Origin of the sequence: Ramlibacter montanisoli (genome assembly GCF_013087525.1) — a bacterium.
GTDB classification, from domain to species: Bacteria; Pseudomonadota; Gammaproteobacteria; order Burkholderiales; family Burkholderiaceae_C; genus Ramlibacter; species Ramlibacter montanisoli.
Genome location: NZ_JABFCS010000001.1, coordinates 4,009,221 through 4,065,008 on the forward strand (window position 1 = coordinate 4,009,221; position 55,788 = coordinate 4,065,008).

General features: G+C 70.4%; 48 protein-coding genes and 11 pseudogenes (2 of these 59 running past the window's edge). 35 read left to right on the top strand and 24 right to left on the bottom strand.

Going from position 1 to position 55,788, the window contains the following annotated elements; translation table 11 throughout:
* The 3 genes and pseudogenes from HK415_RS19810 to HK415_RS25570 form a co-directional block, all read left to right on the top strand.
* Positions 1–599, top strand: a pseudogene (locus tag HK415_RS19810) (L-threonylcarbamoyladenylate synthase) (it extends 390 nt beyond the left edge of the window).
* A gap of 69 nt (positions 600–668) precedes the next feature.
* Positions 669–1,295 carry an SGNH/GDSL hydrolase family protein gene (locus tag HK415_RS25565; RefSeq protein ID WP_171562231.1) on the top strand — a complete coding sequence of 209 codons (627 nt, stop codon included), beginning with the start codon at positions 669–671 and terminating at the stop codon, positions 1,293–1,295.
* Complete coding sequence (locus HK415_RS25570) at positions 1,280–1,663, top strand: SGNH/GDSL hydrolase family protein (RefSeq protein ID WP_171562232.1); 384 nt, start codon at positions 1,280–1,282, stop codon at positions 1,661–1,663. The genes HK415_RS25565 and HK415_RS25570 overlap by 16 nt, the downstream gene beginning before the upstream one ends.
* Before the next feature lie 23 nt (positions 1,664–1,686).
* Here HK415_RS25570 and HK415_RS19825 read toward each other — a convergent pair whose 3' ends face one another.
* Both HK415_RS19825 and dacB read right to left on the bottom strand, forming a co-directional pair.
* Entirely contained in the window at positions 1,687–1,977 is a 291-nt protein-coding gene (locus HK415_RS19825) for a SemiSWEET transporter (RefSeq protein ID WP_216369834.1), read from the bottom strand.
* Complete coding sequence (dacB, locus tag HK415_RS19830; RefSeq protein WP_171562236.1) at positions 1,956–3,344, bottom strand: D-alanyl-D-alanine carboxypeptidase/D-alanyl-D-alanine endopeptidase; 1,389 nt, start codon at positions 3,342–3,344, stop codon at positions 1,956–1,958. Before dacB ends, HK415_RS19825 begins: the two co-directional genes overlap by 22 nt.
* A gap of 56 nt (positions 3,345–3,400) precedes the next feature.
* On the opposite strand from dacB, the gene tsaB reads away from it, so the two are divergent.
* The 3 genes and pseudogenes from tsaB (at position 3,401) to HK415_RS19845 (ending at position 5,378) form a co-directional block, all read left to right on the top strand.
* Positions 3,401–4,123, top strand: a complete 723-nt coding sequence (gene tsaB, locus HK415_RS19835) for a tRNA (adenosine(37)-N6)-threonylcarbamoyltransferase complex dimerization subunit type 1 TsaB (protein WP_171562238.1) — start codon at positions 3,401–3,403, stop codon at positions 4,121–4,123.
* Between the two features lie 38 nt (positions 4,124–4,161).
* Positions 4,162–4,512, top strand: a pseudogene (rimI, locus tag HK415_RS19840) (ribosomal protein S18-alanine N-acetyltransferase); the annotation flags it as partial.
* A complete protein-coding gene (locus HK415_RS19845; RefSeq protein ID WP_507236455.1) occupies positions 4,413–5,378 on the top strand; it encodes a uracil-DNA glycosylase in 966 nt (321 codons plus the stop codon). The pseudogene rimI and the gene HK415_RS19845, both read left to right, overlap by 100 nt.
* On the opposite strand, the gene HK415_RS19850 is transcribed toward HK415_RS19845, so the two are convergent.
* Positions 5,278–6,315 (bottom strand): GlcNAc-transferase family protein, encoded by a 1,038-nt coding sequence (locus HK415_RS19850; RefSeq protein ID WP_171562243.1) that lies wholly within the window; start codon positions 6,313–6,315, stop codon positions 5,278–5,280. The genes HK415_RS19845 and HK415_RS19850 overlap by 101 nt on opposite strands.
* A 274-nt stretch (positions 6,316–6,589) precedes the next feature.
* Between HK415_RS19850 and HK415_RS19855 the strand changes: the two genes are divergently transcribed.
* Complete coding sequence (locus tag HK415_RS19855) at positions 6,590–11,098, top strand: two-partner secretion domain-containing protein (RefSeq protein WP_171562245.1); 4,509 nt, start codon at positions 6,590–6,592, stop codon at positions 11,096–11,098.
* On the opposite strand, the pseudogene HK415_RS19860 reads toward HK415_RS19855, so the two are convergent.
* The 3 genes and pseudogenes from HK415_RS19860 to purU all read right to left on the bottom strand — a co-directional run bounded on the left by HK415_RS19860 (position 11,070) and on the right by purU (position 14,373).
* Positions 11,070–12,562, bottom strand: a pseudogene (locus tag HK415_RS19860) (FAD-linked oxidase C-terminal domain-containing protein). The gene HK415_RS19855 and the pseudogene HK415_RS19860 sit on opposite strands and share 29 nt — an antisense overlap.
* 79 nt (positions 12,563–12,641) lie before the next feature.
* On the bottom strand, positions 12,642–13,514 hold the full coding sequence (locus tag HK415_RS19865) for a LysR substrate-binding domain-containing protein (RefSeq protein WP_171562247.1): 873 nt from the start codon (positions 13,512–13,514) through the stop codon (positions 12,642–12,644).
* A gap of 10 nt (positions 13,515–13,524) precedes the next feature.
* Positions 13,525–14,373 (bottom strand): formyltetrahydrofolate deformylase, encoded by an 849-nt coding sequence (gene purU, locus HK415_RS19870; RefSeq protein WP_171562256.1) that lies wholly within the window; start codon positions 14,371–14,373, stop codon positions 13,525–13,527.
* Between the two features lie 91 nt (positions 14,374–14,464).
* Between purU and HK415_RS19875 the strand changes: the two genes are divergently transcribed.
* The 3 genes from HK415_RS19875 (at position 14,465) to HK415_RS19885 (ending at position 17,107) form a co-directional block, all read left to right on the top strand.
* A complete protein-coding gene (locus HK415_RS19875; RefSeq protein WP_171562258.1) occupies positions 14,465–15,238 on the top strand; it encodes a DUF4197 domain-containing protein in 774 nt (257 codons plus the stop codon).
* 70 nt (positions 15,239–15,308) lie between these two features.
* Complete coding sequence (gene aptA / locus HK415_RS19880) at positions 15,309–16,640, top strand: omega-aminotransferase AptA (RefSeq protein WP_171562260.1); 1,332 nt, start codon at positions 15,309–15,311, stop codon at positions 16,638–16,640.
* Between the two features lie 122 nt (positions 16,641–16,762).
* Positions 16,763–17,107: a hypothetical protein gene (locus HK415_RS19885; RefSeq protein ID WP_171562262.1), complete on the top strand. Its 345-nt coding sequence runs from the start codon at positions 16,763–16,765 to the stop codon at positions 17,105–17,107.
* Between the two features lie 25 nt (positions 17,108–17,132).
* On the opposite strand, the gene HK415_RS19890 is transcribed toward HK415_RS19885, so the two are convergent.
* The 3 genes from HK415_RS19890 to HK415_RS19900 form a co-directional block, all read right to left on the bottom strand.
* Positions 17,133–17,408: a DUF2277 domain-containing protein gene (locus HK415_RS19890; protein WP_171563568.1), complete on the bottom strand. Its 276-nt coding sequence runs from the start codon at positions 17,406–17,408 to the stop codon at positions 17,133–17,135.
* Positions 17,409–17,656: 248 nt separating this feature from the next.
* Entirely contained in the window at positions 17,657–19,483 is a 1,827-nt protein-coding gene (locus tag HK415_RS19895; RefSeq protein ID WP_171562265.1) for an ABC transporter ATP-binding protein, read from the bottom strand.
* A 41-nt stretch (positions 19,484–19,524) separates the two neighbouring features.
* The gene (locus HK415_RS19900) at positions 19,525–22,941 is read right to left on the bottom strand and encodes a DUF748 domain-containing protein (RefSeq protein WP_171562267.1); all 3,417 of its coding nucleotides are present in this window, start codon (positions 22,939–22,941) and stop codon (positions 19,525–19,527) included.
* Between the two features lie 191 nt (positions 22,942–23,132).
* Here HK415_RS19900 and HK415_RS24075 point away from each other — a divergent pair, with 191 nt between their 5' ends.
* Both HK415_RS24075 and HK415_RS24080 read left to right on the top strand, forming a co-directional pair.
* Positions 23,133–23,369, top strand: coding sequence for a hypothetical protein (locus HK415_RS24075; protein WP_216369835.1), 237 nt, complete (start codon positions 23,133–23,135; stop codon positions 23,367–23,369).
* On the top strand, positions 23,303–23,725 hold the full coding sequence (locus tag HK415_RS24080; protein ID WP_253262334.1) for a DUF937 domain-containing protein: 423 nt from the start codon (positions 23,303–23,305) through the stop codon (positions 23,723–23,725). Before HK415_RS24075 ends, HK415_RS24080 begins: the two co-directional genes overlap by 67 nt.
* A gap of 34 nt (positions 23,726–23,759) precedes the next feature.
* On the opposite strand, the gene HK415_RS19910 is transcribed toward HK415_RS24080, so the two are convergent.
* Positions 23,760–24,500, bottom strand: a complete 741-nt coding sequence (locus HK415_RS19910) for a ChaN family lipoprotein (protein ID WP_171562269.1) — start codon at positions 24,498–24,500, stop codon at positions 23,760–23,762.
* A 59-nt stretch (positions 24,501–24,559) separates the two neighbouring features.
* Here HK415_RS19910 and HK415_RS19915 point away from each other — a divergent pair, with 59 nt between their 5' ends.
* Entirely contained in the window at positions 24,560–25,633 is a 1,074-nt protein-coding gene (locus tag HK415_RS19915) for an AbrB family transcriptional regulator (protein ID WP_171562271.1), read from the top strand.
* A 7-nt stretch (positions 25,634–25,640) separates the two neighbouring features.
* Here HK415_RS19915 and HK415_RS19920 read toward each other — a convergent pair.
* From HK415_RS19920 to HK415_RS19930, 4 genes and pseudogenes are all read right to left on the bottom strand, one after another.
* A pseudogene (locus HK415_RS19920) lies at positions 25,641–25,912 on the bottom strand (BTH_I0359 family protein).
* A gap of 120 nt (positions 25,913–26,032) precedes the next feature.
* Positions 26,033–26,482: a DUF3108 domain-containing protein gene (locus tag HK415_RS19925; protein WP_253262335.1), complete on the bottom strand. Its 450-nt coding sequence runs from the start codon at positions 26,480–26,482 to the stop codon at positions 26,033–26,035.
* Positions 26,407–27,057, bottom strand: a complete 651-nt coding sequence (locus HK415_RS25575) for a hypothetical protein (RefSeq protein ID WP_253262377.1) — start codon at positions 27,055–27,057, stop codon at positions 26,407–26,409. The genes HK415_RS19925 and HK415_RS25575 overlap by 76 nt, the downstream gene beginning before the upstream one ends.
* Positions 27,054–27,830, bottom strand: a complete 777-nt coding sequence (locus HK415_RS19930; protein ID WP_171562274.1) for an IclR family transcriptional regulator — start codon at positions 27,828–27,830, stop codon at positions 27,054–27,056. The genes HK415_RS25575 and HK415_RS19930 overlap by 4 nt, the downstream gene beginning before the upstream one ends.
* Positions 27,831–27,929: 99 nt before the next feature.
* Between HK415_RS19930 and HK415_RS19935 the strand changes: the two genes are divergently transcribed.
* From HK415_RS19935 to HK415_RS19960, 9 genes and pseudogenes are all read left to right on the top strand, one after another.
* Positions 27,930–28,940 carry a fumarylacetoacetate hydrolase family protein gene (locus HK415_RS19935; RefSeq protein ID WP_171562276.1) on the top strand — a complete coding sequence of 337 codons (1,011 nt, stop codon included), beginning with the start codon at positions 27,930–27,932 and terminating at the stop codon, positions 28,938–28,940.
* A gap of 887 nt (positions 28,941–29,827) precedes the next feature.
* A pseudogene (locus HK415_RS25580) lies at positions 29,828–30,562 on the top strand (sensor histidine kinase); the annotation flags it as partial.
* 25 nt (positions 30,563–30,587) lie between these two features.
* Positions 30,588–30,866 (top strand): annotated as a pseudogene (locus HK415_RS25585) (response regulator); the annotation flags it as partial.
* Between the two features lie 311 nt (positions 30,867–31,177).
* Positions 31,178–31,492 (top strand): annotated as a pseudogene (locus HK415_RS27475) (sigma-54 factor interaction domain-containing protein); the annotation flags it as partial.
* A complete protein-coding gene (locus HK415_RS27480) occupies positions 31,478–31,924 on the top strand; it encodes an AAA-type ATPase lid domain-containing protein (RefSeq protein WP_444965410.1) in 447 nt (148 codons plus the stop codon). The pseudogene HK415_RS27475 and the gene HK415_RS27480, both read left to right, overlap by 15 nt.
* The gene (locus tag HK415_RS24090) at positions 31,921–32,037 is read left to right on the top strand and encodes a hypothetical protein (protein WP_309246768.1); all 117 of its coding nucleotides are present in this window, start codon (positions 31,921–31,923) and stop codon (positions 32,035–32,037) included. Before HK415_RS27480 ends, HK415_RS24090 begins: the two co-directional genes overlap by 4 nt.
* Positions 32,038–32,391: 354 nt before the next feature.
* A complete protein-coding gene (locus tag HK415_RS25595; RefSeq protein WP_253261962.1) occupies positions 32,392–32,817 on the top strand; it encodes a hypothetical protein in 426 nt (141 codons plus the stop codon).
* 19 nt (positions 32,818–32,836) lie between these two features.
* Complete coding sequence (locus HK415_RS19955; RefSeq protein ID WP_256373119.1) at positions 32,837–34,312, top strand: multicopper oxidase domain-containing protein; 1,476 nt, start codon at positions 32,837–32,839, stop codon at positions 34,310–34,312.
* Positions 34,313–34,352: 40 nt separating this feature from the next.
* Positions 34,353–34,799, top strand: a complete 447-nt coding sequence (locus tag HK415_RS19960; protein WP_216370075.1) for an SCO family protein — start codon at positions 34,353–34,355, stop codon at positions 34,797–34,799.
* A gap of 419 nt (positions 34,800–35,218) precedes the next feature.
* Here HK415_RS19960 and HK415_RS19965 read toward each other — a convergent pair whose 3' ends face one another.
* Positions 35,219–35,848, bottom strand: coding sequence for a hypothetical protein (locus HK415_RS19965; protein WP_171562287.1), 630 nt, complete (start codon positions 35,846–35,848; stop codon positions 35,219–35,221).
* A gap of 251 nt (positions 35,849–36,099) precedes the next feature.
* Here HK415_RS19965 and HK415_RS19970 point away from each other — a divergent pair, with 251 nt between their 5' ends.
* Genes HK415_RS19970 through HK415_RS25610 form a run of 4 tightly spaced genes read left to right on the top strand, consistent with a single transcriptional unit; the run spans position 36,100 to position 38,172 of the window.
* Complete coding sequence (locus HK415_RS19970; RefSeq protein ID WP_171562288.1) at positions 36,100–36,405, top strand: hypothetical protein; 306 nt, start codon at positions 36,100–36,102, stop codon at positions 36,403–36,405.
* 38 nt (positions 36,406–36,443) lie between these two features.
* Positions 36,444–36,908, top strand: coding sequence for a hypothetical protein (locus tag HK415_RS25600; RefSeq protein ID WP_253261964.1), 465 nt, complete (start codon positions 36,444–36,446; stop codon positions 36,906–36,908).
* The gene (locus tag HK415_RS25605) at positions 36,803–37,459 is read left to right on the top strand and encodes a hypothetical protein (protein WP_253261965.1); all 657 of its coding nucleotides are present in this window, start codon (positions 36,803–36,805) and stop codon (positions 37,457–37,459) included. Before HK415_RS25600 ends, HK415_RS25605 begins: the two co-directional genes overlap by 106 nt.
* On the top strand, positions 37,375–38,172 hold the full coding sequence (locus HK415_RS25610) for an OPT/YSL family transporter (protein WP_253262338.1): 798 nt from the start codon (positions 37,375–37,377) through the stop codon (positions 38,170–38,172). Before HK415_RS25605 ends, HK415_RS25610 begins: the two co-directional genes overlap by 85 nt.
* Positions 38,173–38,176: 4 nt before the next feature.
* Here the strand turns inward: HK415_RS25610 and HK415_RS19980 are convergent, their stop codons facing one another.
* The 5 genes from HK415_RS19980 to HK415_RS20000 form a co-directional block, all read right to left on the bottom strand.
* Complete coding sequence (locus HK415_RS19980; RefSeq protein WP_373684661.1) at positions 38,177–38,710, bottom strand: fasciclin domain-containing protein; 534 nt, start codon at positions 38,708–38,710, stop codon at positions 38,177–38,179.
* Positions 38,711–38,917: 207 nt separating this feature from the next.
* Complete coding sequence (gene otsA, locus HK415_RS19985) at positions 38,918–40,321, bottom strand: alpha,alpha-trehalose-phosphate synthase (UDP-forming) (protein WP_171562292.1); 1,404 nt, start codon at positions 40,319–40,321, stop codon at positions 38,918–38,920.
* A gap of 10 nt (positions 40,322–40,331) precedes the next feature.
* Complete coding sequence (locus HK415_RS19990; RefSeq protein ID WP_171562294.1) at positions 40,332–42,134, bottom strand: glycoside hydrolase family 15 protein; 1,803 nt, start codon at positions 42,132–42,134, stop codon at positions 40,332–40,334.
* The gene (gene otsB / locus HK415_RS19995; RefSeq protein WP_171562302.1) at positions 42,131–42,871 is read right to left on the bottom strand and encodes a trehalose-phosphatase; all 741 of its coding nucleotides are present in this window, start codon (positions 42,869–42,871) and stop codon (positions 42,131–42,133) included. The genes HK415_RS19990 and otsB overlap by 4 nt, the downstream gene beginning before the upstream one ends.
* 91 nt (positions 42,872–42,962) lie before the next feature.
* Entirely contained in the window at positions 42,963–43,376 is a 414-nt protein-coding gene (locus HK415_RS20000) for a VOC family protein (RefSeq protein WP_171562304.1), read from the bottom strand.
* 37 nt (positions 43,377–43,413) lie between these two features.
* Here HK415_RS20000 and HK415_RS20005 point away from each other — a divergent pair, with 37 nt between their 5' ends.
* From HK415_RS20005 to HK415_RS20025, 5 genes and pseudogenes are all read left to right on the top strand, one after another.
* Positions 43,414–44,382 carry a TraB/GumN family protein gene (locus HK415_RS20005; RefSeq protein ID WP_171562306.1) on the top strand — a complete coding sequence of 323 codons (969 nt, stop codon included), beginning with the start codon at positions 43,414–43,416 and terminating at the stop codon, positions 44,380–44,382.
* Positions 44,379–45,175, top strand: a pseudogene (locus HK415_RS20010) (enoyl-CoA hydratase/isomerase family protein). Before HK415_RS20005 ends, HK415_RS20010 begins: the two are co-directional and overlap by 4 nt.
* A gap of 29 nt (positions 45,176–45,204) precedes the next feature.
* A complete protein-coding gene (locus HK415_RS20015) occupies positions 45,205–45,648 on the top strand; it encodes a copper chaperone PCu(A)C (protein ID WP_171562308.1) in 444 nt (147 codons plus the stop codon).
* A gap of 67 nt (positions 45,649–45,715) precedes the next feature.
* Positions 45,716–46,384 (top strand): PhaM family polyhydroxyalkanoate granule multifunctional regulatory protein, encoded by a 669-nt coding sequence (locus HK415_RS20020; RefSeq protein ID WP_309246769.1) that lies wholly within the window; start codon positions 45,716–45,718, stop codon positions 46,382–46,384.
* 10 nt (positions 46,385–46,394) lie between these two features.
* Entirely contained in the window at positions 46,395–47,645 is a 1,251-nt protein-coding gene (locus HK415_RS20025; RefSeq protein WP_171562310.1) for an FIST signal transduction protein, read from the top strand.
* 51 nt (positions 47,646–47,696) lie between these two features.
* Here the strand turns inward: HK415_RS20025 and tgt are convergent, their stop codons facing one another.
* Positions 47,697–48,857, bottom strand: coding sequence for a tRNA guanosine(34) transglycosylase Tgt (gene tgt / locus HK415_RS20030; protein WP_171562313.1), 1,161 nt, complete (start codon positions 48,855–48,857; stop codon positions 47,697–47,699).
* 2 nt (positions 48,858–48,859) lie between these two features.
* Positions 48,860–49,890: pseudogene (gene queA / locus HK415_RS20035) on the bottom strand (tRNA preQ1(34) S-adenosylmethionine ribosyltransferase-isomerase QueA).
* Between the two features lie 62 nt (positions 49,891–49,952).
* Here queA and recG point away from each other — a divergent pair.
* The 4 genes and pseudogenes from recG to ubiA all read left to right on the top strand — a co-directional run bounded on the left by recG (position 49,953) and on the right by ubiA (position 54,778).
* Positions 49,953–52,016 (top strand): annotated as a pseudogene (recG, locus tag HK415_RS20040) (ATP-dependent DNA helicase RecG).
* A gap of 8 nt (positions 52,017–52,024) precedes the next feature.
* The gene (locus HK415_RS20045) at positions 52,025–52,978 is read left to right on the top strand and encodes a LysR substrate-binding domain-containing protein (protein WP_171562317.1); all 954 of its coding nucleotides are present in this window, start codon (positions 52,025–52,027) and stop codon (positions 52,976–52,978) included.
* 7 nt (positions 52,979–52,985) lie between these two features.
* Positions 52,986–53,918 (top strand): annotated as a pseudogene (locus HK415_RS26630) (Dyp-type peroxidase).
* Complete coding sequence (gene ubiA, locus HK415_RS20055) at positions 53,918–54,778, top strand: 4-hydroxybenzoate octaprenyltransferase (RefSeq protein WP_171562319.1); 861 nt, start codon at positions 53,918–53,920, stop codon at positions 54,776–54,778. The pseudogene HK415_RS26630 and the gene ubiA overlap by 1 nt, the downstream one beginning before the upstream one ends.
* Before the next feature lie 11 nt (positions 54,779–54,789).
* On the opposite strand, the gene HK415_RS20060 is transcribed toward ubiA, so the two are convergent.
* Together HK415_RS20060 and proC are read right to left on the bottom strand one after the other, a co-directional pair.
* Positions 54,790–55,617: an FkbM family methyltransferase gene (locus tag HK415_RS20060; protein ID WP_171562321.1), complete on the bottom strand. Its 828-nt coding sequence runs from the start codon at positions 55,615–55,617 to the stop codon at positions 54,790–54,792.
* A gap of 15 nt (positions 55,618–55,632) precedes the next feature.
* Positions 55,633–55,788, bottom strand: the end of a protein-coding gene (proC, locus tag HK415_RS20065; RefSeq protein WP_171562323.1) for a pyrroline-5-carboxylate reductase. The gene runs 666 nt beyond the window's last position; the window shows 156 of its 822 coding nt (coding positions 667–822); its start codon lies off the right edge, out of view; the stop codon is at positions 55,633–55,635.

The window sequence follows — 55,788 nt, forward strand, 5'->3', positions numbered from 1 at the left end:
GCTCAGGCGCAGCCGCCGGTGCATGGCGTGGCCGGACCGAGCGCCAACCGTTTCGGGCGCGTCAGTCCCACGACCGCGGCGCACGTGGCTTCCGAATTCGATCCGAGCTGCTCGTGCTCGATGGCGGTGCGACGCCGGTCGGCATCGAATCGGCCATCGTCGACTGCACGCGCGGCGTGCCGGTGCTGCTGCGGCCGGGGACGCTCACGCGCGCGCAGATCGAAGCCGCCTGCGGCGAACGCCTGTGGCTGCCGGAAGAACTGCCCGGTGCGGCGCCGCGCGCCTCGGGCACGCTGGAGTCGCACTACGCGCCCGACGCCAAGGTGCGGCTCATGGACGGCCGGAGCCTGCAGACCGCGCTGGACCTGCTGGGGCCCGACGCCGCCGCGATCGCGGTGTACGCGCGCACGCCGGTGCGCACGCGCAGCCCGCATTACCGCCGCATGCCGGACGACGCGGTGGAAACGGCGCGCCAGCTGTTCGCCGTGCTGCGCGATTTTGATGCCGCCCGAGTCAAGCTCATCTGGGTCGAGTCGCCTCCCGACACGCCGGAGTGGGAGGGCGTGCGCGACCGCCTGCGCCGCGCCGCCGCCGGTTGATCCCGGCCCTGCGTTACCTGCGGTTAACCCACGCTCGTTAAACTCGCGCGTTTCATCCGGAGAGAATTCATGGCAACTCAGTGGTTGCGCCGCGCGTGGCTGGTGGCCGCGTTCGCGTCGGCCGCGCTGCTGGCGGCATGCGGTGGTGGCGACAGCATCGAATCGAAGTTCGTCCCCGAGCGCGTCGTTGCCTTCGGCGATGCCGAGGGCGACGTCGGCCAGACCGGCGGGCGGTACACGGTGAACGACAACACGGTGAACATCTGGACGCAGCTCGTGGCCGCGGCCTACGGCAAGACGCTCACCGCGCAGTCCGCCGGCGGGCTGGGCTTCGCCACCGGCAATGCCCGCATCGTGCTCGAGCCCGATGCCGGCGGTTCGACCGCGACGATGACGGTGCGGGAACAGGTCGACACCTTCCTCGCCGCCAACACCTTCGGCGCCAACGACCTCGTGCTGGTGAGCGCCGGCACGTCCGACATCATCGTGCAGGCGAAGGCCGCGCTGGACGGCGCCATCACCGTCGACCAGGCGGAAGTCAACGTGGACCAGGCCGCGCGCGACCTGGCCCTGCAGGTGCGCCGGATCGTGGACGCGGGCGCGCGCCACGTGGTGATCGCGGGCGTGCGCAACCTGGCCATCACGCCCTGGGCACTCGGCGGGGGCCGACCGCCGCCGACTTGCTGCAGCGACTGAGCAGCGTTTCCGCGCGCACCGACCAGAACCAGCCGCGTGCCTTCAACGACCGGCTCAAGATCGAGCTGGCGGACCTGGGCAGCTCGGTGCTCTATGTCGAAACGGCGTCCTACTTCATGCAGATCGTCGCCAATCCGGGCGGCAACGCCCTCGACAACGTGACCGGCGTGGCCTGCACCTCGGTCGACGCGGGCGCCGGGATCGGCACCGGGACCGGCCAGGTGAATTCGCGCAACTGCACGCCGTCCACCCTGCAGGCCGGCATCGACTACGGCCGCTGGCTGTTCGCCGACCGCGTGTACTTCACGCCGCGCGGGCAGCAGCTGCTCGGCGACCTGGTCACCACGCGCCTGCGCGAGCGCTGGTAAACCGCTGGGGGCCGCGATGCCCCTCAGCCGTAGCGCACTTTCATGGTGAGGATGACGCTGGCGAGGGCCAGCGTCACCGCATTGGCGATGACGATCGGCCACGCGCCCATCATCCATCCGTACAGGAGCCACAGGGCCACGCCCACGGTGAACACGCTGTACATCCCGAGCGAGATCCCGCGCACGTCGCGCGTGCGGAAGGTCAGCCAGGCCTGCGGCACGAAGCTCAGGGTGGTGAGGATGGCGGCGCCATAGCCGACCAGTTCATGCAAGGTCACGGGAAGCTTAGTCCTCAGGGTTGGCGCGCCGTCCATTCGACCAGCGCCTGCACGGCCGGCCGGATGCCCGAGGCCCGGCGGTGGTTGGCGATCGCCACCAGCACGTAGCGGCGGCCCTGCACGCCGTGCACGTAGCCGGCCACGCCGGACACCTCGTTCAGGCTGCCGGTCTTCAGGTGCGCCAGGCCCACGTTCTGGCGCTGGCGCCGCAGCGTGCCGTCGAGGCCGAGCGCGGGCAGCGAAGCCACCAGGTCGGGCATCAGCGGCGACACCCACGCGGCCTGCAGCAATTGCGCGAGCTGGCGCGCCGTCACCACCTCGTTGCGCGAGAGGCCCGAGCCGTTCTCGGTCACCGGCGGCTCGCCGCCGAAGCGCTCGCGCCACCAGTTGCGCAGCACCTCGCGCGAGCCCTCCAGGCTGCCGGTGCCGCGCTGCTGCAGGCTCAGGGTCAGGAACACCTGCTGCGCCATCACGTTGTTGCTGAACTTGTTGATGTCGCGGATCACTTCGGCCAGCGGCGGCGAGCTGAATTCGAACGCGGGTTTCGCTCCCGCCGGCGCGCTGCCGTCGCGCACTTCGCCGCGCAGGTGGCCGCCGACCTCGCGCCACATCGCACCCACGGAGCGCGCCGCATAGCCCGCGGCGTCGGGGAAGGCGACCTGCCAGACCTGCTCGCCGCACGCGCGCGGGAAGCTGCCGGCAAAGCGCACGTTGCCGGGGTTGCTGAAGTCCGCCGCCAGGCCGGTGATCCAGTCGCCGCATGGCTCCGCCGACAGCGGCACCGAGGCCGGCCACTGCACGCCGGCCAGCGCCGGCTCCGCCCGCACCTGGGCGCGCGTCCCGTCGGGCGTGAGCGTCACGGTCACGGTCTTGAAGTTGACCAGCAGCGCGTCGGCACCCGCGTTGTAGGGGCGCAGCGGCAGGCCGTCGAAGGCGGCGGGATCGTGCGGCGGCAGCGTGAAGGCGCTGCGGTCCAGGACGATGTCGCCGGTGATGGTGTGCACGCCCATGCCGCGCACCCGCTGCAGCAGCAGCCAGAGCCGCTCGCTCACCAGCTTGGGATCGCCCTGTCCCTTGATGACCAGGTTGCCCTGCAGCACGCCCATGCGCACCGGCCCGTCGAAATAGACGGGCGTGGTCCACGCGAAGGTGGGGCCCAGCAGGTCCAGGGCGGCATAGGTGGTGGCCAGCTTGATCACCGACGCCGGGTTGACGGGGGTGTCGACGCGGTGGGCGACGCGGGCCGTGCCGCCCTCGGCCGGCGCGACCAGCATCACCACCGCGTCGCGCGGCAGGCCCTGTTCAGCCAGCACGGCCTCCACGGCGGCCGGCAGCGCCTGGGCGAGGACCGCGCCCGGGGCCCAGGCGAGCAGGCAGAGGGCAAGGCGGATCCAGCGCGGCATGCGCGCCATTATGGGATGGCCGGACCTTCGATAATGGCGGGTTCCGCCCGCGCCGCATGAAACTCCTCGCCTTCGACACCAGCACCGAAACCCTGTCCATCGCGGCCAGTGCCGGTGCCGGTGCGCCCGCCCTGGAATACACCGGTCCGGGCGGCGCGCTGGCCTCGGCGGCGCTGATCCCGGAGATCGAGGCCCTGCTGGCGCGCGCCGGCCTGGCGCTGGGGGAGCTGGATGCGATCGCGTTCGGCCGCGGCCCGGGCTCCTTCACCGGCCTGCGCACCGCGGCGGCGGTGGCGCAGGGGCTCGGCTTCGGCACCGGCGTGCCGGTGCTGGCGGTGGACACCTTGCTGGCGGTGGCCGAGGAAGCGCGCGCCGCCAGCGGCGAGAACCGTATCGTGGCCCTGCTCGATGCCCGCATGGACGAGGTGTATTTCGCCGCCTACGAGTACCAGGACGGGGCCTGGACGACGCGCCAGCCGCCCGCCCTGGGTCGCCCCGAATCCGTGGACCTGCCACCCGGCTGGGCGCTGGCGGGCAACGTCTTCGCACTGCACGGCGAACGCCTCCCGACCGGCGGCGCCCGGATCGCCGTCCTGCCGACGGCCGGCGCCTTGCTGCGCCTGGCGCCCCGGCTGCTGGCCGGCACCGGCTCGCACCCGGCGGCAGAAGCCCTGCCGCTCTACATCCGGGACAAAGTAGCGCAAACTACCGAGGAGCGCGCGGCCGACCGCGCGCGCAAGGACCTGCTGCTTGGCAAGTCCACCGTGGAGCCCCGATGAGCGCAGTCTTCAAGTCCATGGAAGCGGGCTTCGAGCCCATGACCGAGTCCCGCCTGGACGAGGTGGTCGCCATCGAGCGCCGCGCCTATGCCCACCCGTGGACGCGCGGCAACTTCATCGACTCGCTGCGTTCCGGCTACCAGGCGCAGCTGCTGTGCGTGGGCGACGCGATCGTCGGTTATTTCGTGGCCATGCAGGGCGTGGATGAAGTGCACCTGCTCAACATCACGGTCGAGCCCGAGCACCAGGGCCAGGGCTGGGGCCGCGTGCTGCTGGACGCCCTGGCCTTGTGGGCGCGCTCGCAGCGCTCGCAGTGGCTGTGGCTGGAAGTGCGCACCAGCAACAAGCGGGCGCAGCAGGTCTACCTGCGCTACGGCTACCGGCGGGTGGGCGAGCGCAAGCACTACTACCCGGCCGACCAGGGCACGCGCGAAGACGCCATCGTCATGAGCTACAAGCTATGAGCCTGCAGCTCGACGCGCGCCAGCGCGCCATGCTGGAGGAAATGGGGGTCCGGGTGTTCGCCCCGGAAAACGCCTTCCTTCCCGAGGAGGACATCGCGCCTGTCCTGTCGGCACGCGAAGTGCCTGCCGCCGCGCAGCCTCGGCCCGCGGTCGTGCAAGCGCCGCAGCCCGTGGCCCAAGCGCGCGCCCCCGTTCCGGCCACGGGACCGCGCGAGCGCATCCCCGGCATCGAGCGGATGGAGTGGGACGCGCTCAAGCAGGCAGTGGCCGTCTGCCAGGCGTGCAAGCTGTGCGAGGGCCGCACCAACACCGTGTTCGGCGTGGGCGACCAGCAGGCCGACTGGCTGGTGGTGGGCGAGGCGCCGGGCGAGAACGAGGACCTGCAGGGCGAGCCCTTCGTCGGCCAGGCCGGCAAGCTGCTGGACAACATGCTGGCCGCGCTGAGCCTGTCGCGCCGCGAGCGCGTCTACATCGCGAACGTGCTGAAGTGCCGGCCGCCGGGCAACCGCAACCCGGAACCGGAGGAGATCGCGCAGTGCGAGCCCTTCCTGCGCCGGCAGGTGGAGCTGCTGCGGCCCAAGATCATCCTGGCGGTCGGCCGCTTCGCGGTGCAGACCCTGCTGCAGACCAACGAGCCGATCGGCCGCCTGCGCGGGCGCGTGCACCGCTACCACGACGTGCCGGTGGTCGTCACCTACCACCCCGCCTACCTGCTGCGCAACCTGCCGGACAAGGCCAAGGCCTGGGCCGACCTGTGCCTGGCGCAGGCGGTGCTGCGCGAAGCGTCCTAGGGCAGGCGCGGCATGTAGGCGGACGGTGCGAGCGTGCGCGCCGCGTAGTCGATGCCGCTGAAGGCGGCGAAGTCCGCCAGCGTGCGTCGCGTGCCCAGGCCGTACACGCCGAGGTCCTCCCCGCCACCAGGGACGCGAGCCGCGCGCGCGAGCGCTGCTCGTGCGACCACCAGCTCACCTCGCGCTGCGCCTCGTGCGCGGGTTCCCAGTGCAGCGGGCGCGGCGGCGCGCCGGCATCGGGATCGTTGTACAGGTGGTGGATCGGCAGGCCCGGCACGTGGAACAGGTCCCAGCCGTGCGTGTACAGGCGCAGCGTCAGCGCCTGCTCCTCGCCGTGGAAGTACAGCCAGGGGTCGTAGGGCAGGTCCTGCACGATCGCGCCGGGCGCGAACAGGCAGCCGGCGCCGCAGTGGAAGGCAGGCATCGCCTGCGTGCTCTCCACCGGGTGCGCCTCGAAGGGCAGCACCGGGTGCGCGGGGTCGAACTGCGCCCCCGGCCGCACCACCTGCGCCAGCACGCCGCTGGTGGTGGGGCGCCGCACCACCTGGCCCTGCTCGAACACGAAGGCATTGGGGTAGGAGGTCAGCACCAGCCGCCGCTGCGGCGCGCCCAGCGCCATCGCCTGCGCGACCAGGCGCTCGTCCCATCCCGGGTCGAAGTCCATGTGCGAGTCCAGCTGCAGGAACCACTCCTCGCCGTCGTGCAGCGTCATCGCCAGCGCGCGCGCCCAGCACGGCCCGCGCGCGTCGCGCAGGTCGACCTGCACCTGCGTCAGGCGGGCCGGCCCCGGCGCGGCAAGGCGTTCGCTGCCGGCGGGCGACTGGTCGACGACGGCGAAATGCAGCCGCTGCGGCGCGCTGGCCGTCGCGACCGCGCGCGCCAGCGTGAAGGGCAGCACGGGGTCGCAGTAGGAGGCGATGCTGAGGAAGATGCGCATGGCACTTTGTCACGTCATGTTATCAACCGCGCCACAGGGCCGCCGGCGCGGTCGACCGTGACGTATGCCGCGGCGATGGCGGCCGCGCGCGTGACGGTGCCCGCCTCTCCCCGGCGGTGCATTGCCCGCCTTGTAACGCTGTGCTACCGTCGCCCGATCTCGAGGGGGCCAGCGCACCCGCCCACAGGCAGGACGGGAGCGGTCGCCGCGTTCAGCAGGGATGTCAACGCCGGGATCGACCAGGTGCACCTGGCACGGCGGCAGGAGCAGAACAATGTCCAGGGTTCCGTCCAGGTCGACGCGCGGCGCGCGTGCCGCCGCAGCCAGTCCGGCGGTGGCCGGCTTCCGTCCCGCGAGCGCCGCACTCGCCGTCGCCGCCGCCTTCGCCGCCCACACCGGGAACGTGCAAGCGCAGCCGGTGCCGATCGGCGCGATCCACGGCACGGCCTCCTTCACGCGCAACGGCAGCAACCTGCTGGTCACCACGACCAACGGCGCGGGCACCAGCCACTCCGCCATCGACTGGCGCAGCTTCTCCGTCCCGGGCGGCAGCGTCACCCACTTCCAGCAGCCGACGGCGGCCAGCACCTCGATCAACCGCGTGCTGGGTCCCGACCCGTCGGCGATCTTCGGCACCCTCAGCTCCAACGGCCGGCTGGTGCTGGTCAACCCCGCCGGCATCACCGTGGGCAAGGGCGCGCTGGTGGACACCGCGGCCTTCACCGCGATGACCTTGAGGATGAGCGATGCCGACGCGCTCGCGGGCCGCATCGCCGGCACCGGCGACGGCGCGGGTGTGCTGCAGGTGGATGGCCACGTGATCGCGCGCAATGGCGATGTCGTGCTGATCGGCTCCAAGGTACAGACCGGCAGCGACGCGGTGGTGCAGGCCGACGGCGCCGTGGTGCTGGCGGCAGGCCAGAAGGCGGAACTCACCGGCCGCGGGCTGGAAGGCATCCATCTCGAAGTGCAGGCCGGCAACGAGGCGGTGAACCTCGGCACGCTCCAGGGCGACGCGGTCGGCATCTTCGCCAACACGCTGCGCCACAGCGGACTGGTGCAGGCACAGGCGGTGACGAGCGAAGGCGGGCGCGTGGTGCTGAAGGCCACGGGAGGCGATGCCTACGTGTCCGGCACGATCGTCGCAGCCGGCGCGGATGGCAAGGGCGGCAGCATCGACGTGCTGGGCCAGCGCGTCGCGCTGGAAGACGGAGCGTCGCTGCAGGCGAACGGTGCGCTCGGCGGCGGGCAGGTGCGCGTGGGCGGCGACTACCAGGGGCAGAACCCGGACGTGCCGAACGCGCAGATGGCGTACGTGGCTGCGAACGCTCGCATCGAAGCCGACGCGACCGGGCAGGGCGACGGCGGGCGGGTGATCGTCTGGGCGGACGACACGACACGGATGCACGGGCAGATTTCCGCGCGCGGCGGCGCAAGCGGCGGCAACGGCGGCTTCGCGGAGGTGTCCGGCAAGCGCTACCTGGAGTTCACGGGACGGGTCGACCTGCGGGCGCCGGCGGGCAGAGCGGGGACGCTGCTGCTGGATCCGGGTGACGTCGTCATCGACAACGTCGGGCCGACAGACGCATCGCTGAGCGGCTCGCCGCTCACTGGTTTTGTGTATGGCGGCAGTACGGGCCCGACGGTGATCAAGGAGACGGACCTGGAGGCGCAGCTCGCGCTTTCAAGCGTCATCGTCGCGACGGACGGGTCGAGCGGCGGCAAGATCACGCTGGCCGGCAATGCGATCGTCGATTGGTCTACAACCAACGCGCTTGGCCTGCAGGCGGACAACGGCGTCGACCTGCAGGGCAACATCAATGCCACGGCCGCCGGATCCGCAGTCTCGATCCAGGCCCTGGGCGGCAACGTGACCCAGGCTTCCACGAGCGTGGTGAAGGTCGACAACCTGCTGGTCAACGCGCCGCAGGGCAGCATCACCATGGACGGCGCCAACCTGGTGAACAGGCTGGCCGCGAACACCGGTGGCAGCATGTTGTTCACCAACGCGCAGTCGGTCAACATCGCGACCGTGGGCACGCCCTATGGCGCCCAGCGCAGCGGGATCACCGCCACCGGGGACGTGCGGGTCAGGACGACGAACGCGGGCAACATCGCCGTCGCGGTTCCGCCGCCTCCGCCTCCATCCCCGACGCCCGCACCCGTGCCCGCGGCCATCAGCGCCCAGAACGTCACCTTGCAGGCGGCCGGCGGCATCGACCTCCAGGGCAGCGTCACCGCGACGGCGAGCACCGGCGGCGTCCTGCTGCAGGCGAGCGGCGGAACCATCAACCAGCTTGCCGCCAACAGCGTGATCACGGCGCAGTCGCTGCTCGCCACGGCTGCCACGGGCGCCAACCTGACGGGTGCGAACGCCGTGGGCACCCTGGCTGGGTCGGGCGGCAGCGGCACGTTCGCCTTCCGCAATGCGCAAGCGCTATCGGTGGGTACGGTCGCCGTAGGCGCCGTCACCGGCACTGGCGTCACGGCGGGCTCCGTCAGCCTCGCTTCCGACGCGTCCATGCTGGTGACCGGCGGCGTCGACGCTTCTTCGGGCCTGCTGAAAGTGCAGGCGCAAGACCTCACGGTCTCCGGAGCCGGGAAACTGAAAAGCTCGGGGACCGGTGATGTCGACATCCTCACCAATGGCCTCAACTTCTCGGGCAGCACGGGAGTGGCGGTCGAGAGCGTGAACGCGCGTGTCGTCATCAACCCGCTGACGGTGAATCCCACCGGCCCCGGCGTGGCGATCGTCGGCAGCGGGGGCGTCCTCCTGGACGGCGGCTTCAACCTTGCCAACACGGACCTGGACCGGATCCAGTCCAAGACGCTGGTGATCGGCAACGGCGCACTCGACATGCCGATTGCGCTGATCGGCAACGTCTCGCTGCTGCCCACCCGTGTGCCGGAACTGAGCTTGATCACGGGGCGCGACATCTCGCAGTTCTCGGGCACGCTCAGCGTCGCCGGCGTCAACCTCGACGGCCACACGGTGTTCGTGGGGAACGCGGGCAACCAGGTGGGCACGGTGTCCGGCCGCTACGACGACACCTTCGACTTCCACAGCGACAGCAACCTTTCCATCGGCACGGTCGACGGCATCGCCGGTGTGCAGGTGGTCAGCCCGACGATCGCAGTCCCGGACGTGTTCATCAGCAGCCTCGGCACCCTGACCGTCAACGCCAAGGTCACAGGCGGACTGGTGTCGCTGGAAGGCAGCACGGTGCAGCTCGCCGGCGGCGCACAGGTCGTTTCCACCGGCGGCCTTGGCGGCGTGGACATCATCGCCACAGGCGCCGGCACCAACAACCTCAGCGGCGGCTCGCTGGCCAGCGACAACTTCGTGCAGATCGAAGGCGACGGCACCTTCGTCCTCGGCAACGTGACCGCCCCCTTCCTGAGCCTGGTCGAAGGCGCGACGGCGGCGCCCACGGTGTTCCAGCAGGGCGCCGGCGCCATCAAGGCGAGCGTGTTCGGTTCGCTCGACACGGATGCCGGCAGCAGCGTGCAGTTCCTCAATGCCGGCAACGAGATCGCCTCGCTGTCGCTGTCCGCCACCGGTGACGTGAAGATCGCGAGTAGCATCACCCTGGACGTCGGTTTCGCCAGCGGCACCAACGTGCAGTTGAAGGGGGCCAACGTCTTCGTGGGCGTCGAGAGTGCCGTCACCGCCGTCGGCAATGTCGACATTTCCGGCACCGGCGCCGGCAGCACGATCGACACCACCGGCGGCTTCATCTCCGCCGGCGGCAACGTGGGCTTCACCAATGCCGGCGATGTGGTGCTCGGCGGCGTCAGCACCAACACCTTGAGCGCCAGCATCGCCGGTTCGCTGTCGCAGGACCCCTTCACCTTCCCCCTTCCTCGATGCGCCCGGCGGCATCACCCTCAACGTCGGCGGCTCGGTCGACCTGGGCGGCAAGCTCGGACATGTGACCGGTTCCGCGGGTGGTGGCATCACCCTGGCCGGCGCCGGCGGCGTCGGCGCGGCGGGCCTGGGCTCCGGCGGCGACATCGAACTCTCGTCGATCGGGCCGGTCGCGGCGGCCGGCCCCGCGCAGTTCCTCGCGGCGCTCGTTCCCACCTCGCCGGGGGACCTCGACCTGATCGGGAGTGTCACCGCCGCAGGCATCGTGACCCTCATCAGCGCGAACAGCGTGGTCGTGCAGGACACGTCCACCGTCTCCGGCACCAGCCTGCAGATGAACGCGCCGCTCACCTCGGTGTTCGGCACGCTCAAGCCCGGCGGCAGCGGCGGCATCGGCTCCGCAACCGCCACCGGCGACCTGTTCATCGGCAGCACAGGCAGCGTGCAGATGGATGTCGCGTCGCTGACCTCGTTCGACACGCTGAACGTCACCGGCGCGGCCACCACGGGTTCGACCGCGGCGCTGCAATTCGTCGATGGCACCGGCGGCACGTCCACCGGGAGCTTCACGCCGACTTCGCTGGGAAGCGGCTCCAGCCTGAGCTTCAAGCTACCAAGTACGAACTGGAGCGTCAGCGGGACCCAGCCCTATGTCGTCACGATCGGCCTCCCGCCGCCTCCGCCGGCCCCCGGGCCGGTCACGCAACCGCTGCCGCTGGAGGAAGTCATCAACCAGGTGACCACCTTCGCCACCTTGTTCCTGCAGGAAGCCCAGGCGCAGCAGGAGGAAGAAGCCAAGGACAAGGCGATCGGCAAGGACGACATCGTCATCACCGAGACCGCCTGCAAGTAGCCGCCGCCGGCCGCCGCGCGCGGCCGGTGCGCGTCAGAAGCGCGGCAGGTCCGGGTGCGTGATCCTGCCGCCGCGCACCAGCATCTTTCCGTATTCCGCGCAGCGGTTCAGCGTCGGGATCACCTTGCCGGGATTGAGCAGTTCCTTGCTGTCGAAGGCGCGCTTGACCGCGCGCATCTGCTCCAGCTCCTCGGGGCTGAACTGCACGCACATCGAGCTGAGCTTCTCCACGCCCACGCCGTGCTCTCCGGTCACCGTGCCGCCCATGGCGACGCTGGTCTCCAGGATCTCGGCGCCAAACAGCTCGCAGCGGTGCAGCTGGTCGGCGTCGTTGGCATCGAACAGGATCAGCGGGTGCAGGTTGCCGTCGCCCGCATGGAACACGTTGGCGCAGCGCAGGCCGTACTTCTTCTCCATCTCCTGGATCGCCAGCAGGATGTCCGCCAGGCGCTTGCGCGGGATGGTCGAATCCATGCACATGTAGTCGGGGCTGATGCGGCCGGAGGCGGGGAAGGCGTTCTTGCGGCCGCTCCAGAACTTCAGGCGCTCGGCCTCGTCGCGACTGACCGCGATGGCGGTGGCGCCGGCGTTGCGCAGCACCTCGCTCATGCGGCCGATCTCCTCTTCCACTTCCTCCGGCGTGCCATCGCTCTCGCACAGCAGGATGGCTTCGGCCGTGAGGTCGTAGCCGGCGTGCACGAAGTCCTCGACGGCGGCCGTCATCGGCTTGTCCATCATCTCCAGGCCGGCCGGGATGATGCCGGCGGCGATCACCGCGGCGACCGCATCGCCGGCTTTGCGCACGTCGTCGAAGCTGGCCATGATGCAGCGCGCCAGCAGCGGCTTGGGCACCAGCTTCACGGTGACTTCGGTGGCCACGGCCAGCATGCCCTCGCTGCCGATCACGATGGCCAGCAGGTCGAAGCCGGGCGCGTCCAGCGCCGCGCTGCCGAATTCCACCGGCTCGCCCTCGGCCGTGAAGCCGCGCACCTTCAGCACGTTGTGCACGGTCAGGCCGTACTTCAGGCAGTGCACGCCGCCCGAGTTCTCGGCCACGTTGCCGCCGATGGTGCAGGCGATCTGGCTGGAAGGATCGGGCGCGTAGTACAGGCCGTAGCTCGCCGCCGCCTCGCTGATCGCCAGGTTGCGCACGCCGCATTGCACGACCGCCGTGCGCGAGACGGGATCCACGCTCTGGATCGCGTTGAACTTCGCCCAGAGAGCGTGACGCCGAGCTTGTGCGGCATGGCGCCGCCGGACAGCCCGGTGCCGGCGCCGCGCGCGACCACCGGCACCTCCAGCGCGTGGCAGGTCTTGAGCACCGCCTGCACCTGCGCCTCGCTTTCCGGCAGCGCCACCACCAGCGGCCGCTGGCGGTAGGCCGTGAGGCCGTCGCACTCGTAGGGCGTGGTCTCCTCGGCGTGCCACAGCAGGCAGTCGGCCGGCAGCACCTTCGCGAGGGCCGCGACGACCTGTGCCTGCCGCTCGGCGCGGGCCAGGACTTCGGGATCGGTGGGGGCGTTCATGCGGCGTATCTTTCCACGATTGCGGCGGCCGGGCGGCTCCGCACGGCTGAAGAATTTTCCGCCGGAGGCTGAAAAACGCCTAGACCAGGCTCTTCTTCAGCCAGTCGGCGAAGGCCGCGCACTCCCAGCGGTCCATGGTGCCGGTGCGCCAGCACAGGTAGTGCGCGTGCGGGCTGGGCACGTTGCGCGGCGACACCCGCTCCAGCGTGCCGTTCTCCAGCCAGGGCTGGCCGAGCTTCAGCCGCACCAGCGCCACGCCCAGGCCCTGCGCCGCCGCGTCGCACATCAGGCCGATGTCGTTGAAGCTGGAGCCTTCCGCGGGCTCGGGCGCATCCACGCCGTGGGCCAGGAACCAGGTGCGCCAGGGCTCCAGCGGGCTCTTGATCAACTTGGCCTGCAGCAGCTCCTCGATGCTGTCGAAGGGCCCGTGCCCGCGCAGGTAGGCGGGTGCGGCCAGCGGCGTGACCTCGTCGGTCATCAGGCACAGGTGCTCGACGTCGGCATAACGCCCGGTGCCGAAGCGGATCATCAGGTCGGCGTCCTCGGCGACCACGTCGAGCAGCGGGATGGACACCTGCAGCGTCAGGTCCACTTCCGGGTAGGCGTCGGTGAAGCCGCGCAGCCGGGGCATCAGCACGGAGCGCGCGAAGGTGGGCGTGACCGCCACCCGCAGCTTGCGCTTGCCGGCGCCGCCGTCGCGCCCCGGGAAGCGGCCCAGTGCCGCCAGGCCTTCCCGCACGTGCGCCAGGTATTCGCTGCCTTCGGTGGTGAGCGAGAAGTCGGCGCGGCCGAACAGCTTGGTGCCCAGGATCTGTTCCAGCTGGCGCACACGGTGGCTCACGGCGCTGGGCGTGACGAACAGCTCGTCGGCCGCCGCCGAGACGGAGCGCAGCCGCGCCAGGGCCTCGAAGGTGAGGAGGCACTGGATGGGCGGGATGCGGGCCGCGCTCACTTCATGCGCCCTACCTGAAGATCACCGTCTTGTGCCCGTTCAGCAGCACCCGGTGCTCGCTGTGCCACTTCACCGCCCGCGCCAGCACCATGCTCTCGGTGTCGCGGCCGGTGGCGGTGAGGTCTTCCACCGTGTAGCCGTGGTCCACGCGCGCCACGTCCTGCTCGATGATCGGGCCTTCGTCGAGGTCCGCCGTCACGTAGTGCGCGGTCGCGCCGATCAGCTTCACGCCGCGGTCGTGCGCCTGGTAGTAGGGCTTGGCGCCCTTGAAGCTGGGAAGGAAGCTGTGGTGGATGTTGATCGCGCGGCCCGAGAGTTTGCGGCACAGGTCGTCCGACAGGATCTGCATGTAGCGCGCCAGCACCACCAGTTCCGCGCCTTCCGATTCGATCACCTCGTACTGGCGCGCCTCGCCCTGCGCCTTGGTGGCGGAGGTGAGCGGGATGTGGTGGAAGGGCACGTTGTAGCTGGCGGCCAGCTGGTAGAACTCGCGGTGGTTGGAGATGATCGCGCGGATGTCCAGCGGCAGCAGCCCGCTCTTCCAGCGGAACAGCAGGTCGTTCAGGCAGTGGCCTTCCTTGCTGACGAAGATGACCGTCTTCATCGGCTGCTCGGAAGCGTGCAGCTTCCACTGCATCTGGAAGCCCTCGGCGAACATCTTCAGCTGCAGCCGCAGGTCGTCGGCCGTGAGCTGCCCGCAGGCGAAGCGCACCCGCATGAAGAACAGCCCGGTGTCGTGGTCGTTGTACTGGGCGGCTTCCTCGATGTTGCCTCCGCGCTCCAGCAGGAAACCCGAGACGGCGTGGACGATCCCGGGGCGGTCCGGGCAGGAGAGGGTCAGGATGTAGGCTTCGGACATAACTTTGCAATTGTCGCAGGCAGCCCGATTGACGCTCCCGCGGGGCTGGGGGCATCATGCTCAGCCATAAGGACCATGATCGGGAGCTTCCATGCGCCGCCGCGACTTCACCGTCACTTCCCTCCTGGCGCTGCCGGCACTCGGCCTGCCGGCCCACGCCCAGATCCTGAAGGACCTGCAGGGGCTCGAGGGCCTGTTCGGCACGCAGCGTCCGCAGGGACAGCCCGGCACCCAGGGTCCGCAGGGCCTGGCCGGCATCAGCGACCTGGACGCCAACCGCGGCCTGAAGACGGCGCTGGAAACCGGCGCGCTGGCCGCCGTGAAGCTGCTCGGTCGCACCGACGGCTTCCTGGCCAATCCGCAGGTCCACATTCCGCTGCCCAAGGCGATGCAGGACGTGGCCAGGCTGCTCAAGACCCTGGGCATGGGCCGGCAGCTGGAGGACTTCGAGGTCTCGATGAACCGCGCGGCGGAACAGGCCGTGCCGATGGCCAAGAACCTGCTGGTGAACGCCGTGCGCAACATGAGCGTGACCGACGCCAAGCAGATCCTGACCGGCGGCGAAACCTCGGTCACCGGCTTCTTCGCGGACAAGACCCGCGAGCCGCTGCACGGCACCTTCATGCCGGTGGTGCACCAGGCCACGGCCAAGGTGGGCGTCGTGGAACAGTACGAGCGCCTGTCCTCCCGCGCGCAGGGCCTGGGGCTGTACCGCCCCGAGGACCCCACGGTGGACCACTACGTCACGCGCAAGGCGCTGGACGGCCTGTACTTCATGATCGGCGAGGAAGAGAAGAAGATCCGCCGCGACCCCATCGGCACCGGCAGCGCCATCCTGCAGAAGGTGTTCGGGGCCTTGCGCTGAGACAAAGGTTTCCCTGAAGGCAGCCGGCGCCGTTCGGCGCAAAATGGGGGTTCGCGAACCAGGAGTTCCCATGGCCTACAACGACTTCAACATGGACAGCCACTGGCTGCCCTTCACGCCCAACCGCCAGTTCCGCAAGGAGCCGCGCGTCTTCACCGGTGCCGACGGCATGGTGTTCACCACGCACGACGGCCGCAAGGTCATCGACGGCATCTCCAGCCTGTGGTGCGTCGGCGCCGGGCACAACCGCAAGCCCATCAACGAGGCGATCAAGAAGCAGCTGGACACGCTGGACTACGCCACGGCGTTCCAGGCCAGCAACGACCAGGCCTTCCTGGCGGCCGAGCGCATCGCGGCGATGGCGCCGGGCGACCTGAACAAGGTGCTGTTCTGCAACTCGGGCTCGGAAGCGGCCGACACCTCGCTGAAGGTGGCGCTGGCCTTCCACCGCGCCCGCGGCGAAGGCCACCGCAACGTCTTCATCGGCCGCGAGCGCGGCTACCACGGCGTCGGCTTCGGCGGCATGAGCGTCGGCGGCATTCCGTCCAACCGCAAGGCCTACGGCACGGCGCTGCTGCCGCGCGTGGACCACATGCGCTTCATCCACGACCCGGCCAATGCCTACATCCACAACCGGGAGCCGGAGTCGCAGGAAGACTTCCTGGCGGAACTGGAAAACCGCATCCTGCCGCTGCACGACCCGAGCAACGTGGCGGCGGTCATCGTGGAGCCGGTGGCCGGTTCCGCGGGCTGGTACCTGCCGCCCAAGGGCTACCTGAAGCGCCTGCGCGAGATCTGCGACAAGCACGGCATCCTGCTGATCTTCGACGAGGTGATCACCGGCTTCGGCCGCATGGGCACCAACTTCGGCGCTGACTACTACGGCGTGGTGCCGGACATGCTGAACTTCGCCAAGGCGGTCACCAACGGCGTGATCCCCATGGGCGGCGTGATCTGCCGCGACAAGATCTACGACCAGATGATGAAGACCGACGCGCCCGAGCACGTCATCGAGTTTTTCCACGGCTACACCTACTCGGGCCACCCGGTGGCCTGCGCCGCGGCGGTCGCGACGCTGGATCTGTACAAGCAGGAGAACCTGTTCCAGCGCGCCGGCGAGATGGGCAAGGTGCTGGGTGACGCCTTCCACTCCACCTTCAAGGGCCTGCCGAACGTGATCGGCATCCGCAGCCTGGGCCTGGCCGCGGCGGTGGAACTGGCGCCGATCGCCGGCAAGCCGGGCAAGCGCGCCTTCGACATTTACCTCGATTGCTTCAAGAAGGGCAGCCTGGTGCGGCCCGCGGGCGACGTGCTGGTGATCGCGCCCGCCTACATCGTGGAGAAGTCGCACATCGACACGCTGGTGAACACGCTGGCGGATTCGGTGAAGGCGAACGCTTAAGCGCACGTTACGGCGCAGCGGAAGAAGGCGGCCCCAGGGCCGCCTTTTCCTTTCTTACATGCCGAGCGGTAACCGCACGTTTTCCTGCGCGCGCAGCGGCGATGTTGGCCTAGAGTGGCGCGATGCACATCAAGGAGTTTTCCACCCGGGTGGTCACGTTCAAGCTGGCCGCCGCCCTGGAGAAATACGAAATGGACCTGCGCGCCCTGGCCGACACCTGGCTGGACGCGGAGCTGTGCCGGCGCCTGCAGGCGGAGTTCGGCGAGCTGCGCATCCTGGGCGCCTCGCTGCCCAGGCTCTCGGTGGCGTGGGTCGCCGTGCTCGTCTCGCGCACGCGGCTGCTGCAGGCGCTGTGCAGCCGGACGGCGTCGGCCGGCGCGGCACTGCACGAACACCTGCTGGCCGTTGATGGCCTGCGCCGGCGCTGCCTGCGCAGCATCGGCGCGCAGAGCGTGGCGCCGGCGTAAAGGGCGGCTTAAAGCGCGGCGCGCGTCAGCGCCGCTCGCCGAAGCGCGCCACGGCACGCTCGCGGGCCTTGGCCGCTTCGGCCTCGCGCGTGCGCGGCTCGGCGTGGGTGACCAGCGAGCGGATCAGGGTCCTGGCCGAGGCCGCGACTTCCTCCACCGCCCGCTCGAAGGCCGCTTCGTTGGCCTTGGACGGCACGTTGAAGCCGCTGAGCTTGCGCACGAACTGCAGGGACGCATCGCGGATCTCGAGCTCGGTCGCGGGCGGGTCGAAATTGAAGAGGGTCTTGATGTTCCGGCACATGGGGCTGCTCTCCGCATCCACGGTTTTCCCCATGGTACGCATGCGCCCCGGCATGTCACACCCGTGAAATCCGACGCATGGAAGATCTCCACGTCGCGCCCGGGAGGCGTGGCAGCTTGCACCAGGAAGGACAGAGTCATGAAAGACGTGAACACGCTGCGGCGCCTGCTCGCGACGAGCGCGGCCCATTTCGGGCTGCCGCGGCCCGCCGGAACGCCGCTGCCGCCGGCCGTCGATCCGCCGGGCGCCTACAACGGCCGCAGGAAGTCCGCCACGCCGATCGCGGCGCCTGCGTCCTCGCTCTCCTCGCTGGCGGCCGTCGGGCCGACCGGTGCCGGCTCGCGCTCGCCGATCTGCTGGCGCCACATGGCGTAGTACAGGCCCTTGAGCTCCACCAGTTCCGCGTGGCTGCCGCTTTCCACGATGCGGCCCTTTTCCAGCACGTAGATGGCGTCCGCGTGCAGCACGGTGGACAGCCGGTGCGCGATCAGCAGCGTGATCTGGGTGCGCCCGGCGGACACCCGGCGCACGGTCTCCGTCACCTGCTGCTCGGTGAGCGAATCGAGCGCGGAGGTGGCCTCGTCGAACACCAGCAGCTCGGGCTCGCGCAGCAGGGCGCGCGCGATCGACAGGCGCTGGCGCTCGCCGCCCGAGAGCTTGGTGCCGCCTTCGCCGATGATGGTGTCCAGGCCATTGGGCAGGCGCGCGAGCAGTGCCGCGCACTGCGCGTGCTGCAGCGCGGCCAGGATCTGGTCGTCCGTCGCATCCGGCCGCACGAACAGCATGTTCTCGCGCACGGTGCCGCCGAACAGCGTGGTTTCCTGCGTCACGTAGCCGACCTGCCGCCGCACCTCGTTGTAGCGCAGCTGCCGAGTGCCGACCTCGTTGAAGTAGACCTCGCCCGACGCGGGGCGGTAAAGGCCCAGGAGCAGCTTGACCAGCGTGGACTTGCCGGAGCCCGAGGGACCGACGAAGGCGATGGTGTCGCCGCGGCGCGCCGAGAAGCTGACGTCGTCGAGCGCGTTCTCCTTGCCGCCGCGGTGGCGGAACACCACGTGCTCGAAGCGCAGCGACTCGACCGGGCCGATGTGCACCGCGTCCTTGGGCCGCTGGTCGATCGGCTTGGCCATCAGCTCGCCGAAGTTGGCCATCGAGGAGCTCGCCTCGCGCCACGCCAGGATGATGGTGCCCAGCTCCTGCAGCGGAGCGAGGATGCCCACCGAGATGAACTGCATGGCGATCAGCTCGCCGGTGGACAGCACGTCGCGGAAGATCAGCCAGAGCAGCGTGAACAGCACCGACAGCTTCAGCAGGCTGAGCGTCGTGCCCTGCAGGAAGCTGAAGCGGATGCGCCGCACCTTGGCCATCTCCAGCTCGAAGATCACCTGCGTCTGCGCCTCCAGCCGGCGGATCTCGCGGAAGGTGAGGCCCAGGCTGCGGATCAGCACCACGTTGCGCAGGCTTTCGGTGATGAAGCCCGCGTTGCGCGTGGTCTCGCGGTTCAGTGCGCGCTGCTGGCCGCGGATCTGCCGGCTCAGGAGCCCGGACAGCCCGCCGATCACCACCAGTCCGACCAGGAACACCGGCACCAGCAGCCAGCTCTTGGTCACCGCGTACCAGAGCAGGAAGCACAGGCCCACCAGCGAGGCGAACAGCACGTTGATGAAGGCGTTGATGAAGCGCTCGGTGTCGCGCCGCACGCGCAGCAGCAGGGACAGCGTCTCGCCGCTGCTCTGGTCCTCGAACTCCTGGTAGCGCAGGCGCAGCGTCTGGCGCAGGCCGTCGTTGAAGATCTGCGTGCCGAAGCGCTGCACCACCATCCGCGTGAGGTAGTCCTGCAGCGCCTTGCAGGCGCGCGAGGCGATGGCGACGGCGACGGCCAGGGCCAGCAGCCGCAATGCGCCACGCACCAGCTCCTCGTCGCTCTTGACGTCGCGCTGGTTGGCGTAGTCGTCCACCAGCCAGCCGAAGATGATGGGGTCCACCAGCGCCAGCACCTGGCTCATGGCCGCCAGCAGCAGCGCCAGTGCCGCCAGCGTGCGCTGCGGCTTCAGGTATTTCCCCAGCAGGTTCATCGCCCGATTCTGCAGGGGCGGCGGGCGTCGCGGGTGCGTCGTCAGCGCTGCGTGCCCAGCTCCAGCTTCAGCGGCACCATCTTCGTCACCTCGCCGCCCACCGCGGCCGGCGGTGTGGCCGCCACGCGGCCGGCGTCGATGCCGGCCTCCGCCAGCGCGCCCGCCATGGCCTGCGCGCGCTGGGTTCCCAGCTGCTGCAGGGCGCCGGCGGGAAGCGGCTGCGCCTGTTCCAGCCGCTGCCGCAGCCCGCGGTAGAAGACCCGCGCATCGGCCACCTGCGGCTCGCCCTGCACGAACTTGATCGCGCGCTGCCACGCCGGCAGGGATGCGGGCGCGGGGCCGCTGGCCGCGGCGCCGGGCGCGGACGCCGTTTCGGCGTCCTTGCGCGCCTGGTCCAGCGCCGCGTCGCCGAAGCGGGCGGCGAACAGCTCGCGCATCGCCTCGCGCACGGAGCGGTCGGCCAGGTCCAGCGGGCCCGGCGCTTCGCCGGGTGCCAGCTTGATGCCCGCGCGCCGCGCGATCTCGGCGCGCACCGCGGCCGCGCGCAGCGCCGCGCTGTCGGCGGCCTCGTGGTAGCCGCCGGGCACGGTCACCTTCAGCTGCGCGCGCTTGGCGAGGATGGTGCCCACCTGCTGAAGCTTCTCGCGCTCGGGCGGCAGCAATCGGGCGCTGCCGGGATCGAATTCGATCGCCTCCAGCTTCTCGCCGGACAGGCCCAGCATCGCGCCCAGGGCACGGAAGGGCGCCGTGACGATCTTGGTGAGCAGGGCGCCGATGGCCTTCCAGATGATGCCGCCGTAGCTGAATTGCGGGTCGCTCATGTCGCCCGACACCGGCAGGCCCAGGTCGATGCGGCCATCGCTGTCCTGCAGGATCGCGATGGCCAGCTCCAGTGGCAGCTTCATCGCGTCCGGGCTGTCCACCCGTTCGCCCAGCGTGAGCTTGTCCAGGATGATCTGGTTCTCGCCCTCCAGCCGGCCGTTGCGCACCTTGTAGCGCAGGTCCAGCGAGATCTTGCCGCCCGAGATGCGGTAGCCGGCGAACTTCATCGAATAGGGCGACACGGGCACCAGGTCCACGTTGCGGAACACCACGCCCACGTCGGTGTTGTCGCGCGGCACGAAGGGGTTGAGCCCGCCGCGCACGCGCGCCAGCCCGAACTCGCCGACGCGGCCGTCCAGCTCGATCTGGCTGCGGCCATCGCGCTGCGTGGACAGCCCGGTGACCACGCCGTTCAGCTCGTGGATCTCGGCGCCGAACTGCGGTCGCAGGCTGCGGTCCTCGAAGTCGAGGTGCGCGTTCAGCAGGCGGATGCGGGGGATGCGCACGGGAAAGGCGTCCTCCGCCTGCGGCGCCGCAGGGACGGCGGCGCTCACCGGCAGCGCGCCGGCCGCGGGTGCGGGTGCGGGCGGCCGCACCAGCAGCCGCGCGGCGTTGAAGCTGCGGTCGTCCTCCAGGATCAGGATCGCCTTGGGCTCGTCGATGCGCAGCTCGGGGATCTCCAGCAGGTCCGGCGCGAGGCCGAGGCTGAATTTCTCCGCCGCGACGCTCTTCCAGCCGAGGAAGGGCTTGCCGTCCTTCTCGTTCAGCGCGAGTCCCGCCAGCTCGAAGGCGCCGTCGTAGCGCACCGGCGCGCTCGCCTTGCCCTTGGCGGTGCCGACCTTCAGCCGCCCTTGCGTGGACACCGTGCCGCCCGCGATGTTCAGGTGCACGTGCTGCGCCAGCAGCGGCTGCAGCGGCCGCAGCGCGAGCTGGCGAGCCTGCAGCGAGGCATCGACGGTTCCGGTGGCGGGCACGACCTTGCCGCGCACGGCGAGCTGGCCGCCTTCGGCCATCCGCAGGCCCGCCTGGAAGGCCACGGGCTGCTGCAGGTCGGAGCCCACGCCCTCGAGCGCGGCGCCCACGTCCAGCAGGCGCATGCGGATGCCGGTGGGCTTGTCCTCGGCCTCGATGTTCCAGCGGGCGAATTCCACGCGCCTGGCGAGCACCCTCCAAGCCGGCCCCGGCTCCGCCACGGGCGCAGGTGCCGGCGTGGCCGCGGTTCCCGCCTGCGGCAGCAAGGCGAGCAGGTCGAGCGAGCCGTCGGCAGCGCGCACCAGCCGCAGCTGGCCCTCGTCGGCGACGATGCGGCCGATGTCGATGCGGCGGGCGGCGAGGTCCACGGCGCCTTCGCTGAAACCGAGGCGCGCCAGCTTGAAGGGCGCGCGCTGCGCCTGCGTCAGGGCCACGCCTTCGAGCGCGAGTGCGGCGTTCGCCACTTTCAGCTGCAGCGCCTGCGGCGTCTGCGCCGCGTGCAGCTGGAACTGCAGGCCGGAGCGCTCGATCGCCAGCGAGACCGGCGGCTGCACGGTTTCGTCCACCGCGTTCAACGCGAACTGCGCCAGTTGCACTTCGGAGATGGCCAGTGTCCACGGCGCGGGAGCTGCGGGCGCCGGCGCGGGCTGCGCTGCGCGCGCCGCCGTCGGCAAGGCCAGCTGTGCCAGGTCGAGTTCGCCCTTCGCGTCGCGCCGCAGGTCGAGCCGGCCGTCCTGCAGGCGCAGCGCCGCCACCGCCACGTCGCGCCGCACCAGGTCGGCCACCACGCCTTCGAGGCGCAGGCTGCCCAGCGCGGCGAACTGGCCGGCCGCGCCATCGCGCGCCAGTGCGAGCTTGTCCACGGCCAGCTTCGCGCCCTCGACCCTGGCTTCGAGCCGGCCGTCGAGATAGGAGACCCGGTAGGGCAGCGTGGCCGCCATCCGGCCCTCGGCCACCTGCAGCCGCGTGAAGGCCTTCAGGTAGGGTTGGTAGGACGACAGGTCCATGTTCTCCAGCGTGACCTGGCCGGTGGCGCGGATCGGGTTGAGCGAGGCCTCGCCCTGCCAGCGCAGCCGGCCGCCGGTGGACCATTGCGCCGTGAAGACGTGCTTGTCCCGGTCCTCGGGCAGGGTGCTCAGGCGCTCGATGTCGAAGGCGATGGGCGAGAGCACCGCGGCATGCCCGGCCTGCCGGTCGTCCATGTCGACGCGCCCCTGCGCCAGGGCCAGCCGCTCGACCACCAGGCGCGGCAGCCCGGCGTCCGGCGGGCCGGGCTCGCGCTGCAGGGTGGCCAGCAGGCGCGCGAAATTCAGCTGGCCATCCGGGGCGATCACCAGGTTCACCCGCGGTGCGCCTATGTGCACTTCCTCGAAGCTCCAGGCGCGGCGCACGATCGAACGCCATTGCATGCGCAGGCGCAGCTCGCCGACGGACAGCAGCGGCGCGCCGTCGGTTTCCGCCAGCCGCAGGCCCTGCACGTGCAGGCGCAGCGTGAAGGGGTTGAAGCGCACCTCGTCCACCGCGGCCTGCCGCTGCAGTTCCGAAGCGGCCAGGCGGGGCAGCTGCGAGCGCAGCAGCCAGGGCAGGCCGAAGAAGCCGGCCAGCGCATACGCGAGGACGACGCCAGCCACGATCAGGGCGATCCGGCGCCAGTGCAGAGTCATGCGTGCAGGATAGGCTTCGCCGGCTGTTGCGTACATGAGATGTTTCAACGCGTGGAAGAACGGCGGCGCGCCCGCCCGGCGGTCCGCGGCAGCCGACACATCTCTTTACGACACATTGTGAAGGCGGTCGGCGGCGCGCATGATGAGCCTGGCAGGCGCGCTTCGCGCCCTACAGGGACAGGAGGAGGAAGATGCAGATCAGCGACTTGATCGCCCGCACCGGCGGGATCGATTCCATTGCCCGCGAACTGGGCATCCCGCAGGAGCAGGCCGCGTCCGGGGCCGAAGCCCTGCTGCCCGCCATCTCGGCGGTTTCCAGAAGACCGCGCAGGCGCAGGGCGGCGCCGGCGGCCTGGGTGACCTGCTCGGGCAACTGGGCGGCGGCGGCCTGCTGGAGCAGGTGCTGGCGCCGCAGCCCACCGACGTGAGCCAGGGCGACGCCGTGCTCGGGGAGATCTTCGGCTCGCGCGACGTGAGCCGCACGGTGGCGCAGAGCGCATCGGCGCAGTCGGGGCTGGATCCGTCCCTGCTGAAGAAGATGCTGCCCCTGCTCGCCATGGTGGTGGGCGGGCTGATGTCCAAGCAGGGTGGCGCGGCGACCCCGGCGCCGGCCGGCGGCGGCGGTCTCGGCGGCATCCTGGGCAGCGTGTTCGGAGGGGGCGGCCAGGCGCCGTCCGCTGGCGGGCTCGGTGGACTGGGTGGCCTCGGCAGCCTGCTCGACGCGAACGGCGACGGCAACGCGCTGGACGACATCCTGCGCATGGCCGGCAAGGCCGTGCGCTAGCCCGGCGCGGAAGCGGCCGAGGAAAGCGGCCCGCTCACGCGGGCTTCTTCCTGCCGTCCATTTCCTTCTTGAGCTCGGCGCAGTAGTCGCGCCCGGTGTCCTGCGCCGGCAGCACCACCGCCGTCGCGCGCAGGCGCTGCGGCAGGTGCACCGGCACGCCCAGCTCCGGCAGCACGTGGCCGCGCCCGGCGATCAGCACCACCTGCTTGCCCGGCTGGCTGGCCCCTGAGATGGTCTGCGCCATCGCGAAGTCGCGCGCCACCTGCACGCGCACCATCGGCGTGACCTGGTGCTCCGGCAGCATGTCGCAATGGCCGGTGCGGATGTTCTGCTGGTGCCGCTGGATCGAGGACGCCGGCAGCAGCGCGTCCAGCGTGACGTCGCCCATGGCCTTGCGCATCTCGTCGCGCGGCAGGTTGGCCCCCATCACGGGCACGCCGGCCCGCACCGCGGCCATGATGGCGGGCGCGTAGCGTTCCCACTGCCAGCCGCTGCCTGCGCGGTTCCAGTTCAGCGCCTTGCGCACTTCTTCCTCGCTGGCCGTGGGCGGCAGGCCCGCGGTGCTGTGGCCGCGTTCGGCCATCTCCAGCGTGACTGCCGTGAGCGTGCCGCGCTCGGCGAGCGTGTCCACCCACTTCTTCTGCATGCGAGGGTGGTCCTTCGCGTCGTGCTGTTCGCCGATCAGGACGGCGTCGACTCCGGAGACATCGGGCACGGGCGGCAGGGTGCTGCAACCGGCGAGCAGCAGGGCGGCGACGGCGAAGTGAAAGCGCATGCACCGATACTAAGCGCTCCGCGCCGGCGCCCGGGGACGCGCGCCGTCACGTATCTCCCATGTCGCTTCGCTTCTTCCTGCGGGCTTCGGCCACGCTGTTGCTGGCCCTGGCCGCCGCCCTGCTGTGCGTGTGGCTGCGCACGCCGCTGCCCTGGATGATCGGTCCGCTGCTGGCCACGTCCATCGTTTCGGTGCTGGGCGCGCCCACGCGCAGCTGGCCGCCACTGCGCAACGCGGCGCAGTGGCTGATCGGCACCGCCCTGGGCCTGTACTTCACGCCGCAGGTCACTGGCCTGGTGGCCAGCCTGTGGTGGGCCATCCTGCTGGCGATCGCCTGGGCGCTGGGGCTGGGCTGGGGCTTCGGTCGCTTCCTCCATGCGCGGCATGCGCAGCGCATCGGCGGCAGCGAGCGCGCGCAGTGGGCGACGACCTATTTCGCGGGCGCGATCGGCGGCGCCTCGGAGATGACGCTGCTGGCCGAGCGCGAGCGGGGCCGCAGCGACCTGGTGGCGGCGGCGCACAGCGTGCGCCTGGTGATCGTCACGCTGGTGATCCCCTTCGCCTTCCAGTACTCCGGCCTGCACGGCCTCGATCCCTCGCTGCCCGGTGCGCGCACGGTGCAACCGGCAGGGCTGGCGCTGCTGCTGGCGGCGACGGCCGCCGGCGGCTGGCTGATGGTGCGCACCGGGCGCGCGAATCCCTGGTTCATGGGCGCGCTGATCGCCGCCATGGGCGTGACCATGGCCGGCCAGGAACTTTCCGCCATGCCGACGCCGCTGACCAATGCGGCCCAGTTGCTGATCGGCGTGAGCCTGGGGGTGCGTTTCCAGCGCCAGTTCCTGCATGCGGCGCCGCGCTGGCTGCTGGACGTGGCCCTGGGAACGGTGGGCATGATCCTGCTGTGCGCCGGCTTCGCCTTCCTGCTGGCCTGGGGAACCCGGCTGCATCCGGCGACGCTCATCCTGGGGACTTCGCCGGGCGGTATTGCCGAGATGGCCATCACGGCCAAGGTGCTTCAGCTGGGGGTGCCGGTGGTGACCGCTTTCCAGGTCTGCCGGCTGGTGGCGGTGCTCGTCCTGGTGGAGCCGCTCTTTCGCTGGGTCGGGCCGGGCAAGGCCGGCCCGCCAGCCTGATGGCCGGTCAGTGGATGACCAGCGGGTTCTGGGCCAGCTCGGCGTAGCCGTCCAGCGTCGCTTCGACTTCTTCCTGGGTCGGGGTGTTCAGCTGCCAGGCGTTGATCTGGCGCTGGAAGGCGTCCGCCCACATGCCGTCGAGGTAGACCTCCTTGTTCGACCGCTTGTCCACGATCTCGAACCCGTGCCGCACGATCTGGGGTGCGCCTCGCCCTCCGCAGGCTCGTTGGCCTGCAGGTGCACCACCACGAAAGAATCGGAGTCATAAAGCATTTGCATGATCTATTCCTTTTGCCTCTAGCTGGCTGCGATGGGCTCCGAATCAAGTGTGGCACTCAAACGTGTGCACCGCAGGCACCGGCCGGATTGGCCATGTCCCCAATCTAGGTGGGGGAGCGTTCAGGACCTGTCGGTTGAAGCCCAGCGCTGATCGACCGAGCCACCGTCCGGGTTTGTCAGACGCAGGCGCACGGGGGCGTAATCCTTGCCGGGAGCCAGCCAGAGCTCCACCTTCTGGTCGAACTCCTTGCGCGGCAGCCTTTCCAGCTTGAGGGCGCGCACGCGGCCGCCCGGGAGGTCGAGGTCCTCCTCGGAAACGACCCGGAAGATCCAGTCTTCCGCCTCGCGCGTGCTGGCGGTCGGGATCGCGATCTGGGTGCCCGGGCCGAAGCGCGCGGGTTCGCCGGCCGCCAGCATGGACAGCTGGACGACGACCGACAGGCGGTCCTGCATGCCGGGCGCGAGCGGCGCATCGGGCCGGTTGTTGCTGAAGGTCACCCTTCGGCGCGTGCGGTCGAAGTGCGTGGCCTGCTCCCCGCGCGACTTGTCCGAGAAGCGGCCGGGGGCCAGTCCTCCTCGGTGATCTCGCCCACGCTGTGCTGCACCCGATCGCGCACGCCCGGGGCGGACAGCGAGAGCTTCAGGTCGTATTGCTGGCCGTTGTGCCACCAGTCCAGCCGCGCCTCGCCGCCCAGGCTGAAGCCGCGGGTGCGCACCGTGACCTCGTAGCGCATGACGGAAGGTTGCGGCACGCCGATGACCTTGGGCACGAAGGGGGTGGCGGCGGTCGCCGGCGCCGCGTCGCTCGCGGCAAGGGCCGGTGGCGCGGCGGCCGCTGGCGATTCGGCGGGAACTGGGGCCGCGGCGGCTTGCGGCGTCTCGGCTTCCTTCTTCGGGGCGGGCGCCGGCGGCGCCTTGCGTGCCACGGCGGCCGGCGGCGGCTGCACGGGCGGCGCGGGGCTGGCCTCGGCTTGCGCGCGCGGCGGCGCGACGCTGATGGTGCGGGTGGTGAAGGTCTGCACCCAGCGATCGCGCGTCGGCGTCCAGGCGCGCCAGCCGCCCTGCAGCAGCGCCAGGTGGGCGGCGAGCACCAGCCCGGCGAGCGGCCACAGCCGCCGCCACAGGGGCGCCGGCGCCTTGTTCATCCGCGGTGGCCCAGGTCGGAGGACAGCTGCGCGGCGGCCGCCCGCAGCGGCCTTTCCACCGCGCCGCCCCACTCGGCGTCGAAGGTGCCGGCCGGGCCCAGCGCCACCATGCCCAGCGCCATGTGGCCGTCGGAATCGAACACCGGCACGCAGAAGCCGACGATGCCGGGCAGCAGCGTGTCCACCACGCGCGAGGCGCCGCGCTGGCGCACCGCGTCGAGCAGGGCGCGCGCTTCCGTCAGGGTGCCGGGCAGGTCGGTGCGGCCCTGCTTCTGCCCGCGCGCGATCTCCTCCTTCAGCATCGGCGTGATCGCTTCCTTGGGCGCATGCGCCGCGAAGCACAGGCCGGTGGCGGAGGTGAGCAGAGGCATCACGTCGCCCAGCCGCAGGTTCACAGTGACGGCGGAAGGCGACTCTTCCCAGTGCACGATGGTGGGCCCGTGGTTGCCCCACACGGCCAGCGCGAGGGTGTGGCCGATCTCCTCCATCAGCAAGGCGATGCGTTCGCGCGCCAGCTTCACGGCGTCCAGCCGCGAGAGCGAGGCCAGCCCGAGCTTCAGTGCGGCGGGCCCGAGGTCGTAGCGCGTGCTGGCCGCGTCCTGCACCACCAGCTGCAGGCGCTGGAAGCTCACGAGGTAGCGGTGCGCCTTGGCGGCGCTCATGTTGGCGGCGCGCGCCAGGTCGCGCAGCATCAAGGGCCCGGCGGCATCGCCCAGCACCTGCAGCAGGCCGAATCCCACTTCCACCGACTGGATTCCGGCGCGTTCCTTCATGCGCCGGACCTTCCGATAGAATTACGATTAGGTAAATTCATTTCACGATGCGTAATGGTCCGCGCGGACTCTAGCGCATCCGGATTCCGGGGTCCATCGATGAAATTGGCAACGTACAGGGACGGCTCGCGCGACGGGCAACTGGTGGTGGTGTCGCGCGACCTGCAGTCGGCGCATTATGCGACCGGCATCGCCGGCCGGCTGCAGCAGGTGCTGGACGACTGGAACTTCCTCGCCCCGCAATTGCAGGACCTGTACGAGACGCTGAACAACGGCAAGGCGCGCCATGCCTTCCCCTTCGACCCGCGGCAGTGCATGGCGCCGCTGCCGCGCGCCTACCAGTGGGCCGACGGCTCCGCCTACATCAACCACGTGGAGCTGGTGCGCGCGGCGCGCAATGCCGAAGTGCCGAAAAGCTTTTACGAGGACCCGCTGATGTACCAGGGCGGCAGCGACGACTTCCTGGGCCCGACCGAGGATGCGAAGTTCCTCAGCGAGGATTGGGGCATCGACTTCGAGGCGGAAGTGGCAGTGGTCACCGGCGACGTGCCCATGGGCGCGTCGCCCGACCAGGCCCTCGACGGCGTGCGGCTGGTCATGATCGCCAACGACTGGAGCCTGCGCAACCTGATCCCCAACGAGCTGGCCAAGGGCTTCGGCTTCTTCCAGAGCAAGCCGGCGACCGCCTTCGGCCCGGTGGCCGTGACGCCGGACGAACTGGGCGAGGCCTGGGACGGCGGGCGCATCCACCTGGTGCTGCAAAGCAGCTGGAACGGCCGCAAGGTCGGCATGTGCGAGGCCGGCCCCGACATGACCTTCCACTTCGGCCAGCTGATCGCGCACATCTGCAAGACGCGCAACGTGCGCGCCGGCTCCATCGTCGGCTCCGGCACGGTCAGCAACAAGGGCGTGGAGGGCGCCGGCGGCAAGACCGAGTGGCCCAAGGGCTACAGCTGCATCGCCGAGAAGCGCGCGATCGAGACCCTCCAGGACGGCAAGCCCTCCACCGAGTTCATGCGCTTCGGCGACACGATCCGCATCGAGATGAAGGGCAAGGACGGGCAGAGCGTGTTCGGGGTGATCGAGCAGAAGGTCGTCGGGCCCGCGTGATGCGGGGCCGTCGGGCGCCGACCCTTGCTGCCGAGTTGGCCGTGGCCCGGCATCGGCCTTGCCCCGTGTGACTGATTGCAAGTCCCTTGCCAATCTGCTAAATATCACCTCGACGCGGAGCGCGCGCCCGCCGGCGCCCGACTCCTGGCAGGAGGGATTCCATGGAGCCATCCGGCTACCTCGGCAGGCTCGGTTCCGAAGGGAGCCCGGCCTTCCACGCAGGCTGGTGGCGCCGCAGCGCGGCGCGGCCGGATGCCGCAAGCGCTAGGCCGTTCGACCTTCTGCGCTGGTTCTCCATCGCCAGCCTGTTGGCGCTGCTTCCCTTGGCTGCCGCCACGGGAGCGCTGATTTCGCATTTCGTGGCCGAGCAGATGCTGCGCCGGGATGCACTGCTGACCGCGCAATTCCTGCAGAACAGCATCCTCGTGGAGTCGGCGGGGATCGGCGGCTTCAGCGTGCTGCCCTATCTGGATGCCCGGGTCGCGCTCCCGGGCATGGAGGCCGACGCGGTGGCTCGTGCCCGCAGCGAGGTCTTCAAGCACCTGGAGCTCATTCCGGACGCGCTGCTGACCAACGTGTACGCACGCGACCGCATGATCATCTGGTCCACCAGCAAGAATCTGGTCGGCACCTTTTCGACCGACGACAGCGAACTGGACGAAGCCTTCGGCGGGCTCGTGGATGTGGCGCGGCATTTCTACAGCCACGAGATCTCCGTCCGGCATGACACGCAGTTCCGCATGCCTCCCAAGGAGTTCTTCGTCGAGAACTACGTGCCGCTGCGGGACGGGCGCGGCCAGGTGGTGGCCGTGGTGGAGGTCTACAAGGAGCCCGGCGGGACGATGGCCGCGATCCGCGCGGGGCAGGTCCTGGTATGGGCCACGACGATGGCGGGCGGCATCCTGGTGTACGTGGCCTTCTTCGCCATCGTCCGGCGGGGCAGCCGCCTGGTGCGACAGCAGCAGCGGCAGTTGGTCGACGCGGAGTCACAGCTGTTCGCCGGCGAGCTGGCGACCGCGCTCGCCCACAGCCTGCGCAACCCGCTGTCCGGCATGCGCAACAGCGCGGAGCTGGCGCTGTGCAGCGAGGACATCCTGGTGCGCAAGAATGCCCAGGACATCATCACCCAGGTGGATTTCCTGTCGCAATGGATCCGCGAGCTGCTGCTGTACTCGCGGCCGCTCAGCGGTGAGACGGAACCGGTGGACCTGCAGGCTGTCCTGCACAGCGTGCTGGCCTCGTTCGGACCCACCTTCGAGCGCCTCGGCATCCGCGTCGTCTGGGAACGAGAGGACGTCCGCCGCGTCCTGGCGCGAGGCAATACCGCGCTGGCGCGGCAGGCGATCCACAGCGTCATCTCGAACGCCCTGGAGGCCATGGCTGCCGGCGGCGAGATGAGGATCGAGCTGCGCGAGACCGGTGACCGGTCCGGCGTGGACCTCACCATCAGCGACACGGGCGTGGGCATGTCGGCGCAGCAGCTGGCATCGGCCTTCCGGCCGTTCCACACGAGCAAGCCGAACGGCCTGGGTGTCGGTCTGCCCATGCTGCGGCGCGCCATGGAGCGATTCGGGGGTCGGTCACGCTGTCGAGCGTGGAGAACGCCGGCACGCGGGTGCGCCTGCATTTTCGAAGCCAGGAGACGACATGAACCGGTCCATTCTGGTGGTCGAGCACGACGCGATCCAGGCGAGCAGCATCGCGGCCTATCTCGCCCGCAACGGCTGGGAGGTCCAGACTTGCGGCAGCGCGGAGGAGGCGCTGGCCGCGTGGGACGCCTTGCACCCGGACGCCGTGGTGACCGACCAGCGCCTGCCGCGGATGTGCGGGATCGAGATGATGCAGAAGCTGCGGGAGTCGGACCCCAAGCTGAAGTGCATCGTCATGACCGGCGACGACAGCGCGCAGACGGCCGTGCAGGCCATGAAGGCCGGGGCCTGCGACTACGTGGTCAAGCCCGTGGTGCTGGCGGAGCTGCACTTGTTGCTCGAACGCGCGATCGGCACGGCACGCATGGAACAGGCCCTGCAGTTCCACCAGGAGCGCCAGGCCCATGGTGCCGGGGTGGCCTCGCTGATCGGCGAGTCCCCCGCCATGAAAGAGCTCAAGGCGACCCTCGCCCGCCTGCTGGAGGCCGAGCGCCGCATCGACGATGGCGACCTGCCGACCGTCCTGATCACGGGGAGACCGGCACGGGCAAGGAGCTGGTCGCACGCTCGCTGCATTTCGACGGCGCCCGCAGCCGGGGACCGTTCGTGGAGATCAACTGCGCCTCGATCCCCTCGGACCTGCTGGAGTCGGAGCTGTTCGGGCATGAAAAGGGCGCGTTCACCGACGCGAAGGAACGCCGCACCGGCCTGGTCGAGGCGGCCGACGGCGGGACCCTGTTCCTGGACGAGATCGGCGAGATCGAACCGCCGCTGCAGGCCAAGCTGCTGAAGTTGCTGGAGGAGAAGACCATCCGGCGGATCGGCGCAGTGAAGGAGCGCAAGGTCAACCTGCGCATCGTCAGCGCGACCAACCGCGACCTCGAGGCCATGGTGCGGGAGGGCCGTTTCCGCAGCGACCTGTTCTTCCGCCTGCGCATCGTTTCCATCGTCGTGCCCGCCCTGCGCGCCCGCGGCGGCGACATCCTGCTGCTGGCGCAGCACTTCCTCGCCGCGCACGGTCGGCGCTGCGGCAAACCGGCCCTGCGCTTCAGCGAAGAGGCCGAACGCGCCCTGGCGCAATACTTCTGGCCGGGCAACGTGCGCGAGCTGCGCAACATGCTGCAGCAGACCGTGCTGCTGGCGCAGGGCGACCTGGTGACCCCGTGTGCCAGCTGGCCCTGTGCACCGGCCTGGCGCCCGCGCCGTCCGCAGGCGGAGCGCAGGACGCCAGGAGCAGGGTGGCCGCCGCGGCTTCGCCGCGGAATCCGGTGGCGCTGCAGGACGAGGATCGCACGGCCGTCGTCGGCACCTTGGAGCGCACCGGATGGAACGTGACGAAATCGGCGCGGCTGCTGGGCCTGTCGCGCGACATGATGCGCTACCGCATCGAGAAGCTGGGCCTGTCGCGCCCGCCGGAGGAATCCGGCGGCGAGCTGCGGGGCATGTAGGGCGGACGCCCGCGGGCCTCGATGCATCGGGGGCCGGGGGCGCCGGCAGGCCCCCACGAACGGGGAATCACCCCCGAAGCTGGGGAAGCCGGCCCGCTGGCGCGGGCGGTCACCGGCCTGGCACGGGCCGCACTTGCCAGCGCCGGCAGCCCGTGCGCCCGCGCACGCGATCGGGGTACGGATCCTGCTCTTGTCCGGGCCGGCGCAGTTTCGCGCTGTTTCCGCACAGGAGATGCCCATGCTTGCAAGGAGACACTTTCTCGGTTTCGCCGGAGGAACCGGTGCCGGGATGCTGTGGCCCGCGGCGCTGCTGCCCCGGGGGCCAGGGCGCAGTCGGCGCCGTTGCTGGACCCGATGAAGCAGCCGCGTTTCAGCAACCCACTGCCCAACCCGCTCGCGCCGGACCGTGTCTTCCGGCCCACCGGGATCGACCCCGCCACCGGGATGCCGCTGTTCGACATCCACGTCAAGCAGATCCGGCACGACGCCGGCCTGATCGACCCGGCCAGCGGAAAGCGGCTGCGCCACCGGGCCTGGGGCTACGGGACGGCGCTGCAGCCCGCGATCTGCCCGGGCTACTCCTTCGACCTGCGCCAGGGACAGCCGGTGAAGGTCCGCTTCTCCAACGAGCTGTATGGCGTCACGTATCCGCCTGCCGTGCCCGTGGACCAGACCATCCACTGGGCCGATCCCCTCAACGGCGGCAATCCCCCAACCGACCCTATACCGGGCCGGTGCCGCTGGTCGCGCATCAGCACGGCGGCGACACCCATTTCCTGAGCGACGGCCTGCCGGATGCCTGGGCGACCCCGGGCAACGACATCCGCGGCCGGCTGTTCACCCCGTCTACACCTTCGACAACCGTCAGGAAGCGGCGCAGCTCTGGTACCACGACCACACCGCCGGCCTGACCCGCCTGAACGTCTACATGGGCCTGGCGGGCAACTACTTCATCCGCGACGCCAACGAGGAAGCCCTGAGCCTGCCCAAGCCACCCTACGAGGTGGCGCTGCTGATCCAGGACCGCAGCTTCCTCGCCGACGGCGAGCTGTTTTACGCCCACCAGGACCCGGCCGCCCCCGGGCTGCCCAACCCGACCCACCTGCCGGAGAACTTCGGCGACGTGGTGCTCGTCAACGGGGTCGCCTGGCCGCTGCTGGAAGTGGAGCCGCGCAAGTACCGCTTCCGGGTGCTGAACGGCTCGGACTCGCGGGTGTACGACATGAGCCTGTCGAACCGCATGCCCTTCATCCAGATCGGCTCCGACCTCGGCTTGCTGAACGCGCCGGTGGAACTGCAGGTCCTGAGCCTCGCGCCCGGCGAGCGCGCGGACATCATCCTGGATTTCGCCCGGATGGAGGGCCAGACCATCGTGATCGGCAACAGCGCGGCGGCCCCCTACCCGGACGGCGATCCGGTCGATGCCGCCACCGCGGGCCAGGTGATGGCCTTCCGCGTGAACCAGCCGCTGTCCCGCGTGCCGGACCGGCCGCTGCCGTCCAACCTGCGGCCCCTGTCCGGCCCGGTCCCTGCGATCACGCGTGCCATCCGCACGCGCAAGATCCTCCTGTTCGAGGGCACCGACGCCCGCGGCCGGCTGCAGACCATGGCCGGCATCGTCGACTCCAGCCGGCCGGCGCTGAACGGCACGCTGGTGTTCACGGACCCGATCACCGAGAACCCGCAGCTGGGCGACACCGAGGTCTGGGAGTTCTACAACAGCAGCGCCGACGCGCACCCGATCCACATGCACCTGGTCGACTTCCGCATCCTCGGCCGGCAGAAGTTCAAGGGCACCATCACGCCCAAGACCAACAGCGATGGCTCGGAAGGCGGCGTGCTGGACGAGGCGAGCATCAATCTGCTGGGCAAGGCGCGCCCGCCCTCCCGGGAGGAGGCCGGGAAGAAGGACACCGCCAAGATGTTCCCGGGCGAGGTGACCCGCGTGGCGGCCAGGTTCACGCGCCCGGGCGAGTACGTCTACCACTGCCACATCCTCTCGCACGAGGACCACCAGATGATGCGGCCCTACTTCGTGGGCCAGCTCCCCCGGGCGCTGAGGCGCCGCAGCTCACGCGCACCGGAGGGCTCCATGCGAACCCCTTCCTTCCTTCGGAGGCATCATGCCGATTCACTCGATCTGCGCGCAGGCGGCCGCGTGCTGGGCGGCCTGCTGCCTCGCGGCGGCGCCGCTCCCGGCGGGCGCCACCCAGCCGCCCCACCCCGGCCACGGCGGGCACACCCACGCTGGCGCCGAGCCCGCGCCGGCCGCTGAGCGCAAGCTCGCGCGGTACCGCCTGCCCGACCTGCACCTCGTGCGCTCGGACGGATCCAGGACCGCATTCCCGCAGGCCCTCGACGACGGCCGCCCGGTGGCGCTGAACTTCATCTACACGTCGTGCACGGCCATCTGCCCGGTCCTGAGCCACAGCTTTGCGGAGTTCCAGCGGCGCCTGGGGCCGGACCGCGAGCGGGTGCACATGGTGTCCATCTCGATCGATCCGGAGCAGGACACGCCCCGGCGGCTCGCCGAGTACGCGGCGCACTTCGAGCCGGGCCCCCAGTGGGAGTTCTACACCGGCAGCGCGGAGGCCAGCGCGAGCCTGCAGAGGGCCTTCCAGGCCTGGTTCGGAGGCAAGATGCACCACCGGCCGGTGACCTTCCTGCGGGCGGCGCCCGGCCAGCCCTGGGTGCGGCTGGAGGGCTTCATCACGCCGGACGAACTCCTGGTGGAATACCGCCGGCTGGTCGTACCGCGCTGAGAAGGAAGAGCCGGGATGCGTGCGACCTGGCGCCGCGCCACCGTCGTTCTACTGTGCTGGTTCGCCGTGGCTGCGGCGCCTTCGGCCGGGGCCGACCTGGCCCTGGGCGAGACGCTCTACCTCCAGGGGCGGCGCAGCGACGGAACGCCGGTGGTGGCGCGGCGCAGGGGCGGCCCCGTGCTGGCCCCGGCGGAGGCGGCCTGCGTGAGTTGCCACCGGCGCAGCGCCCTCGGCGGCACCGAGGGGCGCAGCTACATGCCCGCGATCACGGCCGGGTCGCTGCTGCAGGCGATGGCGCCCGGCACGGGGCCCTCCGCCACCGGCGCCGGCCGACCGCCGTACACGGAAGCCTCGCTGCTGCGCGCGCTCACTGCCGGGATCGACCCGGCCGGGCGCACGCTGGATTACCTGATGCCCCGCTACGCGCTGCGGCCGGAGGAGGTCGGGCGCTGCTGCACTACCTGGGCGAGCAGGCCCGGCCGGGCGGCGCCTTGCCGGACAACGGCGCGATCCACGTGGCCACCGTCATCGCCCCGGGTGCGACGCAGCAGGGCAGGCGGGCGATGGTCGACGTGCTGCAGGCCTGCCTCGCCGAACCGGGCGCCGGCGCGCAGCCGAAGGGCGCCCGGCGCAAGCTCGCGGTGGAAATGAGCATGAGCGCGCAGCGGCCGTGGCGGCTGCACGTCTGGGAACTTCACGGGCCGGAGGCGCAGTGGGATGCGCAGCTGGCCCGGCACGCCGAACGGCAACCGGTGTTCGCGCTGGTCGGCGGGCTCGGGGCGGCGGACTGGTCGCCGGTCCATGGCTTCTGCGAAAGAGCGAAGCTGCCCTGCCTGTTCCCGCACCTGGAAGCGCCGGTGGACCGGCCGGCGGACTTCTATTCGCTCTACCTGAGCCGCGGCGTCCTGCTGGAGGCCGCCTTGGTCGCCGAGCACCTGGCCGGCGCGCCCGCGGGCGGGCGGGTGCTGCAGGTCCTGCGTGCCGCCGACCGCGCCGCGAGCAGGGCGGCGCAAGCGCTGCGGGCCGGCCTGCCGCCCACGGTCGGCCACTGGAGCGTCATGCTCGCGGACGAAGGCCAGGGGCCGATCGCCCTGCCGCACGACATGGCCGCAGGCGATGCGCTGGTGCTGTGGCTGCGACCGCAGGACCTGGGGCGCCTGGATGCGGGTGCCGCGCCGGCGGCGCAGGTCTACGTCTCGGCAACGCTGGCGGGCGGTGACGATCTGCCCTTGCCGGCCGCCTGGAAAGCAGGCGCCCTGGTGGCCTATCCTTCGAGCTGCCGCAGGCGCGCTCGGCGCGCATGCAGCAGTTGCGGGGCTGGCTGCGCGAGCAGGGCCTTGCTCCGGCGAACGAGCGCATCCAGGCGGACGCCCACCTGGCGTGCACGGCCCTGCGGACGGGCCTGCAGGACGCGCAGCCCCATCTCGGGCGGGAGTACCTGGTCGAGAAGCTGGAGTCGAATCTCGAGCGCTGGTCCGCGACCGGCCTGTATCCGGGCCTGGCGCTCGGCGCGGGGCAGCGGTTCGCGTCCAAGGCCGGGTACCTGGTGCGGTTCGAACCGCGGTCGGGAGGACTTGCGCCCTCGGCGCAGCGCTCTGCGCCTTAGCCGGCGCCGGCTGCCGCGCCGGCCGCCATACTGCGGGGGTGCAGCCTCCAACCTCCAAACGCTGGCGCTGGTTGCCCGCCGAGGGCAGCTGGACTTACCACTTCCTGCTCGCCGCCACCGGCATGCTGGTGCTCGGCCCTCTGGCCGGAGTCACTGCGGCCTACATGAATTTCTCGCTCGGCTTCTTCGTCGGCGGCCAGGTGCTCGCGGGCCTGCTCGGCTCCGCGGTCACGGCCGGCTACGGCGTGCAGGGCAAGCACGGCGCGAACTACATCCAGACGGCGGCGGCTTCGGTCGCCAGCATGAGCGGCATGGGCGTGCTGGTGCAGGCCATGGTGTGGATGGGGCTGCCGCAGCCGCCCGCCTGGCGCTGGTCGCCTACTTCGTCTGCATCGGCATGTTCGGCGTCGGCGTCGGCATGCTGTACACGCCGGTGCTGGTGGACCGGCTGCGGCTCGCGTTTCCCTCCGGCCTGGCGGTCGCCAACATCCTGCGCGCGCTGACCGACACGGCGCTGCTGAAACGCTCGATCCGGCAGCTCGGTGGCGGCGCCGCGACCGGCCTGCTGACGGGCCTGGCGGCCTCGCGCGTCGCCGTCCTCGGCGCGGTCGAATTTTCCGCCTCCACCTTCGGCGCCGGCATGGTGGTGGGCGCGCGCATCGGCGTGCCCGCCGTCATCGGCGGCCTGATCGGCTGGGCGACGCAGCCCTTCTTCGTGTCCATCGGCTGGCTGGAACCCGGCGACCCGTTCCGCAAGATCACCTTCCTGCTGGCGCTGGGCACCATCATGGGCGCGGCGGCCGTGGACCTGGGGCTGATCTTCTGGCGCGCCTTGCCGGGCGCGCGCCGCGCCGCTTCGCGGAAGACGCACCGCCGGATGCGGACGACTGGCGCCGCGTGCACCGCGGGCGCCTCTGGCTGTGGGTGCTGGCCTGGGGCGCCGCGACGCTGGCCACCGGCCACCTGCTGCTGCGGCAGCCGCTGCTGTTCCTCGCGCTCGCCGTGGCGCTGGTGTTCCTGTTCGCGCTGGTCAACGGCATCTCGGTGGGCGTGAGCGACTCCAATCCGATCTCCTCGGCCTTCGTGGTGTCGGTGGTGGTGATGGCCATGATGGGGCTGGCCGATGCCGGTGTCGGCCTGATGGCCGGCGCGATCCTGCTGGTCTCCACCAGCGTGGCCTGCGACATGCAGCAGGACCGGTCCACCGGCTGGCGCCTGGGCACGCCGCGCGTGCTGCAGTTCCGCTACCAGGTGCTGGGCATCCTGGTGGGCGCGGTGCTCGCCGTGGTGTTCGCGCGCCTGTTCATGGCGGCCTATCCGGTGCTGCTGCTGGACCAGACGGCGATGAAGGCGGGGCAGCAGCCGGCCGAGTGGAGTTCGGCCATGACCTACAAGTTCGTGGGCGTGCTGCGCAGCCTCACCGACGACAAGCCGTACCAGCGCACGGCGATCGTCGTCGGCGTGGCGATCGGCTTCGCGATCGAGCTGGCGCGCAAGTGGCTCAAGCCGCGCCGCTTCATCGTCGATGCGATGCTGCTGCCCTCGCCCTATGCGCTGTCCTTCGGCGGCTTCGTCAACCTGCCGACCTCGCTGTGGCTGGGCGCCGGCGGCGTGGTGTCCAGCCTGGTCGAGGCGCGCACGCCCCAACGTGCCGACCTGCCCGAGGACATGAGCGGCACCTCGCTGTTCGGCGGCGGGCTGATCGCGGGCGACGCGCTGGCGGCGCTCGCGATCGGCATCACCGGGCTGCTCGCGGCCGTGCTCTGAGGGATCAGCCCGGCAGCAGCACCTTGTCCACGACGTGGATCACGCCGTTGGACTGGTAGACGTCCGCGGTGGTCACGACCGACATGTTGCCCTTCGCGTCCACGATCACGACGTCCTTGCCGCGCAGGGTGGCCGTGAGCGTGCCGCCGCTGGCCGTCTTGAGCATGGCCTTGCCGCCGCCCGCCTGGATCTGCTGCGCCAGCGCCGCCGCATCGACGCGCCCCGGCACCACGTGGTAGGTCAGCACCTGCGTGAGCGTGCCCTTGTTCTCCGGCTTGAGCAGCGTGTCGACCGTGCCGGCCGGCAGCATGGAGAACGCGCTGTTGGTCGGCGCGAACACCGTGAACGGGCCGCTGCCCTTGAGCGTGTCGACCAGGCCGGCGGCCTTCACGGCGGCCACCAGCGTGGTGTGGTCGCGCGAGTTCACCGCGTTGTCGATGATGTCCCTGGTCGGGTACATGGCCGCGCCGCCCACCGTCTTGGTGGCGCCGGATGCGCCCATGATGGCGGCGTTGGTGCCCGCCACGGAAGCGTTCATGTCGATGGCCACGCCGCGGCCATAGCCTTCGGCGAGGGCGGCAGTGGTGGTGGCGGCAAGCAGCGATGCGGCGCAGGCCGCGATGAGATGACGGTGCATGGAAGGAATCTCCTGTGGTCCAAGAAGCGGGGCCGGCAGGATGGCCGGCCCACTCCCCCAATACGCGGCGGATGCGCCGCCGGATTCAGGAGAAAACGTGTCGCCGCGTTACAGGCGCAGCCAGGAGGTGCCCTTTTCCTCCGCCTTGGCCTCGGCCAATGCGGCCAGGAAGGTGTCGCACCACCAGTGCACGTCGTACTCGCGCACGGTGCGCATGAGGGCCTGGTGGCGGTGGCGCCGCTCCTCCACCGGCATCTGCAGCGCCAGCTGGATGGCGGTGGCCGTGCCTTCGGTGTCGTAGGGATTCACCAGCAGCGCTTCCTTCAGCTGTTCGGCCGCGCCGGCGAAGCGCGAGAGCACCAGCACGCCCGGGTCTTCCGCTTCCTGCGCCGCAAGGAACTCCTTGGCGACCAGGTTCATGCCGTCGCGCAGCGGCGTGACCAGCGCGACCCGACTGGCGCGGTATAGGCCGGGCAGGCGCGCCCGCGCCACGGTGCGGTGGATGTAGCGCACCGGCATCCAGTCCAGGTCGCCGAAGTTGCCGTTGATGGAGCCGCACAGGCTTTCCAGCTCGTGCAGGATGTCCGTGTAGGCGCTGACGTTCTCGCGGCTGGGTGAGGCGATCTGGATCAGCGTCGCGCTGGAACGCAGGTCCGGGTTCTTGGTGAGGAACTCGCGGAAGGCGCGCATGCGCTGCGGCAGGCCCTTCGAATAATCGAGCCGGTCCACGCCGACCAGCAGCTTGCGCCGCGAGTACTCGCGCTTCATGCGCTCGTACATCTCCAGCGCCTCCGGCCCGTGGGCCAGGCCGGTGAATTCCTCGACGTCGATTCCGATCGGGTAGGCGCCGGCGTGCACGGTGCGGCCGAAGGCGCGCCAGCGGTTGTCGTCCAGCGGCTGCGCGTGCGCCTCGCTTTCGACGTAGCGCGCGAAGTGTTCCAGGTCGGTGCGACTCTGGAAGCCGACCAGGTCATAGGCGAAGAGGGCGCGGATCAGCCAGTCGTGGCCGGGGATGGCAGCCAGGATCAGCGGCGGCGGCAGCGGGATGTGCAGGAAGAAGCCGATGCGCTGCTTGCAGCCCAGCGCGCGCAGTTCCGCGGCCAGCGGGATCAGGTGGTAGTCGTGCACCCAGATGATGTCGTCGGAGCGCAGGAAGGGCAGCAGCTTGCGCGCGAACAGCTGGTTCACGCGCCGGTAGCCGCTGATGTAGCCCGCGTCGAAGTCCGCGAGGTCGAGCCGGTAATGGAACACCGGCCACAGCACGCCGTTGGAGTAGCCCAGGTAGAACGCGTCGTGATCCGCCTGCGACAGGTCCACCATCACCAGCTTCACCGGGCCGGCCTGCTCGACGTGGACCTCGTCGATCTCGCTGTGGTCGACGATCTTGCCGCTCCATCCGAACCACACCCCGCCGGTGTTGTTCAAGACCTCGGCCAGCGCAACCGCGAGGCCGCCGGCCGCGGTCTTGCGCGGGTCCGCGATGCGGTTGGAGACGACGACCAGGCGGCTCAAGCAGGCTCCTTCAGATCACCGTGTCCCAGGGCGCGGACAGGCGGACGGCGGCGTTGATCGTACCGACCATCGAGTAGGTCTGAGGGAAGTTGCCCCACATTTCACCGGTAACCGGATGCGTATCCTCCGACAGCAGGCCCACGTGGTTGCGGCTCTTGAGCATCACCTCGAAGATCTCGCGCGCCTGCGCCTTGCGGCCGATGCGCGCCAGTGCGTCGATGCGCCAGAAGGTGCAGATGTTGAACGCGGTCTCGGGCTTGCCGAAGTCGTCGGCCGCCTCGTAGCGCCGCATGTAGGGACCGTCGCACAGCGACTTCTCCAGCGCATCGACGGTGGCGATGAAGCGCGCGTCGTTCGGGTCGATCATGTTGACTTCCGCCATCAGCAGCGCGCTGGCGTCGAGGTCGCGCCCGCCGAAGCTCTCCGCGAAGGCCTGGCGCTCCTCGCTCCAGGACTCCTTGAGGATGCGCGCGCGGATCTCGTCGGCGCGTTCACGCCAGTAGCGGATGCGATCCGGCAGGCCCAGTGCCGCCGCGATCTTGGCCAGCCGGTCGCAGGCCGCCCAGCTCATGAGGGCCGAGGAGGTGTGCACGCGCGCGCGGGTGCGCAGCTCCCACATGCCGGCGTCGGGCGTGTCGTAGATCTTGAAGGCCTGCTCGCCCACCGCTTCCATGTGCGCGAACTCCGCGCGGCCCGCGCGCTTGAGGAGGCGGTGGTCGTGAAAGGCCTGGGCCGCCCCCAGCAGGATGTTGCCGTACACGTCGTGCTGGAAGTGCTCCTGCGCCTGGTTGCCCACGCGCACCGGCCCCATGCCGCGGTAGCCGGGCAGGTGGTCCAGGATGAACTCCGGCAGCTTCTCCTCCTGGCCGATGCCGTACAGAGGCTGGATGTGGCCGCCGCCGGAGCGGATCACCACGTTCATCAGCCAGCGCAGGTACTCCTCCATGGTCGCCACTTCGGAGATCGAATTGAGCGCGCGCACCACGAAGAAGGCGTCGCGCAGCCAGCAGTAGCGGTAGTCCCAGTTGCGGCCGCTGCCCGGCGCCTCCGGGATGCTGGTGGTCATGGCGGCGACGATCGCACCGGTGTCCTCGAACAGCGAGAGCTTCAGCGTGATGGCCGCGCGGATCACGGCCTCCTGCCACTCCAGCGGCAGCGACAGCGCGCGCGTCCACTGCTTCCAGTAGGCCACCGTCTCCTGCTCGAACAGGCGCGCCGTCTCCTCGATGCCGCTGCTGAGGGTCTCGTCCGGGCCCATGATGAAGTTCATCGGCCGGTCGACCACGAAGAAGGTTTCCGCCAGCACGTAGGAGATCGGCGCGTCGGTGTTGATGCGCACGGTGCTGTTGCCGGCCACGTAGCGGATGTGCGTGCTGCCCTGCGTGACGCTGGGCTTGGCGCGGCCCCAGTCGAAGCGCGGGCGCAGCAGCACGCGCATGCGCGGCGAGCCGGAGAGCACCTTCACCCGCCGCACCATGGTCAGCGGCCGGAACGTGCGGCCGCGGCTCCAGAAGCGCGGCGCCAGGTCCGTGACCTCGATGCCCTGGCCCTTGCGGTCGTACATGCGCGTGCGCAGCACGGCGGTGTTGGGCTCGTAGAACTGCTCGCTGCGGTCGTAGTCCTCCAGCTCGAAGGCCCAGAGGCTGCCGTTCTCGCTGGGATCCAGGATCGCGTTGAAGACGGGGTCGCCGTCGAAGCGCGGCAGGCAGCACCAGACGATGCGGGCCTGGCGGTCGATCAACGCGCTGTAGGCGCAGTTGCCGATCATGCCGACCTGCAGGGTGGAGGGTGTGGGGTTCATCTTGTCGTTCATCCGGTTTTCGTCAGGCGCGCGGCCAGGGCCGCTTCCAGTTCGAGCCGCAGGGCCGTGGGATCGGGGATGCGCTGCCAGGCCGCCGTCGCGCCCTCGCCCACCTTGATGCCGAGGCCGCCGAGGCGCTGCACCGTGGAGAAGCCGACCTCGTCGGTGCAGTCGTCGCCGATGAACACCGGCGTGCGGCCGGCGAAGGGCGGCTCCGCCAGGAAGGATTCGATCGCGCGGCCCTTGCTCGAGCCACCGGGCTTGGCCTCGGCCACCATCTTCCCGCGCTGCAGGGTGAGACCCGGGGACGCGTCCACCGCTTCCTGCATGGCGCGCAGGCACAGCGCCTCGAGTTCGGGCCGCTGCCGGTAGTGCAGCGCCAGCGAGCCGCGCTTGTTCTCGACCAGCAGCCCGGTGTGCTCGGCGGCCAGCGCGCGGGCCGCCGCCTCGACCTGGTCGAGCGGGTGGGTGTCAAGCAGGTGGATCTGGCCGTCGGCGCCACGGCGCTCGGCGCCGTGCACGCCGGCCACGGCCATCTGCAGCGGGCTGAGGAAATCGTCGATCTGCACGATGGGCCGGCCGGAGATCACCGCGACCGCGCCCTGCAGGTAGTCATGGAGGTCTTCCAGCACCACGAGCAGCGGTTCGGGCACGTGCACCGCGTGCGGCTGCGGTGCGATGTCCACCATGGTCCCGTCGAAATCCAGGAACAGGGCGCAGGAGGGATAGAGGATCTCCACGAGCGTCATGCGGCATCACCGTAGCAAAGGTGGCCCCTCATCGCCAGACCGTCCGGACACCGGCCCGTGTAGGAGCCTGCCTACGGCTGGGCAAGGCGTTTCAGGTGGCGTACAGCCCATCCAGCGAGCGGAAGCCCTTGACCTCGATCGGATTGCCGAAGGGATCGAAGAAGAACATGGTCCATTGTTCGCCCGGCTCACCGCGATAGCGCACCTGCGGCTGGAGCACGAATTCCGTGCCGGCCGCCTCCAGCCGCTGCGCCATGGCCTGCCAGGCCGGCAGCTCGAGCACGAGGCCGAAGTGCGGCATGGGCACCAGCTGGTCGCCGACGCGGCCGGTGCGGGTGGTCCTGAAGGGCTCGCCCAGGTGCAGCGAGAGCTGGTGGCCTTCGAAGTCGAAGTCCACCCAGGTGTCGGTGCTGCGGCCTTCGCGGCACCCCAGCACGCCGCCATAGAAACGGCGCGCGGCGTCCAGGTCGGTCACGTGGAAGGCAAGGTGGAACAGCGCGGGCATGCGGGCGAGCATAGCGCGTGGCGCACAATCCCGGGGCATGCGGATCCATGCCTTCCTCGCGCGCTGCATCGTGGCGCTCTGCGCCCTGCACGGTGCGCTCGCCTTGGCGCGAGACAGCTGTCCTCCCGCGGCCCCGCAAGCGGGTTCGCTGAACGCCGCGCAACTGCAGGCGGATGTGCGCGACCGCGGCTTCCTGTGGCGCCTGGAAAGGGACGGCCGCAGCTCGTGGCTGTACGGAACCGTGCACGCCAGCCGCATGGAATGGATGATCCCGGGTCCGCGCATCCAGGCTGCGCTCGCCGGCAGCGAGGTGGTCGCGCTCGAACTGGATCCGGGCGACCCGGAACTGGCGCGCGTGTTCCAGGCCGCCGCCGACCCGCCGCGGCTGGAGCGCGTGGCGGGCCACCTGCGCCCGCGCATGGAACGGCTCGCCAGGACCGCCTGCGTGCCCGGCGAGCAGCTTGCGCGCATGCCCGCCATGCTGCAGCTGGCCATGCTCAGCCTCGCCGACGCGCGGCGCCAGGGCTTCCATCCCGAATTCGCGGTCGATGCCGTGCTGTGGGGACTGGCGCAGCGCCACGGCAAGAAGATCGTCGCGCTGGAAACCGCCGCGGCGCAGCTCGCCGCGCTCACGCCCGCGACCGAGGCCGACGAGCGCGCGATGGTGGAACAGGGCGTCGGGGACCTGGAGGCCGGTGAAGGCGGGCCGCTGGTGGTGCGCCTGTTGCAGGCCTGGGCGCAAGGCGACGAGGCCACGCTGGCCAGCTATCCGCAATGGTGCCGCTGCATGGACAGCCCGGCGGAGCAGCGCTTCCTGCAGCAGGTGAACGACGCGCGCAACGAGCAGATGGCCCGCCGGCTGGTCGCGCTGCATGCCGACGGCCAGCGCTTCTTCGCCGCCGTCGGCGCGCTGCACATGACGGGACCCAAGGCCTTGCAGCTCCTGCTGCGCGCCGAAGGCTTCGAAGTGCGGCGCATTCCCTTTCCTTCCTCGCCCCGACCATGATCGACTACGCCCGCTACCAGACGCTCCACATCACCCGCCGCGGCCCCGGCGACACGGTGCTCGACATCCAGATGCGGGCCGCCAACGGCAAGCTGCCGACCGCGGGCCATGCCGGCCACCGCGAGCTGACCGAGATCTGGCGCGACGTGGGCGCCGACGACAGCGTGCGCTGCGCCGTGCTGCGCGGCGAAGGCATGGGCTTCTCCGGCGGCGGCGACCTCGCGCTGGTGCAGGACATGGCGAACGACTTCGACACCCGCAGCCGCGTGTGGAAGGAAGCGCGCGACCTGGTCTACAACGTGATCAACTGCGACAAGCCGATCGTCAGCGCGCTGCACGGGCCGGCGGTGGGCGCGGGCCTGGTCGCGGGCCTGCTGGCCGACATCTCGGTGGCGGCACGCGACGCCCGCATCGTCGACGGGCATACGCGGCTGGGCGTGGCGGCCGGCGACCACGCGGCCATCATCTGGCCGCTGCTGTGCGGCATGGCCAAGGCCAAGTACTACCTGCTGCTGTGCGAGCCGGTGAGCGGCGAGGAAGCGGAGCGCATCGGGCTGGTGTCGCTGGCGGTGGACGGCGCGCGCTGCTGCCCAAGGCCTACGAGATCGCGGACCGGCTGGCGCAGGGCAGCCAGAGCGCCATCCGCTGGACCAAGTACTCGCTGAACAACTGGCTGCGGCAGGCGGGGCCGGCCTTCGACACCTCGCTGGCGCTGGAGTTCATGGGCTTCGGCGGCCCCGACGTGCGGGAAGGCATCGCTTCCCTGCGGGAAAGGCGCGCGCCGAAGTTCTGAGCGGCGCCAGCCGGGATAATGCGGCCGTGATGAAACCCGTCCTCCTTTCCCTGCTGGTCGCCTGTTCCACCGCCTGCGCGCAGCCTGCCGCCCCGGTGGCGGTGGAAGGCGCCTGGGCGCGTTCGGCGATCCCGCAGCAGGGATCGACCGGTGCCTACATGACGCTGGTCGCGCGGGAGCCGCTCACGCTGGTGGGGGCGGAGACGCCCGCCGCCGGCATCGTCGAGATCCACGAGATGCGGATGGAAGGCGACGTGATGAAGATGCGGGCGGCCGACACGCTGCCGCTCGCGCCCGGCAAGCCGCTGGAGCTCAAGCCCGGCGGCTTCCACTTCATGCTGATGGACCTGCAGACCGTGTTCAAGGCCGGCAGCCAGATCCGCATGACCCTGAACTTCGTCGATGCCAAGGGCACCCCGAAGAAGGTTGCGGTCTCGGTGCCGGTGGCCGCCGCCGCGCCCGCCAGGCGCTGACGGGCGTGTCGCTGCGCGCCGTCTGCTTGCGGTAAGCTGCGAACAGCACAACCGAGGAGCGCGGCCCATGAGCGAAAACACGAACTACGGCTTCGCCAAGCTGGTTCCAGGCTTCGATTTCCTGCAGAACCTCGCCAAGGGCGCGGCGCAGACCATCCCGCAGATGCCGAACCTGTCCAACTGGATCGCTCCCACGCTGAACGTCGAGGAGCTGGACAAGCGCATCACCGAACTGAAGGCCGTGCACTTCTGGCTGGACCAGAACAGCAAGGCCCTGGGCGCCACCATCCAGGCGCTGGAAGTGCAGAAGATGACGCTGGCCACGCTGCAGGGCATGAACTTCAACATGGGCGACGTCGCCAACGCGCTGAAGCTCAAGACGGCGGAAACCGTGGCCACCGGCGTGCAGAAGGTGAGCGATGCCGCCGACGCCGTGGCGGGCGCGGCCGACAGCATGCGCCGCAAGGCGTCGGGCAAGGCCAAGGCTGCGAAGGCCGATGCGAAGGGCGACGGCGCCGCGAAGTCCGGCCCCGTGGATCCCATGCAGTGGTGGGGCGCGCTCACGCAGCAGTTCCAGGAAATCGCCGCCAATGCCATGAAGGACGCGGCGCAGAAGACCGCGGTGGACACCGCCAGGAACATGGCAACGGGCGTCGCCAAGGAAGTCGTGAAGGCCGCGAAGAAATCCACGGCGCGCAAGTCCGCGCCGCGCAAGCGGAGCACCGGCAAGACTTAAAGGAGCGGCCATGCAGCTCTTCCCCTTCGGCCACGCCACGCATCCGCAGTGGCAGATGGCCGCCGGCCTCGTGCTGGCCCAGCTGCGCGCACAGATGACGCTGCCCGGCTACGCGCCGGCCCCCACCCTGGGCCTGCTGTACATCACCGACCATTACGCCGCCGTGGCCCAGGAGATCCTGGACCACCTGGGCGCGGAACTGCCGCTCGTGACCGACTGGTCGGGGACCGTGGGGGTGGGCATCGCCTCCTCCAACGTCGAATACTTCGACGAGCCGGCGCTGGCGGTCATGCTGTGCGCCGTGCCTTCCGACCAGTACCGCGTGTTCTCCGGCGTCGCGCCGCTCGCTCCCACCTTCACGCCGCACACGGCGGCGCTGGTGCATGCCGACGCGAGCACGCCCGACGTCGCGGAGCTGATCGCGGAGCTGGCCGACCGCACCACCACCGGCTACCTGTTCGGCGGGCTGGCGTCCAGCCGCAGCGACGTCGTGCAGTTCGCCGTCGCCGGCAACGGCAACCTGCAGGGCCACGGCAAGGCAGGCGGCGTGTTCCGCGGCGGCCTGTCGGGCGTGGCCTTCGCGGAAGGCGTGCAGCTCGTGTCGCGCGTGACGCAGGGCTGCCAGCCGATCGCGCCGGCCCGCACGATCACCGGCGCCGACAACAACCTGGTGCTGGAACTCGATGGCGAGCCGGCGCTGGACGTCCTGCTGGAAGACCTGCAGGTGACGCTGGAGCAGCCGCAGGCCGCGATGGTGGCGCTGCGCGCGACGCTCGCCGGCCTGAGCCAGGCGTCCGAGGATGTGATGAACCGCGCCGGCCACTTCGGCACCGACGTGGTGGTGCGCCACATCATCGGCCTCGACCCGCGCCGGCGCGGCGTGGCCATCGCCGACAAGGTGGAAGAGGGCATGAAGCTCGCGTTCTGCCGGCGCAACATGGAAGCGGCGCGATCCGACCTGGTGCGCATCTGCTCGGAGATCCGCGAGGAACTGGAGCCCGAGGAACTGCCGCTGGCGGTGGCGAGCGCGCTCGCCGTCTCGGACGCGCTCGCGGCCCCGACACCGGCGCGCCGCATCGCCGGCGCCATCTACGTCAGCTGCGCCGGCCGCGGCGGCCCGCACTTCGGCGGCCCGAGCGCGGAGATGCAGATCGTGCGGCGCGCGCTCGGCGACGTGCCGCTGGTGGGCTTCTTCGCGGGCGGGGAGATCGCGCGCAGCCACCTGTATGGCTACACGGGCGTGTTGACCGTCTTTCGTTGAAGCCGTGTGTCGGGGTTCGGGCGGCGCCGCTCACCGCCGACCTGCGAAAGTCTAGACCCCGCGCTTGCGGTCCGAGCGGAACTCCGCCGCGAACCCCGCGAAGCTTCCCGTTTCCAGCGACTCCCGGATCTCCCGCATCAGGTTCAGGTAGAAGTGCAGGTTGTGGATGGTCGCCAGCATCGGTCCCAGCATCTCGCCGCAACGATCCAGGTGGTGCAGGTAGGCGCGCGAGAAGCCGCCGCTCACCGTGCCGTCCGGCCGCATGCTGCCCTTGCAGGTGTAGCAGCTGCAGGTCTCGTCCAGCGGGCGCTCGTCGCTGCGGTGCTTGGCGTTGCGGATCTTCAGGTCGCCGTAGCGGGTGAACAGGTGGCCGTTGCGCGCATTGCGCGTGGGCATGACGCAGTCGAACATGTCCACGCCCTGCGCCACGCCTTCCACCAGGTCCTCCGGCGTGCCCACGCCCATCAGGTAGCGCGGCTTGTCCGCCGGCAGGCGGTGCGGCGTGTGCGCCATGATGCGCAGCATTTCCTCCTTGGGCTCGCCCACGCTCACGCCGCCGACCGCGTAGCCGGGGAAGTCCATGTCCACCAGCGCCGCGAGCGACTCCTCGCGCAGGTTCTCGTACATGCCGCCCTGGACGATGCCGAACAGCGCGTTGGGGTTCTGCAGGCGCGCGAATTCGTCCCTGCAGCGCAGCGCCCAGCGGCGCGACAGCTCCATCGAGAAGCGCGCTTCGGCCTCGGTCGTGATGTGGCCCTTGGTGTCGTAGGGCGTGCACTCGTCGAACTGCATCACGATGTCGGAGTTCAGCGTGGCCTGGATCTGCATCGAGATCTCGGGCGTGAGGAACAGCCGGTCGCCGTTGACGGGCGACGCGAACTTCACGCCCTCCTCGCTGATCTTGCGCATCTCGCCCAGGCTCCAGACCTGGAAGCCGCCGGAGTCGGTGAGGATGGGCTTGTCCCAGAGCTCGAAGCGGTGCAGCCCGCCGAACTGCTGCAGCACGTCCAGGCCGGGGCGCATCCAGAGGTGGAAGGTGTTGCCCAGGATGATCTGCGCGCCCATCTCCTCCAGCGAGCGCGGCATCACGCCCTTGACCGTGCCGTAGGTGCCCACGGGCATGAAGATCGGCGTCTGCACCACGCCGTGGTTGAGGGTCATCCGGCCGCGTCGCGCGAGGCCTTCGGTTTTCAGGAGTTCGAACTGGAGCATGGTCAGGAGGCCTGGCGGGCGAGCAGCATCGCGTCGCCGTAGCTGAAGAAGCGGTAGCGGCTTTCCACCGCGTGCCGATAGAGCTGCATGGCGTGTTCGTAGCCGGCGAAGGCGCTCACCAGCATCAGCAGCGTGGACTTGGGCAGGTGGAAGTTGGTGAGCAGCAGGTCGACCTGCCGGAAGGCGAAGCCGGGCGTGATGAAGATGTCGGTGTCGCCGCTGTCCTGGCCGCTGCGCGCCCAGGATTCCAGCGTGCGGACGGTGGTGGTGCCCACGGCCACCAGCCGGCCGCCGCGCGCGCGCAGGTCCGCGACCGCCTGCTGCGTTGACTGCGGAACCTGGTACCACTCGCTGTGCATGCGGTGCTGCGCGATGTCCTCGGTCTTCACCGGCTGGAAGGTGCCGGCGCCCACGTGCAGGGTGACGCTGGCGCGCTGCACGCCGCGCGCGTCGAGCGCGGCGAGGACGGCCTCGTCGAAGTGCAGGGCCGCGGTCGGCGCGGCCACGGCGCCCGGGTTCTTCGCGAACACCGTCTGGTAGCGCTGCGCGTCCTCGGCGGTGTCGGCATGCGTGATGTAGGGCGGCAGCGGCACGTGCCCATGCCGTTCCATCAGCGCGTACGGATCCTCGCTGAAGGCGAAGTGGAACAAGGGACCGTCCTCGTCGGGCCAGCGACCGAGCAGGGTCGCCGTGAAGCCGCCGTCCATGCGCAGCGTCGTGCCCACCGGCGGCTTCTTGCTCACCTTCATGTGCGCCACCACCTCGTGCCCGCGCAGCACGCGTTCGACCAGCAGTTCCAGCTTGCCGCCCGTGGGCTTCTCGCCGAACAGGCGCGCCTTCACCACCTGGGTGTCGTTGAACACCAGCAGGTCGCCGGGCCGCAGCAGGTTCGGCAGCTCGCGGAACGCGCGGTCCACGGGAGCGGGACCCGTGCCATCGAGCAGGCGGGAGCCGCTGCGTTCGGCCGCCGGGTGCTGGGCGATCAGTTCGGGGGCAGGGCGAAGTCGAAATCGCCCAGGGTGAAGTGGCGCATGCGCTTGAGGGCCGGACGGACCCGTTCCAAGGTTGTTTGAAGGAGCAGGGCAGAATTGTCCCATGCCGGAGACCCAGGCGCTGTCGGAACCGCAGAAGGCCCTCATCAAGATGGGCCTCGCGCGCGACATCGACCTGGCGCTGCACATCCCCCTGCGCTACGAGGACGAAACGCGCATCGTCAGGCTGCGCGATGCGCGCGAGGGCGACACCGTTCAGATCGAGGCCACCGTCACCGACAGCCAGGTCCAGTACCGCCCCCGCCGCCAGCTGGTGGTGACGGTGGACGACGGCAGCGACACCTGCGTGCTGCGTTTCTTCAGCTTCTACCCCTCGCAGCAGAAGGCGCTGGCAGTGGGTGCGCGCTTGCGGATCCGCGGCGAGGTCAAGGGCGGCTTCCTCGGCTGGCACATGGTGCATCCGACCTACCGGGCGGCCGGCGGCGAGCTGCCTCAGGCGCTGACCCCCGTGTATTCGACGGTCGCCAGCCTGCCGCAGGCGTACCTGCGCAAGGCGGTGACCGGCGCCCTGGCACGCGCCGACCTGGCGGAAACCATTCCCGGCGATGCCCCGCCCGCGCCGGGCAAGGCGACCGCGTGGAGCCTGCGCCAGGCCTTGCAGTTCCTGCACCATCCGGCGCCCGAGGTCTCGCTGGCGGCACTGGAGGACCGCACGCATCCCGCGTGGCTGCGGCTGAAGGCCGAGGAGCTGCTCGCGCAGCAGCTGTCGCAGGTGGAGAGCCGCCGCGCGCACGACGCGCTGCGTGCACCCGCTCTCGTGCCCCGCGCGGGCGGCCTGCACGAGCAGCTGCTGGCCGCGCTGCCCTTCCAGCTCACGCGCGCAGCGGCGCGTGAGCGAGGAGATCGCGCGCGGCCTGCAGCGGGACCGCCCGATGCACCGCCTGCTGCAGGGCGACGTCGGTTCCGGCAAGACCATCGTCGCCGCACTGGCCGCCGCCATCGCCATCGACGCCGGGTGGCAGTGTGCGCTGATGGCGCCGACCGAGATCCTCGCGGAGCAGCACTTCCGCAAGCTGATCGGCTGGCTGGAGCCGCTGCTGGCCCCGCGCGGCCTGCGCGTGGCCTGGCTCACCGGCAGCCAGCGCAAGAAGGAGCGGCAGGAGATGCTGGAGCTGGTGGCCAGCGGCGAAGCGGCGCTGGTGGTGGGCACGCATGCGGTGATCCAGGAGCAGGTGCAGTTCAAGGCGCTGGCGCTGGCGGTGATCGACGAACAGCACCGCTTCGGGGTGGAACAGCGCCTGGCGCTGCGCGGGAAGATGCGCGACGCCACCGCCGAACCGCACATGCTGATGATGTCCGCCACGCCGATCCCGCGCACGCTGGCCATGAGCTACTACGCCGACCTCGATGTCTCCACCATCGACGAACTGCCGCCCGGTCGCACGCCCGTCGTCACCAAGCTGGTGTCGGACAGCCGCCGCGAGGAGGTGGTCGAGCGCATCCGCGGGCAGATCGCGCAGGGCCGGCAGGTGTACTGGGTCTGCCCCTGATCGAGGAAAGCGAAACCCTGGACCTCACCAACGCCACCGCCACCCACGAGGCCCTGAGCGAAGCGCTGCCGGGTGTCATGGTCGGTCTGCTGCATTCGCGGATGCCGGTGCCCGAGAAGAAGGCGGTGATGTCGCTGTTCACGGGCGGCCAGATGGCGGTGCTGGTCTCCACCACGGTGATCGAAGTCGGCGTCGACGTGCCCAATGCCTCGCTCATGGTGATCGAGCATGCCGAGCGCTTCGGACTGTCGCAGCTGCACCAGCTGCGCGGCCGGGTGGGCCGGGGTGCCGCGGCCTCGGCCTGCGTGCTGCTCTATGCCGCAGGCGACAATGGCCGGCTGGGCGAAACCGCGAGGGCCCGCCTGAAAGCGATGGCGGAAACCAACGACGGTTTCGAGATCGCACGGCGCGACCTCGAAATCCGAGGCCCGGGCGAGTTCCTGGGCGCTCGCCAGTCCGGCGCGCCGCTGCTGCGCTTCGCCGATCTCGGCACCGACACGCAGCTGCTCGAATGGGCGCGCGAAGTGGCCCCGGCAATGCTGGACCGGGCGCCGCATCTGGCGGCGCAACACGTGGCCCGCTGGTTGGGTGGAAAATCCGAGTACCTCAAGGCATAAGAAGAAAAATGACGCTCACCGAGCTCAAGTACATCGTCGCCGTGGCGCGCGAGAAGCATTTCGGGCGCGCGGCCGAAGCCTGCTTCGTGTCGCAGCCCACGCTCTCCGTCGCGATCAAGAAGCTGGAGGACGAGCTGGAGCTGAAGCTGTTCGAGCGCAGCGCCAACGAGGTGTCCGTCACGCCCCTTGGCGAGGAGATCGTGCGGCAGGCCCAGAGCGTGCTGGAACAGGCCGCCGCCATCAAGGAGATCGCCAAGCGCGGCAAGGACCCGCTCGCGGGCCCGCTGCGCCTGGGCGTGATCTACACCATCGGCCCCTACCTGCTGCCGGACCTGGTGCGGCAGGCGATCGCGCGCACGCCGCAGATGCCCCTGATGCTGCAGGAGAACTTCACGGTGCGGCTGCTGGAGATGCTGCGCACCGGCGAGATCGACTGCGCCATCATGGCCGAGCCCTTTCCCGACACCGGCCTGGCGATCGCACCGCTGTACGACGAGCCCTTCCTCGCGGCGGTGCCCAGCAACCATCCGCTGGCCGAACTCAAGACGATCACCGCGGAGGTGCTGAAGCAGGAGACCATGCTGCTCCTGGGCACCGGCCACTGCTTTCGCGACCACGTGCTGGAGGTCTGCCCCGAGTTCGCGCGCTTTTCCAGCGACGCCGAGGGCATCCGCAAGAGCTTCGAGGGTTCCTCGCTGGAAACCATCAAGCACATGGTGGCCGCCGGCATGGGCGTGACGCTGGTGCCGCGCCTGTCGGTGCCCAAGGAGGCCTTCGCCTCGCGGCCCAAGCGGCGCAGCGACGACCAGGCCTTCGTGAAATACATTCCCTTCGATGGCGACCCGCCGAGCCGGCGGGTGGTGCTGGCCTGGCGGCGCAGCTTCACCCGCTACGAGGCGATCGCCGCGCTGCGCAATGCGATCTACGCGTGCGAACTGCCCGGCGTGAAGCGCCTATCCTGACTCCCCCATGAGACCAGCCAAGACAGAGAACGCCGACAAGCCGTACCAGCCCGGCATCTTCGATGCGCCACCCCCGGTGGCGCGCTACGTCCTGTTCAACCTCGCCGACGGCGTGGATGTCCAGGCGATCCGCGACGCGTTCAACCGCGTCTCCCCCTCGTCAACGGCAGCGACGTCGTGGTCGGCATCGGCCCTTCGCTGGTGAAGAAGCTGGGCGCCGAGGTCCCGGGCCTGCACGAGTTTCCCGACTTCTCCGGTGCGCCGGTCAAGGTGCCGGCGACCCCCGGCACGCTCTGGTGCTGGCTGCGCGGCTCGGACCTCGGCGACCTGCTGCACGTCACGCGCAAGGTGCAGAAGGCGCTGGCGCCGGCGTTCGCGATGCGCCACGTGCTCGATGCCTTCAGCCATGCGGTGGGCGAAAGCGGCCACGGGCACGACCTCACCGGCTTCGAGGACGGCACCGAGAACCCCACGGGCGACAAGGCGGAGGAAGCCGCCTTCGCGCACGGCATGGGCCAGGGCCTCGACGGCTCCAGCTTCGTCGCCGTGCAGCAGTGGGTGCACGACCTGGACGCCTTCGAGAAGCTGGGCGACGAGGAGCGCGACCACCACTTCGGCCGGCGGCTGGAGGACAACGAGGAGATCGAGGACGCGCCCGAGACGGCGCACGTGAAGCGCACCGCGCAGGAAAGCTTCGATCCCGAGGCCTTCGTGCTGCGCCGTTCCATGCCCTGGATGCTGGGCATGCAGGCGGGCCTGATGTTCGTGGCCTTCGGCCAGCTCGCACCGGGCCTTCGAGCAGCAGATGCGCCGCATGGCCGGCCTGGACGACGGCATCGTCGATGCGATGTTCAGCATCTCCAAGCCGGTCAACGGGGCCTACTTCTGGTGCCCGCCCATGAAGGAGGGCCGCCTGGACCTGCGGCGGCTCGGCTGCTGATGACGCGGGAGAAGTTCCGCCTCTACCTCGACCTGATCCGCTGGGACCGCCCCGCGGGCTGGCTGCTGCTGCTCTGGCCCTCGTTGTATGCGCTGTGGGTTGCGGCCGGCGGCTTCCCGGGCTGGCACCTGGTCGTGGTGTTCACGCTGGGAACGATCCTGATGCGCAGCGCCGGCTGCTGCGTGAACGACGTGGCCGATCGCGAATTCGACAAGCACGTGAAGCGCACCGCCGGCCGGCCCGTCACCACCGGTGCCGTGTCGGTGCGCGAGGCGCTGGCGCTCGGCGCCGCACTGGCGCTTCTGGCATTCGGCCTGGTGCTGACCACCAACGCGGTGGCGATCGCCTGGTCCTTCGCCGCGCTGGCGATCGCCATTGCCTACCCCTATGCCAAGCGCTTCGTGTCGATGCCGCAGGCGGTGCTGGGCGTGGCCTTCAGCTTCGGCATCCCGATGGCCTTCGCGGCCGCGCAGGGCCGCGTGCCGTTGCTCGCGTGGGTGCTGCTCCTGGGCAACCTGTTCTGGGTGCTGGCCTACGACACCGAATATGCGATGGTCGATCGTGACGACGACCTGCGCATCGGCATCAAGACCTCGGCGATCACGCTCGGGCGTGCCGACGTGGCCGTCGTCATGTCCTGCTACGGCGCCGCCATCTCGGTGTGGGCACTGGCGCTGGTGGGCCGCATCCCCTTGCCGGTGGTGGTGCTCACGGCAGCGGCCGCCGCGGCACAGGCGCTCTGGCACTACACGCTGATCCGCGACCGTTCGCGGGAGGGCTGCTTCAAGGCATTCCGCCTGAACCACTGGCTGGGCTTCACCCTGTTCGCCGGCACGGTGGCCGGCTACGCGCTGCGCTAGGAGTCAGGCCTCTAGCCCCCGGCCGGCACCTCGGTCTTGACCACGCGGATCTGCTGCCGCGCCGGGTCGCTCTCGTGCAGGGCCACCAGGTTCAGGCCGGCGCCTTCCGTGATCACGTGGTAGCCCGCGGCATCCAGCAGCGAGACGAGCTCGTCCAGGTTGGACTTGATCATCTCGGCCATCACGATCGGGCGGCAACGTTGGAGCGTGGCGCGCGCGCCGCGCAGCACGTCGGCTTCCATGCCTTCCACGTCGATCTTGATGAAGTCCAGCCGCTCGAGTTCCAGCGCATCGATGCTCGTCATCGGCGTGCGCACGCAGTCCTGCAGGTCGTACGACACTTCCTGGCCGATGAACTCCGTCTGCGGACGGGGCCGCAGCTCCAGGCTGCCGAAGCTGCCGGGGGACAGGTAGTCCGGCTGCGGGATGTCGATGTGGCCGACCTGTTCGCCCAGCGCCATCCAGCGCGCCGAAGCGTTCCAGCAGTTGTTCAGGGCGATGTTGCCGGCCAGCGCGTAGTACACGTACTCCTGCGCCTCGAAGGAAAGCACGCGGCCCCAGCCGTGCATGTGGCGGGACCACTCCAGGGTGTGCACGCCGATGTTGGCCCCGCCGTCGATGGCGACCACGCCGGGGCCGAAGTTGTTGCGGCGCTGCGTGAGCATCATCAGCGCGAGGTTGACCTCTTCGGGGTCGAAGGCGCTGCGTGTCAGCAGCTGGAAGCCGACGCCGAACTTGTCGCCGCTGTCGTATTCGGCCTGATCGTTGCGGTTCACGATCATGCTGCCGTGGTTGGTGGAAGCGAGGACGTAGGCGATGGGGCGCAGCGGCGAACTCATCGGCCTATCCTAACTTCAGCGGCCGAACTCGTCACCCAGCTCGGCGGCCCGCTTGCAGGCCGCGTGCAGCGCCTTCACGAACGACTGTTGCACGCCGTCACCTTCCAGCGAGGTGAGCGCGGCGTAGGTCGTGCCGCCCTTGGAGGTGACGCGTTCGCGCAGCACCTGCAG

Bases quoted from the DNA above. Each gene is read 5' to 3' on its own strand.
- HK415_RS25565 (WP_171562231.1), top strand. From the start codon at position 669: ATGGCAACTCAGTGGTTGCGCCGCGCGTGGCTGGTGGCCGCGTTCGCG.
- HK415_RS19825 (WP_216369834.1), bottom strand. From the start codon at position 1,977: ATGGACGGCGCGCCAACCCTGAGGACTAAGCTTCCCGTGACCTTGCAT.
- dacB (WP_171562236.1), bottom strand. From the start codon at position 3,344: ATGCCGCGCTGGATCCGCCTTGCCCTCTGCCTGCTCGCCTGGGCCCCG.
- tsaB (WP_171562238.1), top strand. From the start codon at position 3,401: ATGAAACTCCTCGCCTTCGACACCAGCACCGAAACCCTGTCCATCGCG.
- HK415_RS19850 (WP_171562243.1), bottom strand. From the start codon at position 6,315: ATGCGCATCTTCCTCAGCATCGCCTCCTACTGCGACCCCGTGCTGCCC.
- HK415_RS19855 (WP_171562245.1), top strand. From the start codon at position 6,590: ATGTCCAGGGTTCCGTCCAGGTCGACGCGCGGCGCGCGTGCCGCCGCA.
- purU (WP_171562256.1), bottom strand. From the start codon at position 14,373: ATGTCCGAAGCCTACATCCTGACCCTCTCCTGCCCGGACCGCCCCGGG.
- HK415_RS19875 (WP_171562258.1), top strand. From the start codon at position 14,465: ATGCGCCGCCGCGACTTCACCGTCACTTCCCTCCTGGCGCTGCCGGCA.
- aptA (WP_171562260.1), top strand. From the start codon at position 15,309: ATGGCCTACAACGACTTCAACATGGACAGCCACTGGCTGCCCTTCACG.
- HK415_RS19885 (WP_171562262.1), top strand. From the start codon at position 16,763: ATGCACATCAAGGAGTTTTCCACCCGGGTGGTCACGTTCAAGCTGGCC.
- HK415_RS19890 (WP_171563568.1), bottom strand. From the start codon at position 17,408: ATGTGCCGGAACATCAAGACCCTCTTCAATTTCGACCCGCCCGCGACC.
- HK415_RS19895 (WP_171562265.1), bottom strand. From the start codon at position 19,483: ATGAACCTGCTGGGGAAATACCTGAAGCCGCAGCGCACGCTGGCGGCA.
- HK415_RS19900 (WP_171562267.1), bottom strand. From the start codon at position 22,941: ATGACTCTGCACTGGCGCCGGATCGCCCTGATCGTGGCTGGCGTCGTC.
- HK415_RS24075 (WP_216369835.1), top strand. From the start codon at position 23,133: ATGCAGATCAGCGACTTGATCGCCCGCACCGGCGGGATCGATTCCATT.
- HK415_RS19910 (WP_171562269.1), bottom strand. From the start codon at position 24,500: ATGCGCTTTCACTTCGCCGTCGCCGCCCTGCTGCTCGCCGGTTGCAGC.
- HK415_RS19915 (WP_171562271.1), top strand. From the start codon at position 24,560: ATGTCGCTTCGCTTCTTCCTGCGGGCTTCGGCCACGCTGTTGCTGGCC.
- HK415_RS25575 (WP_253262377.1), bottom strand. From the start codon at position 27,057: ATGAACAAGGCGCCGGCGCCCCTGTGGCGGCGGCTGTGGCCGCTCGCC.
- HK415_RS19930 (WP_171562274.1), bottom strand. From the start codon at position 27,830: ATGAAGGAACGCGCCGGAATCCAGTCGGTGGAAGTGGGATTCGGCCTG.
- HK415_RS19935 (WP_171562276.1), top strand. From the start codon at position 27,930: ATGAAATTGGCAACGTACAGGGACGGCTCGCGCGACGGGCAACTGGTG.
- HK415_RS27480 (WP_444965410.1), top strand. From the start codon at position 31,478: ATGGTGCGGGAGGGCCGTTTCCGCAGCGACCTGTTCTTCCGCCTGCGC.
- HK415_RS25595 (WP_253261962.1), top strand. From the start codon at position 32,392: ATGAAGCAGCCGCGTTTCAGCAACCCACTGCCCAACCCGCTCGCGCCG.
- HK415_RS19970 (WP_171562288.1), top strand. From the start codon at position 36,100: ATGCAGCAGTTGCGGGGCTGGCTGCGCGAGCAGGGCCTTGCTCCGGCG.
- HK415_RS25605 (WP_253261965.1), top strand. From the start codon at position 36,803: ATGTTCGGCGTCGGCGTCGGCATGCTGTACACGCCGGTGCTGGTGGAC.
- HK415_RS19980 (WP_373684661.1), bottom strand. From the start codon at position 38,710: ATGAACGCTTCCGTGGCGGGCACCAACGCCGCCATCATGGGCGCATCC.
- HK415_RS19990 (WP_171562294.1), bottom strand. From the start codon at position 42,134: ATGAACGACAAGATGAACCCCACACCCTCCACCCTGCAGGTCGGCATG.
- otsB (WP_171562302.1), bottom strand. From the start codon at position 42,871: ATGACGCTCGTGGAGATCCTCTATCCCTCCTGCGCCCTGTTCCTGGAT.
- HK415_RS20000 (WP_171562304.1), bottom strand. From the start codon at position 43,376: ATGCCCGCGCTGTTCCACCTTGCCTTCCACGTGACCGACCTGGACGCC.
- HK415_RS20005 (WP_171562306.1), top strand. From the start codon at position 43,414: ATGCGGATCCATGCCTTCCTCGCGCGCTGCATCGTGGCGCTCTGCGCC.
- HK415_RS20015 (WP_171562308.1), top strand. From the start codon at position 45,205: ATGAAACCCGTCCTCCTTTCCCTGCTGGTCGCCTGTTCCACCGCCTGC.
- HK415_RS20020 (WP_309246769.1), top strand. From the start codon at position 45,716: ATGAGCGAAAACACGAACTACGGCTTCGCCAAGCTGGTTCCAGGCTTC.
- HK415_RS20025 (WP_171562310.1), top strand. From the start codon at position 46,395: ATGCAGCTCTTCCCCTTCGGCCACGCCACGCATCCGCAGTGGCAGATG.
- tgt (WP_171562313.1), bottom strand. From the start codon at position 48,857: ATGCTCCAGTTCGAACTCCTGAAAACCGAAGGCCTCGCGCGACGCGGC.
- HK415_RS20045 (WP_171562317.1), top strand. From the start codon at position 52,025: ATGACGCTCACCGAGCTCAAGTACATCGTCGCCGTGGCGCGCGAGAAG.
- ubiA (WP_171562319.1), top strand. From the start codon at position 53,918: ATGACGCGGGAGAAGTTCCGCCTCTACCTCGACCTGATCCGCTGGGAC.
- HK415_RS20060 (WP_171562321.1), bottom strand. From the start codon at position 55,617: ATGAGTTCGCCGCTGCGCCCCATCGCCTACGTCCTCGCTTCCACCAAC.